57 protein-coding genes and 1 other RNA gene (2 of these 58 running past the window's edge) are annotated in these 57,671 nt (G+C 50.8%); 26 read left to right on the forward strand and 32 right to left on the reverse strand.

Translation table 11 applies throughout. The features are described from left to right. The 4 genes from O9139_RS13635 to ppsA all read left to right on the forward strand — a co-directional run. Positions 1-601 carry the 3' portion of a DUF2935 domain-containing protein gene (locus O9139_RS13635; protein WP_270880031.1) on the forward strand. Its footprint begins 215 nt before the window's first position, so the window shows 601 of its 816 coding nt (coding positions 216-816); the start codon falls outside the window, past its left edge; its stop codon occupies positions 599-601. A 68-nt stretch (positions 602-669) separates the two neighbouring features. After that, positions 670-1,065 carry an SMU1112c/YaeR family gloxylase I-like metalloprotein gene (gene gloA2 / locus O9139_RS13640; RefSeq protein ID WP_270880032.1) on the forward strand — a complete coding sequence of 132 codons (396 nt, stop codon included), beginning with the start codon at positions 670-672 and terminating at the stop codon, positions 1,063-1,065. Continuing rightward, complete coding sequence (locus O9139_RS13645) at positions 1,055-1,207, forward strand: hypothetical protein (protein ID WP_270880033.1); 153 nt, start codon at positions 1,055-1,057, stop codon at positions 1,205-1,207. The genes gloA2 and O9139_RS13645 overlap by 11 nt, the downstream gene beginning before the upstream one ends. Positions 1,208-1,454: 247 nt before the next feature. Then, positions 1,455-4,055 carry a phosphoenolpyruvate synthase gene (ppsA, locus tag O9139_RS13650; protein WP_270880034.1) on the forward strand — a complete coding sequence of 867 codons (2,601 nt, stop codon included), beginning with the start codon at positions 1,455-1,457 and terminating at the stop codon, positions 4,053-4,055. A 68-nt stretch (positions 4,056-4,123) separates the two neighbouring features. On the opposite strand, the gene O9139_RS13655 is transcribed toward ppsA, so the two are convergent. Then, positions 4,124-5,260, reverse strand: a complete 1,137-nt coding sequence (locus O9139_RS13655) for a THUMP domain-containing class I SAM-dependent RNA methyltransferase (protein ID WP_270880035.1) — start codon at positions 5,258-5,260, stop codon at positions 4,124-4,126. Positions 5,261-5,385: 125 nt separating this feature from the next. On the opposite strand from O9139_RS13655, the gene O9139_RS13660 reads away from it, so the two are divergent. Then, positions 5,386-6,021, forward strand: a complete 636-nt coding sequence (locus tag O9139_RS13660; protein WP_270880036.1) for an O-methyltransferase — start codon at positions 5,386-5,388, stop codon at positions 6,019-6,021. 55 nt (positions 6,022-6,076) lie between these two features. On the opposite strand, the gene O9139_RS13665 is transcribed toward O9139_RS13660, so the two are convergent. Both O9139_RS13665 and O9139_RS13670 read right to left on the reverse strand, forming a co-directional pair. Beyond that, entirely contained in the window at positions 6,077-6,295 is a 219-nt protein-coding gene (locus tag O9139_RS13665) for a hypothetical protein (protein ID WP_270880037.1), read from the reverse strand. 109 nt (positions 6,296-6,404) lie between these two features. Then, entirely contained in the window at positions 6,405-7,184 is a 780-nt protein-coding gene (locus O9139_RS13670; protein WP_270880038.1) for a metallophosphoesterase family protein, read from the reverse strand. 154 nt (positions 7,185-7,338) lie between these two features. Between O9139_RS13670 and O9139_RS13675 the strand changes: the two genes are divergently transcribed. The 3 genes from O9139_RS13675 to O9139_RS13685 are packed head-to-tail and all read left to right on the forward strand — an operon-like array spanning position 7,339 to position 10,074. Next, positions 7,339-8,640 (forward strand): CapA family protein, encoded by a 1,302-nt coding sequence (locus tag O9139_RS13675; RefSeq protein WP_270880039.1) that lies wholly within the window; start codon positions 7,339-7,341, stop codon positions 8,638-8,640. 19 nt (positions 8,641-8,659) lie between these two features. Next, entirely contained in the window at positions 8,660-9,292 is a 633-nt protein-coding gene (locus O9139_RS13680) for a fumarylacetoacetate hydrolase family protein (protein WP_270880040.1), read from the forward strand. 35 nt (positions 9,293-9,327) lie between these two features. Next, on the forward strand, positions 9,328-10,074 hold the full coding sequence (locus O9139_RS13685) for an SDR family oxidoreductase (RefSeq protein WP_270880041.1): 747 nt from the start codon (positions 9,328-9,330) through the stop codon (positions 10,072-10,074). Positions 10,075-11,490: 1,416 nt separating this feature from the next. Here the strand turns inward: O9139_RS13685 and O9139_RS13690 are convergent. From O9139_RS13690 to O9139_RS13700, 3 genes are all read right to left on the reverse strand, one after another. Then, positions 11,491-12,342 (reverse strand): AraC family transcriptional regulator, encoded by an 852-nt coding sequence (locus O9139_RS13690; protein ID WP_270880135.1) that lies wholly within the window; start codon positions 12,340-12,342, stop codon positions 11,491-11,493. A gap of 141 nt (positions 12,343-12,483) precedes the next feature. Next, positions 12,484-15,717 (reverse strand): DEAD/DEAH box helicase, encoded by a 3,234-nt coding sequence (locus tag O9139_RS13695; RefSeq protein ID WP_270880042.1) that lies wholly within the window; start codon positions 15,715-15,717, stop codon positions 12,484-12,486. Between the two features lie 37 nt (positions 15,718-15,754). Next, the gene (locus O9139_RS13700) at positions 15,755-16,885 is read right to left on the reverse strand and encodes an HD domain-containing phosphohydrolase (RefSeq protein WP_270880043.1); all 1,131 of its coding nucleotides are present in this window, start codon (positions 16,883-16,885) and stop codon (positions 15,755-15,757) included. A gap of 264 nt (positions 16,886-17,149) precedes the next feature. Between O9139_RS13700 and O9139_RS13705 the strand changes: the two genes are divergently transcribed. Continuing rightward, entirely contained in the window at positions 17,150-17,974 is an 825-nt protein-coding gene (locus O9139_RS13705; RefSeq protein ID WP_270880044.1) for a DUF92 domain-containing protein, read from the forward strand. Positions 17,975-18,072: 98 nt separating this feature from the next. Here the strand turns inward: O9139_RS13705 and O9139_RS13710 are convergent, their stop codons facing one another. The 5 genes from O9139_RS13710 to O9139_RS13730 form a co-directional block, all read right to left on the reverse strand. Beyond that, positions 18,073-18,402: a LapA family protein gene (locus tag O9139_RS13710; protein WP_270880045.1), complete on the reverse strand. Its 330-nt coding sequence runs from the start codon at positions 18,400-18,402 to the stop codon at positions 18,073-18,075. An 87-nt stretch (positions 18,403-18,489) separates the two neighbouring features. Beyond that, positions 18,490-20,280 carry an oligoendopeptidase F gene (pepF, locus tag O9139_RS13715; RefSeq protein ID WP_270880046.1) on the reverse strand — a complete coding sequence of 597 codons (1,791 nt, stop codon included), beginning with the start codon at positions 20,278-20,280 and terminating at the stop codon, positions 18,490-18,492. Between the two features lie 255 nt (positions 20,281-20,535). Continuing rightward, positions 20,536-20,718 carry a hypothetical protein gene (locus tag O9139_RS13720; RefSeq protein WP_270880047.1) on the reverse strand — a complete coding sequence of 61 codons (183 nt, stop codon included), beginning with the start codon at positions 20,716-20,718 and terminating at the stop codon, positions 20,536-20,538. Positions 20,719-20,893: 175 nt separating this feature from the next. Beyond that, entirely contained in the window at positions 20,894-21,730 is an 837-nt protein-coding gene (locus O9139_RS13725) for a TerC family protein (protein WP_270880048.1), read from the reverse strand. 268 nt (positions 21,731-21,998) lie between these two features. Next, complete coding sequence (locus O9139_RS13730; protein WP_270880049.1) at positions 21,999-22,232, reverse strand: hypothetical protein; 234 nt, start codon at positions 22,230-22,232, stop codon at positions 21,999-22,001. Positions 22,233-22,414: 182 nt separating this feature from the next. On the opposite strand from O9139_RS13730, the gene O9139_RS13735 reads away from it, so the two are divergent. Together O9139_RS13735 and O9139_RS13740 are read left to right on the forward strand one after the other, a co-directional pair. Then, a complete protein-coding gene (locus O9139_RS13735) occupies positions 22,415-23,185 on the forward strand; it encodes a methyltransferase domain-containing protein (protein ID WP_270880050.1) in 771 nt (256 codons plus the stop codon). 106 nt (positions 23,186-23,291) lie between these two features. Further along, positions 23,292-23,489 (forward strand): cold shock domain-containing protein, encoded by a 198-nt coding sequence (locus O9139_RS13740; protein WP_188174947.1) that lies wholly within the window; start codon positions 23,292-23,294, stop codon positions 23,487-23,489. Positions 23,490-23,752: 263 nt separating this feature from the next. Here O9139_RS13740 and O9139_RS13745 read toward each other — a convergent pair whose 3' ends face one another. From O9139_RS13745 to O9139_RS13765, 5 genes are all read right to left on the reverse strand, one after another. Next, a complete protein-coding gene (locus O9139_RS13745; protein WP_270880051.1) occupies positions 23,753-24,400 on the reverse strand; it encodes a nitroreductase family protein in 648 nt (215 codons plus the stop codon). A 108-nt stretch (positions 24,401-24,508) separates the two neighbouring features. Beyond that, on the reverse strand, positions 24,509-25,612 hold the full coding sequence (locus tag O9139_RS13750; protein ID WP_270880052.1) for an efflux RND transporter periplasmic adaptor subunit: 1,104 nt from the start codon (positions 25,610-25,612) through the stop codon (positions 24,509-24,511). 13 nt (positions 25,613-25,625) lie between these two features. Beyond that, positions 25,626-26,990 carry an ABC transporter permease gene (locus O9139_RS13755; protein WP_333742633.1) on the reverse strand — a complete coding sequence of 455 codons (1,365 nt, stop codon included), beginning with the start codon at positions 26,988-26,990 and terminating at the stop codon, positions 25,626-25,628. Further along, positions 26,977-27,669, reverse strand: a complete 693-nt coding sequence (locus O9139_RS13760; protein ID WP_270880053.1) for an ABC transporter ATP-binding protein — start codon at positions 27,667-27,669, stop codon at positions 26,977-26,979. The genes O9139_RS13755 and O9139_RS13760 overlap by 14 nt, the downstream gene beginning before the upstream one ends. 15 nt (positions 27,670-27,684) lie before the next feature. Continuing rightward, positions 27,685-28,827: an MFS transporter gene (locus O9139_RS13765; RefSeq protein WP_270880054.1), complete on the reverse strand. Its 1,143-nt coding sequence runs from the start codon at positions 28,825-28,827 to the stop codon at positions 27,685-27,687. An 895-nt stretch (positions 28,828-29,722) separates the two neighbouring features. Here O9139_RS13765 and O9139_RS13770 point away from each other — a divergent pair. The 5 genes from O9139_RS13770 to serS all read left to right on the forward strand — a co-directional run bounded on the left by O9139_RS13770 (position 29,723) and on the right by serS (position 34,471). Continuing rightward, positions 29,723-30,034 (forward strand): hypothetical protein, encoded by a 312-nt coding sequence (locus O9139_RS13770; protein ID WP_270880055.1) that lies wholly within the window; start codon positions 29,723-29,725, stop codon positions 30,032-30,034. A gap of 60 nt (positions 30,035-30,094) precedes the next feature. Continuing rightward, the gene (locus O9139_RS13775) at positions 30,095-30,727 is read left to right on the forward strand and encodes a hypothetical protein (protein ID WP_270880056.1); all 633 of its coding nucleotides are present in this window, start codon (positions 30,095-30,097) and stop codon (positions 30,725-30,727) included. 31 nt (positions 30,728-30,758) lie between these two features. Then, positions 30,759-31,784, forward strand: coding sequence for a tetraprenyl-beta-curcumene synthase family protein (locus O9139_RS13780; protein ID WP_270880136.1), 1,026 nt, complete (start codon positions 30,759-30,761; stop codon positions 31,782-31,784). A 44-nt stretch (positions 31,785-31,828) separates the two neighbouring features. After that, a complete protein-coding gene (gene pfkA / locus O9139_RS13785; protein ID WP_270880057.1) occupies positions 31,829-32,797 on the forward strand; it encodes a 6-phosphofructokinase in 969 nt (322 codons plus the stop codon). Between the two features lie 306 nt (positions 32,798-33,103). Then, a complete protein-coding gene (serS, locus tag O9139_RS13790) occupies positions 33,104-34,471 on the forward strand; it encodes a serine--tRNA ligase (RefSeq protein WP_270880058.1) in 1,368 nt (455 codons plus the stop codon). A gap of 206 nt (positions 34,472-34,677) precedes the next feature. On the opposite strand, the gene O9139_RS13795 is transcribed toward serS, so the two are convergent. From O9139_RS13795 to O9139_RS13825, 7 genes are all read right to left on the reverse strand, one after another. Continuing rightward, on the reverse strand, positions 34,678-35,631 hold the full coding sequence (locus tag O9139_RS13795) for a D-2-hydroxyacid dehydrogenase (protein ID WP_270880059.1): 954 nt from the start codon (positions 35,629-35,631) through the stop codon (positions 34,678-34,680). Between the two features lie 185 nt (positions 35,632-35,816). Then, a complete protein-coding gene (locus tag O9139_RS13800) occupies positions 35,817-37,010 on the reverse strand; it encodes a putative glycoside hydrolase (RefSeq protein ID WP_270880060.1) in 1,194 nt (397 codons plus the stop codon). Positions 37,011-37,217: 207 nt separating this feature from the next. Further along, on the reverse strand, positions 37,218-37,445 hold the full coding sequence (tatA, locus tag O9139_RS13805) for a twin-arginine translocase TatA/TatE family subunit (protein WP_270880061.1): 228 nt from the start codon (positions 37,443-37,445) through the stop codon (positions 37,218-37,220). Positions 37,446-37,572: 127 nt separating this feature from the next. Then, entirely contained in the window at positions 37,573-37,767 is a 195-nt protein-coding gene (locus O9139_RS13810) for a hypothetical protein (protein ID WP_270880062.1), read from the reverse strand. Positions 37,768-37,899: 132 nt separating this feature from the next. Continuing rightward, entirely contained in the window at positions 37,900-38,721 is an 822-nt protein-coding gene (locus O9139_RS13815) for a YitT family protein (RefSeq protein ID WP_270880063.1), read from the reverse strand. Positions 38,722-38,894: 173 nt separating this feature from the next. Continuing rightward, on the reverse strand, positions 38,895-39,575 hold the full coding sequence (locus O9139_RS13820) for a DUF4247 domain-containing protein (RefSeq protein WP_270880064.1): 681 nt from the start codon (positions 39,573-39,575) through the stop codon (positions 38,895-38,897). Positions 39,576-39,654: 79 nt separating this feature from the next. Beyond that, on the reverse strand, positions 39,655-40,185 hold the full coding sequence (locus O9139_RS13825; protein WP_270880065.1) for a DUF4178 domain-containing protein: 531 nt from the start codon (positions 40,183-40,185) through the stop codon (positions 39,655-39,657). A gap of 274 nt (positions 40,186-40,459) precedes the next feature. Between O9139_RS13825 and O9139_RS13830 the strand changes: the two genes are divergently transcribed. Beyond that, positions 40,460-42,067 (forward strand): DEAD/DEAH box helicase, encoded by a 1,608-nt coding sequence (locus O9139_RS13830; RefSeq protein ID WP_270880066.1) that lies wholly within the window; start codon positions 40,460-40,462, stop codon positions 42,065-42,067. A 71-nt stretch (positions 42,068-42,138) separates the two neighbouring features. On the opposite strand, the gene O9139_RS13835 is transcribed toward O9139_RS13830, so the two are convergent. Continuing rightward, a complete protein-coding gene (locus O9139_RS13835; RefSeq protein ID WP_270880137.1) occupies positions 42,139-42,222 on the reverse strand; it encodes a YjcZ family sporulation protein in 84 nt (27 codons plus the stop codon). A 180-nt stretch (positions 42,223-42,402) separates the two neighbouring features. Between O9139_RS13835 and O9139_RS13840 the strand changes: the two genes are divergently transcribed. Continuing rightward, the gene (locus O9139_RS13840; protein WP_270880067.1) at positions 42,403-43,224 is read left to right on the forward strand and encodes a YesL family protein; all 822 of its coding nucleotides are present in this window, start codon (positions 42,403-42,405) and stop codon (positions 43,222-43,224) included. A 64-nt stretch (positions 43,225-43,288) separates the two neighbouring features. Continuing rightward, positions 43,289-43,470: non-coding RNA, 6S RNA (gene ssrS / locus O9139_RS13845), on the forward strand. 242 nt (positions 43,471-43,712) lie between these two features. Here ssrS and xylB read toward each other — a convergent pair. Then, the gene (xylB, locus tag O9139_RS13850) at positions 43,713-45,245 is read right to left on the reverse strand and encodes a xylulokinase (protein ID WP_270880068.1); all 1,533 of its coding nucleotides are present in this window, start codon (positions 45,243-45,245) and stop codon (positions 43,713-43,715) included. A gap of 118 nt (positions 45,246-45,363) precedes the next feature. Then, complete coding sequence (locus O9139_RS13855; RefSeq protein ID WP_270880069.1) at positions 45,364-45,858, reverse strand: GNAT family N-acetyltransferase; 495 nt, start codon at positions 45,856-45,858, stop codon at positions 45,364-45,366. A gap of 159 nt (positions 45,859-46,017) precedes the next feature. Here O9139_RS13855 and O9139_RS13860 point away from each other — a divergent pair, with 159 nt between their 5' ends. Together O9139_RS13860 and O9139_RS13865 are read left to right on the forward strand one after the other, a co-directional pair. Continuing rightward, positions 46,018-47,364 carry an Nramp family divalent metal transporter gene (locus O9139_RS13860; protein ID WP_270880070.1) on the forward strand — a complete coding sequence of 449 codons (1,347 nt, stop codon included), beginning with the start codon at positions 46,018-46,020 and terminating at the stop codon, positions 47,362-47,364. Positions 47,365-47,555: 191 nt separating this feature from the next. Next, on the forward strand, positions 47,556-47,945 hold the full coding sequence (locus O9139_RS13865; protein ID WP_270880071.1) for a DUF1499 domain-containing protein: 390 nt from the start codon (positions 47,556-47,558) through the stop codon (positions 47,943-47,945). A gap of 54 nt (positions 47,946-47,999) precedes the next feature. On the opposite strand, the gene tpx is transcribed toward O9139_RS13865, so the two are convergent. Then, a complete protein-coding gene (gene tpx, locus O9139_RS13870) occupies positions 48,000-48,518 on the reverse strand; it encodes a thiol peroxidase (protein WP_270880072.1) in 519 nt (172 codons plus the stop codon). 160 nt (positions 48,519-48,678) lie between these two features. Between tpx and O9139_RS13875 the strand changes: the two genes are divergently transcribed. Continuing rightward, entirely contained in the window at positions 48,679-49,572 is an 894-nt protein-coding gene (locus O9139_RS13875) for a LysR family transcriptional regulator (protein WP_270880073.1), read from the forward strand. 55 nt (positions 49,573-49,627) lie between these two features. Here the strand turns inward: O9139_RS13875 and O9139_RS13880 are convergent, their stop codons facing one another. Both O9139_RS13880 and O9139_RS13885 read right to left on the reverse strand, forming a co-directional pair. Continuing rightward, positions 49,628-50,317 carry a zinc metallopeptidase gene (locus O9139_RS13880; RefSeq protein WP_270880074.1) on the reverse strand — a complete coding sequence of 230 codons (690 nt, stop codon included), beginning with the start codon at positions 50,315-50,317 and terminating at the stop codon, positions 49,628-49,630. Between the two features lie 21 nt (positions 50,318-50,338). Next, a complete protein-coding gene (locus tag O9139_RS13885) occupies positions 50,339-50,779 on the reverse strand; it encodes a MerR family transcriptional regulator (RefSeq protein ID WP_270880075.1) in 441 nt (146 codons plus the stop codon). A gap of 300 nt (positions 50,780-51,079) precedes the next feature. Here O9139_RS13885 and O9139_RS13890 point away from each other — a divergent pair, with 300 nt between their 5' ends. From O9139_RS13890 to O9139_RS13900, 3 genes are read left to right on the forward strand one after another with little or no spacing between them, the layout of a single operon-like run. Next, positions 51,080-52,471: an ammonium transporter gene (locus O9139_RS13890; RefSeq protein ID WP_270880076.1), complete on the forward strand. Its 1,392-nt coding sequence runs from the start codon at positions 51,080-51,082 to the stop codon at positions 52,469-52,471. A gap of 41 nt (positions 52,472-52,512) precedes the next feature. Further along, positions 52,513-53,601 carry a DUF294 nucleotidyltransferase-like domain-containing protein gene (locus tag O9139_RS13895; RefSeq protein ID WP_270880077.1) on the forward strand — a complete coding sequence of 363 codons (1,089 nt, stop codon included), beginning with the start codon at positions 52,513-52,515 and terminating at the stop codon, positions 53,599-53,601. Between the two features lie 39 nt (positions 53,602-53,640). Beyond that, on the forward strand, positions 53,641-54,375 hold the full coding sequence (locus O9139_RS13900; RefSeq protein ID WP_270880078.1) for an exonuclease domain-containing protein: 735 nt from the start codon (positions 53,641-53,643) through the stop codon (positions 54,373-54,375). On the opposite strand, the gene O9139_RS13905 is transcribed toward O9139_RS13900, so the two are convergent. Further along, positions 54,369-54,791: a Mov34/MPN/PAD-1 family protein gene (locus O9139_RS13905; RefSeq protein ID WP_270880079.1), complete on the reverse strand. Its 423-nt coding sequence runs from the start codon at positions 54,789-54,791 to the stop codon at positions 54,369-54,371. The genes O9139_RS13900 and O9139_RS13905 overlap by 7 nt on opposite strands. Positions 54,792-54,875: 84 nt before the next feature. Further along, complete coding sequence (locus O9139_RS13910; protein WP_270880080.1) at positions 54,876-56,186, reverse strand: MFS transporter; 1,311 nt, start codon at positions 56,184-56,186, stop codon at positions 54,876-54,878. Positions 56,187-56,318: 132 nt separating this feature from the next. Here O9139_RS13910 and O9139_RS13915 point away from each other — a divergent pair, with 132 nt between their 5' ends. Then, the gene (locus tag O9139_RS13915; protein ID WP_270880081.1) at positions 56,319-56,855 is read left to right on the forward strand and encodes a TlpA disulfide reductase family protein; all 537 of its coding nucleotides are present in this window, start codon (positions 56,319-56,321) and stop codon (positions 56,853-56,855) included. 49 nt (positions 56,856-56,904) lie between these two features. Here the strand turns inward: O9139_RS13915 and cimA are convergent, their stop codons facing one another. Continuing rightward, positions 56,905-57,671 carry the end of a citramalate synthase gene (gene cimA, locus O9139_RS13920; protein WP_270880082.1) on the reverse strand. The gene runs 853 nt beyond the window's last position, so only the last 767 of its 1,620 coding nucleotides appear in the window; its start codon lies off the right edge, out of view — the gene reads right to left on this strand; it ends in the stop codon at positions 56,905-56,907.

The following is a 57,671-nucleotide window of genomic DNA, read 5'->3' on the forward strand; positions in this document are numbered from 1 at the left end:
TCAATCGTATCTCAAAGCGCAGGAGCTGCGAGCCTTTAAACTGCACCTGCTGGAGCGCCACGTGACAGGCACAATCGGTTTGAATTTGCCGCCGGCGTTCCTGAATCATATGGTGAACGAGGCGGAGGAGGCGCTGCGCGTGATGGGCTTTTTGCTGAATCATGAAGTGCCGCCGTCCCCGAGTCCGCTGCAGTTGCATTTGCTATGGCTGCAGGACGCTTATGGCCACGCCGCTGCGATTGAGGACAATCTGGATCTGACGGAGCATAGGCGCAAAGAGATGAGCCGGCATTTTATTGTTCAGTTCAAAGATTTTTATATAAAAGCTGTGGAGTTTGCGCAATTTCTCCGCACCAATGTGCAGCAATTTCCGGCGCTGAGCCGTTTGAATAAAGAAGCGGATCTGGAGATGACGTTGTTCATCGAGTTTTTGCGGGAGCTGGAAGAGCAGTGTTTGACTTATGAGACGTTGGGCACGCTGACACCGTTAATGGCTGATCATATGCTTAGAGAAGAGCTCTATTATTTAAAAAAGCTCTCGCAAGTAGCAGGTACGAGAAAGCCGTCAAGCCAAGCAAAGGCACCGAGAATCGAGAATTAAGAGAAGGAAATAGTTGCATGCCAGTCTGCTAAATACTATGATGGGGAAAAAGACTAGGAGGAGTCCGCTTGAATTTTCAGCGCATTCATCATGCAGCTATCATTTGTTCGGATTATGAGCGCTCCAAGCATTTTTATGTGGAATTGCTTGGTTTAACTGTGATTCATGAATCGTACCGGGCAGAGCGGCAATCCTATAAACTTGATATGCGAGTAGGAGACACGCTTCAGCAGATTGAACTGTTTTCTTTCCCTGAACCGCCGGAGCGGGTAAATCGCCCGGAAGCGCGAGGCCTTAGGCATTTGGCTTTCACGGTAGTGGATATGGACGCGGCTGTCCAAGAGCTAACGGACAAAGGCATTGTCGTTGAGCCAGTTCGTATTGACCCAATTACCGGGCAGAAATACACGTTCTTCGCTGATCCCGACGGGCTGCCTTTGGAGCTGGTGGAAGATGGAGCATGATCCGAAGATGGAGCAGGATTCTGTTTCGCATGAGGAAAGAACAGATCAGCAGCCTAAGCTGGCGGTTGTCAAAGGCTGCCTGTGGGGCGTGGTTTGTTCACTCCTCCTGTGGGCGCTGCTGATCTGGCTATGGATCAAATAGCAATCCCTCGGAGGGATCAATCGCCTTGATAGAGAGGCCCTGCGAATCCGTGGACAATCAAAAAAGAACCTGGGTCATTTCACCAGGTTCTTTCATATTGCACATCAGCAGACATGATGCTATAATCTAAACACAACTGTCGAGAGGTGTGTGGACATATTTGTTTCATCTTACAATTTAAATATACCATGCCGATCATCTCTTGTCAAACGTTTTTTCTCAATCTAATGGTTAGGGGAGAGATTGTATGAAATCATTGGTTCTCGGCTTCCAGGAAATCGAAAAAACGCAGCATTCACTCATTGGCGGAAAAGGGGCACATTTAGCGGAATTATCAAAAATTCAAGGCATACCGGTTCCAGAAGGCTTCTGTGTGACAACGGCGGGATATCAACAAGCTATTGAACAAAACGAAGCGTATCCTGCTTTGTTGGAGCAGCTAACCGCGCTTAAAACAGAAGATCGGGAGCAAATCAGTGCAATCAGCAGGAAGATTCGGCAAATCATCATGGAAGCGAACATTCCTGCTGATGTTATGAAAGCAATTACTGACTATCACTCCCGATTGGGCGAGGAACATGCTTATGCAGTTCGTTCCAGTGCGACTGCCGAAGATTTGCCGCATGCCTCTTTTGCAGGGCAACAAGACACTTACTTAAATATTATCGGCAAAGAAGCGATCTTGGAACATATTAGCAAATGTTGGGCTTCCCTATTTACGGAGCGCGCGGTCATCTACCGGATGCAAAATGGATTCGACCACCGTCAAGTTTATTTATCCGTTGTCGTTCAAAAGATGGTATTCCCACAGGCTTCGGGGATTTTATTTACCGCAGATCCTATGACCGCAAGCCGCAAGCTGCTGTCTATTGATGCCAGTTTTGGGCTTGGAGAAGCGCTGGTCTCCGGAATCGTTTCTGCCGATTGTTATAAAGTGCAGGAAGGGAAAATCGTTGACAAGCGGATCGCGGCCAAAAAGTTGGCTATCTATGGTCGCCAAGAAGGCGGAACCGAGACGCTGCCTATCGATCCTGAGCAGCAAATGGCGCAAACGTTGACTGACCCGCAAATTTTGCAATTGGCATGCATGGGAAGACAGATTGAAGCTTATTTTGGTTGCCCTCAGGATATCGAATGGTGTTTGGCAGATGACACTTTTTATATCGTCCAGAGTCGTCCGATCACGACTTTATTCCCGATCCCAGAAATGAATGATCAAGAAAATCACGTCTACGTATCTGTCGGTCATCAACAAATGATGACGGACCCGATGAAACCATTGGGTTTGTCTTTTTTCTTGGCAACAACGCTCGCACCGATGCATACAGCTGGCGGCAGGTTGTTTGTGGATTGCACACGTTCGCTGGCTTCTCCTGCGCGTAGAGAGGGTTTCATCAAGATGTTGGGACAATCCGAACCGCTCATTGGCGCTGCGCTCAGTACCGTTGTAGAGCGGGGAGGTTTCATCAAAGAGCTGCCCGATGACCAAGCCGCGCCAGGTCCAGGTAGAAGCGGTGCAATTGATTTGGCTCAAACGGATCCCGATCCGTCTATCGTTGAGGAGTTAATCCGGAACACTCAAACATCGATCGCAGAGCTGAAACAAACGATCCAAACGAAATCTGGAGCGGATTTAATCGCGTTTATTTTGGAAGACATCAAGCAATTGCAAAAGATTTTATTTCACCCGCAAAGTTCGGCTGTCATTCATGCGGCGCTGAATGCTCCAACCTGGATCAACGAGCATATGAACGAGTGGCTGGGGGAAAAAAGGGCAGCAGACACGCTTTCTTTATCTGCACCTAACAATATAACGTCGGAAATGGGCCTAGCGCTGATGGATGTTGCCGATGTGATTCGTCCCTATCCGGAAATCATCCGTTTTTTGCAGCATGCCCAAGATGATCGCTATTTGGATGAACTGCTTAAGTTTGAAGGCGGACGGGAAACGCGAGCAGCGATTCACGCTTATCTCGACATGTATGGAATGCGCTGTGCCGGAGAAATCGATATCACGGCCACGCGCTGGAGTGAAGAACCAACGGCACTCATCCCCATGATGCTCAATAACATCAAAAATTTTGAGCATGGTGCCAGCAGTCGCAAATTTGAGCAAGGGCGCTGGGAAGCTTTGGAAAAAGAACAAGAGCTTTTACAGCGGTTGGAGGCATTGCCGGATGGTCGACAAAAAGCCGAAGAGACCAAACGGATGATCCGTGTGCTGCGGAATTTCATCGGCTATCGTGAATATCCCAAATACGGCATGATTCAGCGTTACTTCGTGTATAAGCAGGCTTTGCTGAAAGAAGCTGAACGACTCGCACAAGCTGGCGTTCTTCATGAAAAAGAAGATATTTACTATCTCACGCTTGAAGAACTTCGAGAAGTCGTTTGCAACCAGCACATCGATAATCAGCTCATTGGTAAACGAAAAGAAGACTACAACTACTTCAAAAAACTGACGCCGCCGCGTGTCTTCACTTCCGATGGTGAAATCATTACTGGTAAATACAATAGAGAAAATATTCCAAACGAGGCGATTGTAGGTCTACCTGTCTCCACTGGTGTTATCGAAGGACGGGCGCGTGTTATTTTCAACATGGAAGAGGCTGATCTGGAAGATGGGGATATATTGGTTACCCCCTTTACGGATCCTGGTTGGACACCATTGTTTGTATCGATCAAAGGGTTAGTCACCGAAGTTGGCGGGCTGATGACCCATGGAGCCGTAATTGCGCGTGAATACGGCATACCGGCCATTGTTGGAGTAGAGCATGCGACCAAGCTGATCCAAGACGGGCAGCGCATTCGCGTGAATGGAACCGAAGGGTTTATCGAAATTTTGTAAAAAAACAGCGGCAGCTTCAGACCGGTCGTTCAGGTCTTAGCTGTCGCTGTTTGGTAGTGATCGCGGCTTTATTTACGCGGAGGCAGCGGTCCGAGGTACTGGAACAGGTTGCACTCGATCCGGCCGTTGAACAGCTTGCGCTTCTTATCGGCGCGGCGGCCCATGTAATGCTCGAGCTGCTGGCTCGGGCTCAGAACGAACACGCTCCAGGATGGGAGCTGTCCGGTAATCGAGCCGAGCTGGCGCAGCGCCTGCTCGACTTCTTTGGAATCACCAAGCCGCTCCCCATAGGGAGGGTTGGTGATGAGGCAGCCGTAGTCGCCGCGCGGGCGCGCCTTGGCTACAGGTTCCACGCGGAACTGCAGCTCCTTGGCAAGCCCCGCCGACTTCGCGGCGGCCTGCGCGACCTCGATGGCTGCGCTGTCGATGTCGCTGCCGACGATCTCCAGCGGGACATCGTCACGTACGGCGTCGTAGGCCTCGTCGCGGGCCTGCTCCCACAGCTCGAAGGGGACGTTGTCCCACTCTTCGCTAGGGAAGCTGCGTCGCAGACCGGGCGCAATGTTCCAGCCGATCATCGCCGCCTCGATCGGAATCGTTCCCGACCCGCAGAACGGGTCGTATAGCGGGCGCTCGACGCGCCAACGGCTCAGCAGGATCATCGCGGCGGCCATCGTCTCTTTGAGCGGCGCTTCCGTGACGAGCTTGCGGTAGCCGCGCTTGTGCAGGCTCGGGCCGGTCGTATCGATCGTCAGCGTGGCGATATCGTTCAGCAGCGCGACTTCGATAACATAGCGGGCACCGGTTTCGGCGAACCATTCGCTGCCGTAGCGCAGCTTCATTTTTTCAACAATCGCCTTCTTAACGATCCCTTGGCAAGCAGGCACGCTGGATAGCTGCGATTTATGCGAGCGCCCTTCCACAGGAAATTCGGCATCCGCTGGAATCCAATCCGGCCACGCCAGAGCTTTGGTACCTTCAAATAGCTCATCGAAGGTGAGCGCCTGGAATTGCCCCATCAGCACCAGGATGCGGTCGGCTGTGCGCAGCCATATATTTGCCCGGCAAATCGCCAGTTCATCGCCGATAAAGCGTACGCGACCGTTCTCGACGGTCACCTCCGTATAGCCGAGCTCGCGGACTTCGCGGGCGACGACAGCCTCTAGTCCCATCGGACACGTAGCAATTAATTCAAGTCGTGACATGTTTATTTCCCTTTCTGCGCGGGTTGTACATCGTTCCCAAAACTCATACAATTAACAAGTATAGGGCAAATGGGGTACACTTACAAATGAATGCCATGCGTTCGATGGCTCAGGAGGAGATTACAATGGAAACGATATCAGCGGAAAGCTATATGGAAGGCTTATATAAGGAAGATGAAGTGCTGGAGCGGGTCAAAGCGGACATTCGCGACCGCAATATGCCGGAGATCTCGATTGCGCCGGGATACGGCCGCCTGCTGACTATGCTGGTCGGCATGATTGGCGCGACGCGCGTCTTGGAAATTGGCGCTCTAGGCGGTTACAGCGGCATTTGCTTGGCGCGGGGGCTGAAGGAAGGCGGCAAGCTGATCTCGCTTGAGCTGAAGGAAGAGTTTGCCGACGTGGCGAAGCGCAATGTCAGCGAGGCTGGCTTAGGCGGTTACGTGGAATACCGGATCGGTGAGGCGCTGCATCATTTGGAGCAGCTGCGTGCGGAAGGTGCGCGCTTCGATTTCTTTTTCATTGATGCGGACAAAGTGAATTATCCGAACTATTTGGAGTATGCGATTCAGTTGGCGAACCCGGGAGCGGTGATCGCCGGCGACAATACGCTGATGCGCGGCAAGGTTGTGGACGACAACCAGACGAAAGCGTCGGTGCAAGCGATGCGCAAGTTCAACAGCCTGATTGCTACAGATCCGCGTCTGGAGAGCACGATTCTTCCGGCGTATGACGGGCTGGCTCTGGCCCGTGTGAAATAAACATAAAAAGCGGTTGGCGGTCAATCAAGTTGCCGTTCAACCGCTTTTTTTGCGTTTAAGACGCTTTCTGCATCGTTTGGTTTAATTCGTTGTTCGTAGGCTCTCTCAGTGTGGCAGGCTTCACTTGTGTAATCGTTGGTGTGACATCTGGACTCGATATAGGAGGTCTGGTTTGCTGCTTATGTAGCGAGATCGCGCTGATGCTATTCCAATAGATGAACAACAGCTCCGCACAAATGACAACGAAGATAACTTTTCGCCAGTTAAGCTTCATGCAAGGTAACCTTCCTTTTCTCAACAATACACCTATATTACCATATTGTGGAATAATCAGCCAGCTTTTTTTGAACTAGGGTTAGACGCGTCAGTTTGTACACAACGAATTACTTATGGACCCGTGCCGTGCGAAGCTCAAGCTCATATCTGCGGCTTTCGGGCATTTCAACATCATAGGCGAGCTGGATTGATAGGCCAATATCATAGGGGACCCGCACAAATTGAATCGAAAACCCGGCTGGACCGGAGCTCTCCTGCTCGCCTTCGACGATGCCATAACAGGCTTGCGGGATGCCGTCATAGGGGGTACCGACGCTGCCCACATTGAACAAGAGGAGTCCTTCCTTCGCTTGGTCCTGATGCACATCCAGCTTGTCGTGTAGGGGCTTGAGCGAAAGCAGGTAAGGGACATGGATGTCCCCGTAGCCGACGATGTCCGGGAACTTGCCATCCTCAGGCGTGCCGGTCATTTCGGTGTGCTGAAACATAGCTTGGCGCTCTTCTTTGGAAGCTTTGCGTTTCACCCGATGAAACACGCTTTGTGCGGAAGCGTGGAAAAGCCGCAGCAGCTTGCCGCTCATGCGCACATCGACCGAAAAAGGCAGCTGCGCCAAATACGCGAGCCGCTCTTCCCCAAGCTGTCGCTGGTGCCATAGTCCAGCAGGCTGATCTTGGGCATACGTGATGCCCAGATCCCAATTGCCTTGGACGACTGTCTCGCACACGCCACGAATGCAGTCGACGGCTTCAGCTGAGCCAGGACCTTTGCCGACGAGATCGCCGAGACAGATAATTCGGCTGATATCCCGGCGTCTAATATCTTGCAAAACGGCTTCCAGCGCTGGCATATTGCCGTGAATGTCAGAGATGATTGCGATTTTTTCCAAGGTGGCGCATCCTTTCTTTGGGAACCGTTGCGGTTGGTTCCAATGTTTTATTTATACCACATGAAGCGGGTTCTGAGAATGAGAGACCCTTTGCGCATACCGCAATGTTTATCCTTCTGGTATAATCTAGGTTGGGGAAAGGGGAATGCTCGATTTGGAATCCAGATTAGAACGTCATCAGAAGAAACGCCAAGAGAAGCCAGAACGTAACAAAGTATCATTTAAAGTCATTGGCGGGCTAACACTTGTTGCTGCGGTATGTTTTGCGATTGGAGTCGGAGCTTCCTATTGGACGACGAATCATAACGCTGACGATGAAGGTCAATCGGCTGCGGTTACGGAAACGGTGTCACCATCACCGACTTCGAGCCTGCCCAGCGGACAAGCTAACCCTTCAGCAAGTCCTTCGGCAAGCCCAACACCAATTGCTGCAGCGAATGCACTGCCAAGCCCACAGCCTTCATCCAGCGCTGGAAGCGCAAGTTCAGAAACTTCCGTGCCGCAAGGCAATGGACAACAACAGGTCAAGCTGACTTTTGTCGGAGATGTGATGCTTGCCTCCAAAGTGGAAGATATTTTAAAGCAAAAAGGCTATGATTACCCTTATTCTAACGTGACCGATTTATTGAGCAAGGCCGATTATACGATTGCCAACCTGGAAACACCGGTTACAACCAGAGGTACGGAGCAGAAAAAGGACTACGTGTACCGCTCATCTCCTTTGGCGCTGTCGGCGCTTAGAGCTGCAGGCATTGATTTGGTCAATTTAGCGAATAATCACGTGATGGATTATGGAACTGAGGGGCTGCTTGATACGTTTGACGCGCTCGATCAGGAAGGCATTCAGCGCATGGGCGCCGGTAAAAATGTGGAGGAAGCCTATCAGCCTGTCATCGTGGAGAAGCAAGGCATCAAGATTGCGTTCCTCGGGTTCAGCAGGGTCGTCCCGGAGGGCAGCTGGAAAGCGGCTGCAGAGCATCCCGGCGTCGCTGAAACCTATAACTATAAGCCAGCCGTCGAAGCGATTCAAAAAGCCAAGGAGAAGGCAGATCTCGTCGTCGTCACGGCGCATTGGGGGGTTGAACGCAGCGATCAGCCGGACAAGTACCAGAAAGATCTGGCGCATCGTTATATCGATGCTGGCGCTGATCTTATCGTCGGCGGTCACCCGCATGTGCTTCAAGGCTTTGAACAGTATAAAGGCAAATGGATTGCTTACAGTTTGGGCAATTTTATTTTTACTACCAACGATGTGCCGAAGACGTGGGAGACGGTTGCTCTGGAAGCGAGCTGTACCAAGGACAAGCAGTGTGACGTGCATCTCGTGCCCGTTCTAACTAAGATGGCACTGCCGACGCCGATGAGTACCGAGGATGGCACCAAGCTTTTTCAACGTCTGAGCCAAATATCGATCGGTGCGCATGTCGACGCATACGGTCGCGTAACAAAAGAATAAAACAAGGAGTCGATCCAAGATGACAGAAACGATTCGCAATATTTATTGTGTTGGACGCAATTATCGTGCACATGCGGCGGAATTGGGCAATGACGTGCCGGATGAGCCGATGATTTTCACGAAACCGACGCATGCTTTGACCCCGATGGATGGCGAAGTGTTGGCGCTGCCGGGCGACCGCGGAGAGATTCATTATGAGGCTGAGCTGGTGCTGCGCATCGCCAAGCCTTACAGCGCGGGCATGACGGTGGAAGATCTCGTCGATGGGTATGCGCTCGGCATCGATTTCACCTTGCGCGATGTGCAAAGTGTGATTAAGAAAAAAGGCCAGCCATGGCTTCCGGCCAAAGGTTTCTTGGGCTCAGCGCCGATTAGTGCGTTCCAGCCGTTCACGGATACTGCTGCGCTGGCAGAGAAAAACTTCAAGCTGTTGAAGAACGGGGCTGTGGTTCAAGACGGCAATATTGGCAATATGATTTTTGATCTGCAAACGATTGTTGATTACATAGCGAAGCACTACGGATTAGGTGCAGGTGACATCATCTACACAGGAACGCCTGAAGGGGTAGGTCCTGTGAGCAGCGGAGATAGACTGGAACTGCTGTGGGGGGAAGAATCGTTCGGTGCAATTACGGTGAAAACAGAAGCTTAGGACGGCGAAAATAGACCTGAAGGGAGTGCTTCGCCATGCAATTAAGTGGAAATACGATTCTTATTACCGGCGGATCAGCGGGAATTGGGCTTGCGTTTGCGGAACGCTTTTTGAAAGCTGGCAACACAGTCATCGTGTGCGGCCGTCAGGAAGCGAAGCTGCAGGAGGCCAAGCTTACATATCCGGACCTTCATACCCGGGTCTGTGATGTTGCTAGCGAAGATGAGCGTCTGGCTTTGGTGGAGTGGGCGAAGCGCGAATTTCCGGAGTTGAACGTGCTGGTGAACAATGCAGGCATTCAGCAGCGGACAAACCTGGTGCAGACCCAAGAGAGCTGGAGCTACCATCATCAGGAAATCGCCGCCAACCTGGAGGCGCCTCTGCATCTGACGATGCTGTTCCTGCCGCACCTTGCGGAGAAGAGCCATGCTGCCGTCATCAACGTCAGCTCCGGCCTGGCTTTTACGCCAATGGCTGCAGCTCCGATCTACTGCGCAACTAAGGCTGCGCTGCACTCCTTTACCATGAGCCTGCGCTATCAACTGGCGTCGACCGCCATTGAAGTGATCGAAGTGGCGCCACCTGCGGTGAACACGGATTTGGGTGGCAAAGGCCTTCATACCTTCGGCGTGCCGCTGGATGAATTTGCAGACGGTGTGTTCCAAGGGCTGGAAAAAGGCCTGCCGGAGATCGGCTACGGCACCTCCGAAAAGGCGCTGCGCCTGTCCCGAGACGAAATTGATGCGGCCGTTCAAGCGATTAACAGTCGCGTGTCGTTTTAAATTGAAGGGGCTGCCCAATGTCACTTGTTGACGGGGCAGCCTTTTTGTTTTGGGGGCGGGGGCTGGCAAACTCCCGTAAAACTGCCGACCTGTTAATTGGCACCATGTAACCCGGTAACGCCGTAACCCGAACCTCGAACCCGAACGCCGAACGCTGAACGCCGAACTTCGAACTTCGAACTTCGAACGCCGAACCCCGAACGCCGAACCCCGAACTCCGAACCCGGAACCCGGAACCCGGAACGCCGGACCCCGAACGCCGAACCCCGAACGCCGAACCCGGAACCCGGAACCCGGAACCCGGAACGCCGGACCCCGAACGCCGATCCCCGAACGCCGAACTTCGAACGCCGAACTTCGAACGCCGAACCTCGAACCCCGAACCCCGAACCCCGAACCCCGAACCCGAACGCCGAACGCCGAACCCCGAACCCCGAACGCCGAACCCCGAACCCCGAACCCCGAACCCCGAACCCCGAACCCCCTTCAAATTACTAAACTGGTAAATTGCTAAACCATCAAACACGCTAGGCTCCGCCCAACCGATGATACTTACCCACCGCGCCAACCGCCCGTCCAGCCGCATATTAAAAAACGCCACCAACTACGGACAATGACGATTCGTATCCTGCAAAACGAGCAGGATAATTGAACAAACTCACACGTTCACGTAGTTGTCCTGCAATTCCGCAGGATTTTAGGCCGAAACGAACGGATTTAGTCCAAAAGTAAGAATTATCCTGCTAGTTTTGTCGGATAGAGTGCGAAAACCTCCCAGATGCAGAAAATTCCTGCTGATTTTGCAGGCTAGCTAAGGGGCACAACTTTTGACTGCACTAGCACATAAATCGTGCGCTTCTATTTAGCTAGTTTTGTAGATACTACAGGGGCACAGGAAACACGTAACGTTGAGCGTGGAGTGACGATTCATATCCTGCAATTCCAGCAGGATTTTAGTTCGAAACGAACGGATTTAGTCCATAAATGAGAATTATCCTGCTAGTTTGCAGGATAGAGTGCGAAAACCTCCCCAGATGCAGAAAAATCCTGCTGATTTTGCAGGATAGCTAGAGGGCACAACTTTTGACTGCACTAAGCATATAAATCGTGCGCTTCTATTTAGCTAGTTCTGTAGATACAACAGGAGCACGGGAATCACGCAACGTTGAGCATGGAGTGAAGATTCGTATCCTGTAATTTCAACAGGATTTTAGGGCGAAACGATCGGAAATTTAGCCCAAAAGTGAGAATTATCCTGCCAGTTATGCAGGAAAGGGACACAACCATTGATCGCGCTAACCCATGCATCGTGCTCATTTCGGCCTGCCGAAAAGGCAAAAGAGGAACAGCCTGTTCCTCTTTTGCCGCAATAACCGTGGCCGGGCCACGCCGACCGCTGTCACGAAGTAACAGCCGTTATGCACCTTTACGTTTTACCGGCAAGTAAATGTCCATCTGGATAAGCGGTTTGCCTGGGTGACAGCGCTCATCATAGAGCTCAAACTCCGGGGTGCCTGCATGCTCGTAGCCTGAGTGCGGAAACCATTCGTCGAAGATCGACTTCCATGTGCTTTGGATCGAAGGCGAGAACTGATCAGGAGTCACAAGCGGCGTCGTAAATACTGCATATTCAGCGCCAGCAAATTCACGGCACACGAGATCCGCAGGAACGCCTTCGAAATGGTCAACTTCCATCCCGATCAAATAGGACATGCTCCCGGATTCCATGTCGAAGCTGTGGCAGATCCCCAGCTCCACCGGGCTTTCGCGGTGTATGCGGTTCGGAATTCGGGTGCCCCAGCCATTCTGCAAGTACTCTTGCCAAAAAGCCGGGATTTTTTGCAAGTTTTCTCCGTTATTGATCGATGTCTGCAGCTCGTAGCCGACGACCTTATAGGCGGGCTTCGTCGTAATCCGATAGTCCATCTGAATGCCTCCCAAATATGGATTGTATTTGCGTTGCAACACGTTCAGCTTCGCATAGGTTGGCGGCTTAATTCCATGTTTGCGATAATCCGCCGGGGTCATCCCGAACATCCGCTTGAAGGCACGCGTGAAGGTCTCGTGATTATGGAAGCCGTTCTCAAGCGCAATGTCGAGCAGACGCAACTCCGTGTGGGCTACCTGATAAGCTGATTTGGCGAGACGTCGTTTGCGCACATATTCCATTACAGACTCGCCAGCCATCGACTGAAAGACGCGGTGAAAATGGAAGTCCGAAAAGTTTGCAACCTGCGCAAGTCGCGAGAGTGACAACTCTTCAGCCATATGCGATTCGACGAAATCAATCGTAACTTGTATCTGCTTCAGGTAATCCTCTTTCACAGGGATTAGCAGCCTCCTTGACTGAACTATTTGTATTGTAACGTCAATCCGAAAAAGCCTCTTGACATTTCTTGCTCACTTCCCCTAGCCAATGCTCAAAATCTCGCGAATATCCTGCTCCGTCAACGTAGCTAAGGCTTCTTGACCGGATTGAATGACATCGTCGATCAGATTTCTTTTCTTTTTCTGCAGCTCATACATCGTATCTTCAATCGTGCCTTGCGCCACGAGACGGATGACTTGGACGACATTTTTTTGGCCGATCCGATGGGCCCGGTCTGCTGCCTGCTGTTCCACGGCAGGGTTCCACCACAGATCATACAGGATGACTGTATCGGCGCCAGTCAAATTCAGCCCGGTGCCGCCGGCTTTTAAAGACAGCAAAAACATATCGCGCTCGCCACGATTAAACCGGTCGCATAGCTCAACGCGCTCCGCTGCAGGAGTTTGACCATCGAGATAAAATAAGGGCACGCCGCGCTCCCCAAGCTCCCGCCTGATCAGCCCCAGCATCTCTGTAAACTGCGAAAAAATCAAAGCCCGCTTGCCGGCGCTGCGGCATTCTTCAATGATTTCCAGCAGCTGATCGAGTTTGCCGGATCCGCCTTGGTACCCCTCCACAAAGAGGGCGGGGTGACAGCAGAGCTGGCGAAGCCGAGTGAGACCGGCCAAGATTTTGATCCGATTTTGCTGAAAATCGTTATCAATCAGATGCTTCATGGCCTCTTTCTGCAGCTTGGCCAAATAGGCCGCATACAGCCTTTTTTGCTCAGGCAGCAGCTCTGAAGGATGGAGCGACTCGATTTTTTCCGGCAGCTCCTTCAGCACGTCGGTTTTCAACCGCCGCAGGACGAACGGCCGCACTCGTTTGGCGATAGCTTCGCGGCTCAGCTCGCCGAACGCTTGCCGTTCTGGCAGGAGACCGGGGAAGACCGCATCGAAGATCGACCAGAGCTCTTCGAGCCTGTTCTCGATCGGTGTGCCTGTCAGTGCAAACCGGTACGTGGCCTGGATGCTTTTGACCGCCTGCGCCGTCTGGGTGACATGGTTTTTAAATACCTGCGCTTCATCGAGAATAAGGGTGTGAAAAGTGGGCTGCACATACAGATCGAGATCCCGGCGCAGAAGTGGGTACGAGGTGATGAGGACGTCCATCTGCGACGAGCCTTTCAGCACCCGCACGCGCTCCTGACGACTGCCGTCGGCAATGACGACGCGAAGCTGGGGCGCGAACTTCAAAAGCTCATGCTGCCAGTTATAGAGCAATGAGGATGGCGCGACGATGAGCGCTGGGCGCTTGTGCTGGCGGATCTCATCCTGCATAGAGACGAGAAAAGCGATGCTTTGCAGCGTCTTGCCCAGCCCCATATCATCGGCCAAAATGCCGCCAAAGCGGTAGAAAGCCAGCATTTTCAGCCACTGATAGCCGTACAGCTGATAGTCGCGCAGGACATCGCTTAGGCTGTCCGGAACAGGGAAGTCCAAATGATCCGGGTTGCGCACATGCTCCAGCATGCGCCTGAGCGATTTGCCAAGCGTGATCGCATGTCCTTGATAGTCGGTGCCAGCAAGGGGCAAAGCGCGGCTTAGCGGCAGCTGGAGGTGATTTCCTTTTAACTCTGACAGACGAATCCCGGTTTCATTGATGAAACGGATGATTTCCTGAAACTCTGCACGTTCCAAGGGCATTAATGCGCCATTTGACAGCTTGTGGTACTTGCGTTTTTCATGGAGCGCTTGGAGCAGGCTGCGAATTTCCGATTCGGGAATGCCTTCGATATCAAAGGTGACAGCGAGCCAATCCGTTTTCTCGTCGATATTGACGATCACCTTAGGTGGTGCAAGCACGGTAAAGAGCCGGCTTTTCACAGCGGAGGTGGCATACACATGCAACAGTTTCTCCAGTTGAGGGAGAATGTGGTACATAAAATGGTACTCAGCCTCTTCATCATCGAGAAAAAAACCGCTTTCGGTCTTAATCACGAAGCTGCTGTCCATCAGCTCAAGAATTTGCTCTTCGAGATCGGTATTCCGCATCAGGATGCGATCTGCTTGGCTCGCTGCAACCGTGGGCTCCAAAGGATTCAAGACGATGTCGCCATACTGAAACTCCAGGCCGGCTAGCAGCCGGTCGCGAACCCGGTCCAAATAGAGCCGCGCTTGGAGAGGGGGCTGCATCAAGCGAGCCGCGATAGCATCGGCAATACGGACGCTGCCCAGTTGGGCCAGGCCAGGCACTACTTTTTCCAAATAAAGCTGGATATGCTCGGCAGATATAAAAATTCGCGAGTGATCCGCAGTTTGGAGCAATTGCTTCATAGCGGCGAGGCGCGCGCAGGAGTCTGTAGAAACCCGCAGCAGCTTTCCTTGGGCCAAGACAAGCCCGTAGGCTTCCAGGACCGTGACCGTCTCCAAGCCGTGCACAAGGAGCGAGTATCCGCTTTGATCTTCAAGCTCGTCCAGTTCAAAATAAAGCGGCGGGCGTTCATCTTCAACATAAAAGCTGGTATCCGAGCCCGCAAGTTCATTGGTATCCAGCTTCACGGAAGTGGCTTGCTCCAGCAAGGGAAGCAAATCTCCCCACGAAGACGGCGGGATAAGCAGCAATCTGTCGCTGCCGGGCTTCCGCATCGGCGCAGCGAGCATTGTTTCATTGCGGTGAATCCGAATCAGCTGCTGCAGAATAGCGTCATGCTCGCGCAGAAAGCGGTGCTGCTCCGGATCGTATCGCAGTGACTTGCTCAAGGCAAAAGTTTCTCCACGCTCGATGCCATGGAGGAAGCTGCGAATGGGCTGCACGGTATAGGTGCGTTTCAAACCAGCGCGCAGTTCGATCGCGAGCAGCATTCTGTGATCCGCGCCGAGCTGCGGTTTGAGAATGAACTCCATCGTCAACGGTGCCCGTGCATCAAATAGATGCCATGTACGACTTGAGCGGGCCGGTTTGGCGGCAAAAAGGCTCAGAATGTCTCCGGCCAGCCCTGGATCAAACGAAGCATCGTTTGTCTGAATGGGCATCGTTTGCTCCCCGTTCTGAACCTGCTCGATATATACGAGTACTGCGGCAATATGCTCACAATACAAATCGTCGGGATAAAATGCAGGGCATGTACAAGTTGCCACTATCGCCCGTTGTGCATTGCGCGCAACAGTGACATGCTGGGGGACGAGATGGTGGACGTTAGCCTCGTAGCGGTGCTCCTTGGCGTCATAGACCATGAAGGTTACACTGCCATCCTGATACAAGGCTTCACCGCTTTCATAAGCAAACCGCCCGCATAACTGTTTGATGACAGCTTCTTTCAAAATTAAACTCAAGGCTGCCCTTCCTTTCATCGGTACCCTTAAGGTCGTGTCATGGTGACTGTTTGATCTTATCCAACTGCGTGTCCGAATAAGCCTCACGAACTTGTAAAATGGCCGGTAGCTGTTCGAACAACACATCTACCAGCTTCGGATCGAAGTGTTCGCCGCACTCCTCCCTGAATAAATCAAGGATGCGGTCGAGCTCCCATGCTTTTTTGTACACCCGTTCGCTGCCCAAGGCGTCAAAGACGTCGGCGATCGCCGTAATACGGCCGAAAATATGAATATTTTCACCCTTCAAACCTTGCGGGTAGCCCCGTCCGTTCCACTTCTCATGGTGCTCAAGGGCGACAACGGCTGCCGTTTTTAGAATACGCCGGTTGGAATTTTTAAGCAAATTGTACCCGATCTGGGTATGGGTCTGCATCACCTGAAACTCCTCGTCGGTCAGTTTGCCCGGCTTATTAAGCACGTCGTCGGGAATCGCCACTTTGCCGATGTCATGCATCGGGGACGCCATCTTCAACAGCTCGGCTTCTTCTCGGCTCAAGCCTGCGCCAATGGCCAAAATGTAAGAGTACTCGGCCACGCGCTTCACGTGGTTGCCAGTCTCTTTGGAACGGCTCTCGCCGATTTCGCCCATGGTGATCAGGATCTCTTTTTGCGTTTCTTCAATCTCCTGCGCCAGCATGGCGGATTCCAGCGATTTGCCCGCATAAGAGGCGGCTAGCGTCAAATATTCCATATCCTTAGCGGAAAATTGGCCGCTTGGCGTCATTTTATTAATCGCTTGGTAGGCCCCGATGATTTCTCCTTCCAGATTTTTGAACGGAATGACTATCAGTGCCTGGGTCCGGTAGCCTGTCTGCTGATCCGTGCGCAAAGCCCCATTAACCAGATAATCTCTATATTTCTCATTCGTATAAGCATCGTCGATAAGAACAGCCTGATCATGCGTGACCGCATAGCCGACTAAACCGGCTGTGCGGGGTATGCGGATTTCATTGATGCCATGGGCAACTTTCGTCCACAGCTCGTTGTTGTTGGCATCCAGCATCCAAACCGAACAGCGATCGGAGGCAATCATGTCGCGTCCCATGTCCGCCATCAGCATGAGTACGCGGTCCAGCGAGCGCTCATTGGCAATTTTGGCCGTATAATCGAAAATCAGGCTCAGCATTTCCTGTGGCTCCAGATCTCTTTTGCACCGGGTTTGCCCTATATCAAAACCTTCATGTCCCATTACAGTCTCCTTGGTGTATCGCGTAAAAATGATTTCCCTACTATTTCGCTCGGGCTGCGTAGTTTCCTGCTCGTATGCAGGGGGTGCCATATTTTGTCAGGGTTGGCCAGGGCATAAGATGGTGACCACAAGGGCGGTGTGATACAATCAGGGGGAACAAGGAGAGCGGATAGGAGCACCGTGATTGGGGAGGGCTATGAGATGGCATGGCTGTGGGGAATTTCAGGGAGTTTGATCATCGCAGGAGCGGCATACGGCAAAGGTTCGCTATCCCGTTCCGGCTTTTTGGGCGCTATTGTGCTTGGAACGGCCATGTACGCGTTAGGCAGCTTGGCCTGGTTCGGAACGTTAATTGCTTTTTTTGTTTCGTCGACGCTGCTTTCAAAATATAAGCACAAGCGGAAAGCCGAGGCCGAGAGCGGTTATGCCAAAAGCGGGCGAAGGGATGCCGGGCAAGTTGCCGCCAACGGCGGATTGGGCTTGATGCTGTGCGCCCTTCACGCTTGGTGGCCGCATCCGGCCTGGTGGGCCCTCTACGTCGGCGTGATGGCTACGGTCAATGCCGATACTTGGGCGACGGAGGTCGGCGGCCTCAGCCGCTCGGTTCCCCGCTCGATCCTGAGCGGGAAGCGCGTGCCGGCTGGCACGTCAGGCGGCGTGACCGCCCTCGGGCTGCTCGCCTCTTTGCTCGGCGGCTTGTTCATCGGCCTGGTGGGCTGGCTCTGCAGCCAGTTGGACAGCTCAGCGGCAGGCGGGGCGGATACTTCAGTTGCGCTGCTGCCGCTGCTGACAGCAGGGGCCGTATCCGGCTTGCTCGGCTCGCTGCTCGACTCGCTGCTCGGTGCCACCTTGCAGGTGATGTATCGCTGCGAGCAATGCGGCAGAATCGTTGAGAAGTCTGCGCATTGCGGCAAGAGCGCTGTACAGGTGCGCGGCATGCGCGGCATGACCAACGATTACGTGAACGCGCTCAGCTCGCTGGCGGGCGGGCTCGTGAGCCTCGCCATGCTGGCGCTGCTGTTGTAGCGGTGCTGTCAGCGGCCTTGCTCGGCGCAGGCCGTGCAGCGGCGGCCGCCAAAAACAAAGGAGCTAAGCGTAATTATTCCGCTTAGCTCCTTTTGTCATTAAGCCGTCGACTCGGTCCCGGCTTCCGCCACAGCAGCCTCGCCTCCCAGAGGAGCAGGCGTAGTAGGTGCAGGCGCAGCCGCCTGGGTCTCTTGCAGCTGCTTCTCCAGCTGCTTGATCCGCCGCTGCAGTTTAAACTGGCGGATAAAACCGAACAAGCCGATGATCAGCCCGCCGAGCAGCGTAGACGTCAAGATCACTAAAATCAAAGGCGTGCTCGTCTGGGCAAATAAGAAATTAACCTGCACAGGATCTACATTGATGACGGCAAAGATGGCTGTAACCAAGGCGAAAAATAAGGCGAATATTAACGTCCATTGTGTTCTCATGCTGTAACACCTCACCTCAATTTAAGGAAAGGTTGAAAGCGTAAGCTTTCAACCTTTATTAGTTAAATCTTCGACTTTGGTCGCTTATTATTTCGTCAGTTCTTCCATTTGATCAAGCAGTGAGCTGAATACGCTCATCGCTTGCTTGATTGGCTCCGGAGTCGACATATCGACGCCTGCGCGTTTCAAGATGTTCAGCGAGTAGTCGCTGCCGCCGCTTTTCAGGAAGCCAAGGTAGCGTTCGACCGCCGGCTGGCCTTCATCCAGAATTTGCTTCGCAAAGCTGGTAGCTGCGGAGAAGCCTGTCGCGTATTTGTACACATAAAAGCTGTTGTAGAAGTGAGGAATGCGGGCCCACTCCATCTCGATATCCTGGTCAACAACCATGTCATTGCCATGATACAGCTTGTTAAGCCCATAGTAGATTTCGCTGAATTCCTGCGGTGTCAGCGATTCTCCGGCTTCCGCTTTCTCATGCGTAATCATCTCGAATTCCGCAAACATCGTTTGACGGAACACAGTCGTACGGAACTGGTCAGCGTAGTAAGTCAACAGGTACATTTTTTCCTTCGGATCGGTTACGCGTTTGAGCAAGTAGTCCATGAGCAGCGCTTCATTGAGCGTGGATGCCACTTCGGCGAGGAAAATCGTATACTGCGCATAGCGGTAAGCTTGATTTTCATCGGACAAATACGAGTGAATCGCGTGTCCCATCTCATGTGTCAGCGTGAACATGCTGTTCAGGTTGTCCTTGTGGTTCAACAGCACATAAGGATGCGTGCCGTAAGCGCCCCAGCTGTAAGCGCCGTTGCGTTTGTTCTTATTCTCGTACACGTCAATCCAATGGTTATCGAAGCCTTCTTGAAGAATTTTCAAATAATTGTCGCCAAGCGGCGCGAGACTCTTCTTAATCTCTTCTTTGGCCTGCTGATAGGTGATGTCCATATTGAATTCTTCCACCAGCGGCGCGAACAGGTCATACATGTGCAGCTCGTCAACTTTGAGCAGCTTCTTGCGCAGCTTCAAGTAGCGCTGCAACTGAGGAAGGGTATCGTGCACCGTGCTGATCAAGTTCGTATAGACTTCCTTCTTAATGTTGTCGCCGAAGAGGGTGGACTCCAGGACGGAAGGATAATTCCGGGCTTTGGCATAAAAAATATTTTTGTTGATGTTCGCGCTAAGTGTAGCGGCGATCGTATTCTTTTGGCTGCGATAAGTCGAATATACCGCTTCAAAAGCGTTTTTCCGCACTTCGCGATTACGGCTTTCCAGGAACTGGATGTAGCTGCCGTGCGTCAGCTCGACTTCTTCGCCCTTATCGTTTTTGACTTTCGGGAATTTGAGGTCGGCATTGTTCAGCATGCCATAGATCGTGCTCGGCGCTCCAGCCATATTGCCCGCTTGCGCCAGCAGCGCTTCCTGCTCTTTGGACAGCGTATGCGGCTTCTGGCGGATCATTTCTTCGAGCGTGTCTTTATAAAAAGACAGGGAAGGATCATTCACCAGCTGCTGCAATTTTTCTTCGGAAAGGCTTAAAATTTCCGGCGAAACGAAGGAGAGTGCTTCACCCACTTCGACGCTGATTTTTTTGGATTTTTCAGATAAAGCCTGGTATGTAGGTTCTGCTGTATCTTCATGATGCTTCATGTTCGCATATACATAAAGCCGCTCGGTTTTCAGGGAGATTTCGTCCTCGAGCTCGAAAATTTGCTTGATCGCTGCAGCGTCAGTAAGCTTCCCTTGGAACTTGCTGACCTTACTAAGCGACTCTTTCACTTCCTTAAACTCCTGATCCCAAGCTTTCTGATCCGGGAATAAATCTTCCAGCTTCCAGCGGTTCTCGGCGGGTACTTGTTTACGGTCCAATAGTTGAGTCATCGAAGCCCTCCTGTCCTTGTGTTGAGATTGAGGTAACCCTACTTCATTCGCATGCAAATCGGCTGCTGGAATTGAGCTTAGTAAAAGTCCCATCGCCGCAGTTACATAGATCCAGCGCATTCCGGTCACGCTCCTGGCTTGTTCCCATCTTGGATTAAAAAGCTCAAAGCTGCGCTTCCATATGATGGTTTTCAAGTAGTATGACCGTTTGCCCATTCATTTATGATTATATGAAAAAGCTGGAAGGAAGTAAATTCACATTCCCGCCCCGAAAAAGCTGACCAGCACGAGGACAAAGGAGACCGCAACCATGACAATAGCCGAAATCGCCAAGTAACGTTTAATTTGGGGAGGCAGTGTATCTTTTTTTAGGATTAAAATAATGGCAAAACAAAAAGAAACGAGTATAAATGTTAAAATAGTGCCTGAATTACTCATCGGAATCATCATCCTATCTCTAATAAATATACAGCGGGGGCAACGGCAAATTCCCCATGTTAACAAAATTTCGCTATGCGGCGATGATTTCCTTGTGCCTTAACATGCGAAGCGCCATGACAGCTGGCGGCTGTTCATGGCGTTAGCAGCGGATCATACGAAGCGTGAGTCGGGTTTACCCGGCATTTTGCATGGTACCGTCAGGATCTTCTCCGTTTTCGACTTTAACGAGCATTAACTTGCCGCGCGCATCCATTTTGACCGTATAGCGGTCTTCCGGTTCCATTTGCGCCTCTTCGCTCAGCTCTTTTGGTAGTGTAAGCTGGCCATGTTCACCGACTTCGACTTGGTAGCCGATCATTTTGGTCCATTTGCCGGCAGCGAGGATGACGACAATCAAGAGACCGATCAGCAGCCATTTGGCAATGGGGTTCGTCGTGAAGAACGGCGCCAGGAACTTCTCGCCAGTAATCATTTTACCCGCTGTCAGTGTAAGTACACCGGCGCCGATATAAATAATCCATGGATAAGTTTCAATCCATTTAATGAACAACGTGCTGCCCCATACGACGATCGGTACGCTGACCAGCAAGCCAATGACGACGAGCAGAAAATCTCCATGCGCCGCGCCGGCGACCGCAATGACATTGTCGAGGCCCATGACCGCGTCAGCGATGATGATGGTGCGAATAGCGGCCCACATGCTGTTCTTAGCTTCAATATTTTCATGATTTTTCTTCTCGGTCAGCAGCTTAAACGAAATCCAGAGCAAGAGCAATCCGCCCGCTAGCAAGAGGCCGGGAATTTTCAATAAATAAACGACCGCCATTGTGGCAAGAGCCCGAATAATGACAGCGCCGACCGTGCCCCAGAGGATGACTTGCTTTTGCGTTTCTTTCTTCAAGTTCCTAGCAGCCATCCCGATCACGATCGCATTATCACCTGCAAGCACCAAATCGATCAGGATGATAGTGAGCAGTGAGACAAAAAATCCGGCAGACAACCATTCCATACTTAACAACTCCCTTTAGCTTTTTTTGAAAAAAATAGAGCCCAGCACCGTAGTCCGGTGAAGGCTCTAATTCATCAAAAAAGACCTTCACCAATTAAACAATTGGCAAAGGTCTTGCTAACAACGTGAACGTTGCCAATAAAGCCGGGACCTGATGAGGATCCGAATTGACGACTTTACTGTGACAGCTACTCCCCTTTGGAGTGAAAACAATGAAATTATGAGTTTATTATAGAAATAAGACAAGCCCAAAGTCAAGCGATTTGTATTAAACTTCTTCAAACGCGTCCATAATTGCTTGCCATTCCTCTTCAGTGCCTTGAAAACGCTCTTTGGAAAAACGCTCCTTCGCCCATTGCATCATCGCCGGCCGTCCAATGAAAGTATGACACTCTTCTCCCCATTGATCGGAGATCTCGGTAAGTACGATTTTGGTCCCCTGTACTTCGACATTCATCATATTCCATTTATCTTTTTTATAAATTGTATGCTTTTTAATCATGTCCAAGGCTGCTCCCTATTGATAAAGTTGATGTCATCATACCGCAAGGGCACTACGAATGCAAGAAATGTGCATTGCCGCAAGCGGAAAATGGTGGTAAAATTCTCCTAATCCTTTCCAAAATTCGAGAGGATTAGCCGAGTTGAGTTGAGAAGAGAAAGCAGAGAAGAGGAGAGCTGAGTATGGAAAAAAAGACAGTCTATGAGCAAGCAGGGGTCGCCATGACCTCAAGATCTTTCGCCGAGTACGAGCGGATGTTTATGCTGAACGCAGACGAGCTGCAAGGAAAGCGCGTCCTGGACGTCGCAGGCGGCGCATCATCGTTTACAGCCGATGCGAGAAGGCAGGGGATCCTGGCTGAAGCCGCTGATCCTTTGTATGCTATGGCACCGGCAACGATCGCCGAGCACGGCAGGCAGGAAGTCGAGGTCGTAGCAGCCAAGCTGGATAAACTGCGCGATGTGTATGACTGGAGCTATTATGGCTCCGTAGAAGCGCATCGAGCTGGCCGTGAGGAGAGCTTGCGCCGCTTTGTAGAGGATTTCGCAGAGCAGAATGTATCCGGCCAAAGCAGCAATAGCGTCAATAGCCTCGATAGCCGATACCATATCGCACAGCTCCCGGAGCTTCCTTTTGCGGACCAGACGTTCGATCTTGTCTTGTGCAGCCATTTTTTGTTCTTATATGAGGAGCAGTTCGATTATGCGTTTCACCAGGCTGCCGTTCGTGAGCTGCTGCGCGTCTGTAAAGCGGGGGGCGAAGTGCGAATTTATCCGCTGCTGAGCTTTCGGACAGAAGAGTACGCGAAGTTGAAATTACTGCTGGATGACTTACATAAATTAGGGTTTGTACCCAATAAAAGAAAGGCGAATTTGCCGTTCCTTCCTAATTCTGAGTATTTTGTGAACATTTCCAAACCCTCTTGTACAGACTTCCAAAACCTCGAAAAATAACTAATGTACGGGCTCTGAAGCGGTTTTATAAGTTGATTTATAGGGCTGGTGGTGGTATAATTTTGATATTCGCCACAGATGGCGATATTTTTAGGAGGTTGTTCACTTGAAAGGTACAGTTAAATGGTTTAACGCAGAAAAAGGCTACGGATTCATTCAAGTTGATGGTGGAGACGACGTATTCGTTCACTTCTCCGCAATCCAAGGCGAAGGCTTCAAAACATTGGAAGAAGGCCAAGAAGTTGAGTTCGATATCACTCAAGGTAACCGCGGCCCTCAAGCAGCTAACGTCACAAAATTATAAGAAACTGGGAATTCCCACTTATAAATAGAGTGTCATAGCACAAAAACAAAAGACAGTACGGAGTGATCTCGGTGCTGTCTTTTTTGCTGTATTTTGAGCCTAACACGCTCCCTCGTAGCTAGGCTTCTAAGGAGTGTCCGGATGGCTTAGGGGCCTTTCTAGGCACGATCCCTGCGGTTCAGGCGTTCTTCTAGGCACTAATGAAAAGGCCACACCTTCTAGCATGAAGCAGAAAGGAGTGGCCTTTGGTCTTTGAACTTCAATTAGTCGATGATTTGCAAAATCTCATCGATTTCTTTGCGCGCAAGCTTGCCAGGGCGTTCTTGCGGGTGGCCGAGCGCGATAACCATGTTAATCTGGCTTTCTGCCGGGATGGAAAGATAATCGCGGATTTGATCCTGCGCAAGCAGAACAGGGCCGGTCATCGGGCATGTGCCCAGACCCCGCGCGTGTGCGGCGAGCATGAGATTCTGCGAAGCCAGGCACGAGCTCTTGATGCCTTCTTCGGCCCATACGTGGTCCTCGACAAGTTGGATCGGGTCAAAGATGCGCTCACGGAATTTGGACTCATAAGGTGTAGCCAAGCAAATGATGAGCACTGGTGCATCGGAGAATGCAGTGGCATAAGGACCGAAGGACTTGACCAACAGGCGGCCTTCCCGGGAGAGCCCTTTTTGCTCTGCTTCTGCAGAGATGCGGTGAAGTTGGTCCCAAGTCAGCTGCTCAATATGCTTGATTTTCTCTTTATTTCGAATCGCGATAAACTGCCAAGTCTGGGAGTTCGTATCGCTTGGGGCATAGCGTGCACAATCGATGATCTCACGGATATCGTGGTCAGAAACGGTTTCCTCCGTAAATTTGCGGACGCTTCTACGCTCTAATACAATGGTTTTAAAATCCTCATAATTCATCCTGCCAAGTTACCTGCCTTTACTTCTCAGTTTATTCATAAGCTGCAAGTTCTTACACCGATACTTGATACTTGGTACTAAGACTTTATCTTATTATATGCCAGCTTGCTACTGCAGCACAACCGTATCGCCAACATTCAGTCCTTTGCGGACTTCTGTTTTTTCGGAGGTTTCCATCCCAATCTCGATATCGCGGCGTTCGGCGCCTTGGGCGGTTTGCAGCATGACATAGTACGCATCCTTCTCGCGCATCACCGCCAGGGTTGGAACAACTACTGCGCCCTGTTTCTTTTCTGTCTCAATCGTCCCTGTCAGGCTAAGCCCTGCAATGAGCTTCTCATTTGGCTCCAAGGAGATGGTAACTTCGAATTGAGCGGCACCGGTACCTTGGTCTGTGCCTGATTTGGCGAATTTGGACACTTTTTCGACTTTGCCTTGCAGTTTCATTTGCTTCAGCGCATCGACCTTCACTTCGACCGGCATGTCGGGCTTGATCTTAAAAACATCAAACTCGCCGATGGTGCACACGAGCTGCAGTTTGGTGGTATCTACGATTTTGCCGATGCGTACGCTCTCCTCGACGGATTGAGGGATCTTGGATGAGTCTTCAAACAGGAAAATCCCGTCTTCCGGCGCCAAAAATGCCGCTTGCCCCGCCTTCTCCTGCTTCTTGGCAAGCTGCAACTGCAAGCTTTCATTGTTGACCGCGTTCAGCTGGTCCTGAATTTTGCGGCCCTCGCTATCTGCGAACCGCTGGCGCGCTTCCGCCTCGCTGACGGAACCTGTGCCGGCTGCAGCAGGGTCCAGCGTTGTTCCCGCAGCTTTGAAGTTGGCTAAATCAGTCTCCAATTGCTGCTTTTTCAGCGAATTTAGCAAGCTCGCGATCTCGCTTTGCAAGGGGGTGTCGTCAAGCTGGAACATGAGCTCACCCTTTTTGACCTGTGATCCGTCTGCAACGTTCCACGTCTTAATTTCCCCTGTAAAGGGAGCGTAGATACGCGTTTCTTTTTGGTACGAGGATTTACCCTTTACTTCAATGGTGTTGACCACATCTTCCTGGGTCACTTTAAACTGCAAGAGGCTGCCGGCCGCAGTGCCTGCGGCCTCCCCGGACCGGGGTTGTCGAGGATGGCTCGTAATGTACAGCAGTGTGCTAATCCCGCAAATGACGACGGCCGTCGCAGTGAGCCCCCATATTTTCTTTTTCCCCATTTCCAATATTCTCCTATTCTCGTTTGATGGCAGTCAGGGCATCCGTCTTCGAAGCTTTGACGGCGGGGTAAAGTCCGGAAAGGACGCCTGTCATAATCGCAAAAAACATGCCCACGGGAAGAATCCAGAGGGAGAGAAATAAAATCTCGGCAGGTTCCCCGCTTGATTCGCTGCCGCTGAATTTAATGATGATCACATTGATTCCCCATATGACCCAATACGAGAGAAGAATGCCGACGAGGCCGCCAAGCATGCCGAGCAAAGACGCTTCCACGATAAACATGTTACGGATTTGCTTCAAATTCGCCCCGAGTACTTTCATAATCCCGATCTGCCTGCGGCGTTGATGGGTGGACATGGTCATGGCGACGACGATCGAAATGGACGCAACAAAAAGCACGAACAAGCCAACCCCGGTCAACAGCAAGCGGACGATAACAAATTCGCCCTTCATGCGGTCTTCCTGATACAAATTGGATTGTGTTTGGAGGTGCAGCTTTCGGATGTTCTCCTCCACTTCTTTCACATGCGCGCTGCTGTCTACTTTCACTTTAACGGAATCGTACTGCACAGCGGAGCTGTCGGAAATGCGGTTATTCAGCTCCAATATTTTTCGCCCGGTCTCCGCTGAAACGAAAGCGGTTTTGTTGCCTTGTACCATCGAATCCGGCAGCCCTTCCGGCCGTTGCAGCACACCTGTGACGCGCAGAGTAGTTTCGGCTTGCTGTACAGCTGCTGACGCAGGATTGGCAGTCTGGGAGCTCGGAGAGCTCACAGCCTTCAGAATCAGCTGCTTCTGATAGAGCGGATAAGGAAGCGCGTCCATTTTATTGAAGGTCTCGGCCGTTTCTTTGGACGGGTTTTGCTGCATCATTTTCACCCGCACTTGCTCGGTTTGCTCATCCATCAGCCCCATTGTGGCGCCATAGCTTAAAATAATGCTGTTCTCCTGCACGCTGAAACTGCCCTGCTGCAGTTTGGAATCGAAGTCCGGGATCGTCGGGAGCTCGGTTGCAATGAGATGAACCGTGCTTTTTTTGCCATCGTCCACAGTGAATGTGAACTGCTGTAAATCCTGAAAGCTAGCGACTGATTTCACATAAGGGAACGAGCGGATCAAGTCCAGCTTGGCGGATGTCATTTTGCCTTGGCCGCTTGGATCGTCAGAAATGTCTCTTATCGTAATTTCATCGGTTTTTAAATAATAGCTCATCTGCTTCTGGCTGTAGTGCTGGATCGACTCGCCGAAGCCCAAGGCGACCATGATGGAGGCAGAGCCGATGGCAATGCCCACGGTGCAGAGCGCCGTAACGACTTTACGGCGCTGCAGCTGATCCCAACCGAGCGGATATAGTCTTTCAGCTTCATCCGGCAGCACCGTCCTGCCGGCTGTCTTCGATCAAATAGCCATCGCGCAAATGCAAAATCCGCTGCGTCCGGCAGGCGACCTCATGTTCATGCGTGACGATGACGAACGTAATGCCGGAGTTTTGGTTCAGATCGATAAGCAGGTCGATAATTTCCTTCTCGGTTTTCGTATCGAGATTCCCGGTGGGCTCGTCTGCAAATACAATCGCCGGCTTCGTAATCAGCGAGCGTGCAATACTGACACGCTGCTGTTGGCCGCCGGACAGCTGGGACGGAAAAAGCTCCGCTTTGTCGCCAATTCCTACTTGTGCGAGCAGGGCTAGCGCTCGTTCTTTCCGCTCGCGTGAGCCGGTGCTTTGGAACACTAAGGGCAGTTCGACGTTCTCACGAACGGTTAAGTGTGGTATTAATTCATAAGATTGGAAAATAAAACCGATATGACTCCGGCGAAATTCCGCCAGACGGTTTTCGTTCATTTGCTCGATTGCCTGTCCGGCAATGAGAATATGGCCTTGTGTAGGTTTCATTAAACCTGCCATTAAATTGAGCAGCGTCGATTTCCCCGAGCCTGAGCTTCCGAGCAGAGCCACCATTTCACCTTGCTCGACCCGGAAGTTGAGATCATGAAGAACGGGCGTTGCTTCCGCGCCATTGCGAAAGCTGTGGGATAACCGCTGAACGGCCAGCACACGATCAACCCCTTTTTAAGAATTCATTTTACTTTCGTCCCAATGGTCATCTCCTTGCAGCAGATGGGTACCGAGGAAGCCGATCGCCGACAGCATTGCCAAGACAGCGCCGATGAAATAAACCGTGCTGCCGCCAAAGGCATCGAATACCCAGCCGCCAACAAGCCCGCTGATTAATCCGGCAGCGCTGGACCACGCCGCAGCGAATATCGCTTGCCCTGAGGAGCGGTACTCGTCCGGGATAATTTGCGCCATGTAACGGATCGCCGTGAATAGAAAGATGCCGAACGAGAGGCTGTGAAGCGTTTGGATAAGAATGACCCAAGACGGATTGTGCACAAATCCCATAATAAAGAACCGAACGGAATAAGCGATCCCGGCAAACGCAAGCAGCGGGAGCTCCTTGAAGCGGTGCCCGTATTTGCTGAGCAGGAAAAACATGGGAATTTCACTGAGTGCCGACGTCATCCAGGCATAGCCGATCAGGGAGTCGGAAGCCCCCATTTGGCGCATATAAAGGGCAAGGAAGCCGTCATTGAAGCGGGTTGAAACCGCCATTAGGATGATGAGAATGAGAAACCAAACGAACTTTTTCGATTTGAAAATGTTCACCATCCCGCCAAACTCCATTTTCTTACCGCTTTGACGGGCGTCCTTCAGCAGAAAAGCGAGCACGAGCGAAATCACGATGGTGAGCAGGCAGAGCACTGGCGTCAGTCCCGTGCCGTAATGCCTGAGCAGCAAGCCGAAGCCGCCGGCAGCAGCAGCAAAGCCGATCGAGCCCCAGATGCGGAATGAAGCGTAGCTTTTGCCGCTGGAGCTGACATGCAGCATTAACTGACTGTCATTTAAGGAGTTCACCGGCTGCTGGAAGAAGAAGAAGACGGCCAGGAAAACAAATAACAGCGCAAACCAGTTGGACGTAAACACCAGGACGGAGGTCACGAGCTGCCCGACTATGAGAATGATCATAATTTTTTTCACCGTCTGGTACCGGTCGCTCAGAAATCCCCAAAGCAGGTTCGTGGCGATTCCGATGAAGGGGCCGATGGAATAGAGCAATCCGATTTCGATTTTCGAGTAGCCTTTGTAATCGAAATACAGCGGAAAAAATGTCGTGACGATGCCCATCGTCATGAAGAATGAAAATGTGAACATTTTCAGTAAAGTATCTTGGGACTTCTTAGAAATAGACGTATGCATATCAAGGTATCACTCGTTTTCTTTGCAAATTTTTTGGCGACGGTTTGGGCTGCTGATGGTCGGCGATGCATTGCAGCACATGCAGTACGACGAGAAGCTTCGCCACTGTGTCGATGGAGTGCGCCAGAGCGCCAATCCTGTCTTTCTAGCTCAGAGTTAGAAGGAAGACGGACACTGGTGGTATAATGATTTAGATTGCAAGTGCGGATAGCGAAGCAACCATCACTTGACTCGGCCCTTTAAGCGTTAGGATGCCACTCGAATAAATGAAAAAAAGCTCATCACAGCTGAGCAAGCTGCCGGCAATGGCAAACAAGGCAATCGCCAAATGGTATGAGCTGTTTGGCCAGGAGCAGCATTCATGGATGGGCCCATGATGACAGCGAAGACAGACAAAACAGCAGCGGCCGTTAAAAGTTAAATTACTACTTTTGCGTATCGATGGGATGTTCCGACACTTTTTCGGGAATGACTTTACGCAGGAGGGATTTGCCTTCCCAGCCGAGAAAAATAATAGCGCCGACTCATCCGCTCGTGACATGATTTGTCATGATAAAGTATAAAGATAACAAGTATATGACGTGTAGACGGACAGTCATCCCGATCGTTAACCGCTTCGCACGCATATTAAAGATAGTAATGGCTTGAACAAAAACGTATAGGTGGCGATGATCTTCTGATGTTCCATATAAAAATATTACTTAAGTATAACAGAATCTGTAATCTAGTTGACATACATTTTTAACTGGAATCCCGTGTTCCGAAGTGTTACATTTAAAGGTGAAGTATTGAACTACGTTTAACAATCCCTGCTGGGGATAGATTGTTTGTTTCGGAGGAAGGCCTGCACATGCGCTATTTTGAATTTGATGAACGATTAGGAATCCATATTCCGAAGCTGGAAGACGAATGGGAGAACTACAATTCGGAAGTGAGATCGGATATACTGCTTCGCTGGGAGCAAATACGCGGAATCATTCCCGACCGTATCCATAAATTGGAGGCGGTTATTATCGTAAAACAAAATCAACTTGATCAAGAAGATGACTTTCTTACATCCTGCCGGTTGAATTCAGAGATTGCGGATCTGGCTAGCACGATTAACGATCTTCATTTGTGGTTTAGAGTCAATCAGGATTTGGAAGCTAAGATTCACCATTAATAATGCCTGCAAATACATCGTCATAACATTTCTCTTAACTAATGAATAGGAGTGACTGGCATGCATAGCAACAAGGAAGAAGCCAATTGGCTGGAAGTAATTGCGAAGCCGCTGCTGGAGCATCTGCCTGCGCTGTACCCGGTTGAAGAATGGGACACCTCGATGGATGCACGTATTGAAGGACTGTTATTGGAGAACCTTACCAAGGGGAGAGCCGAACAAGAGCCTTATGGAATGGCCATAAAGGCCGGTCTTTTTTTATTGAACGAAAGTCTGGATAAATCACACGATATTGCCCAGGAAATTACCAATACGTCGGGAAGCTACTGGCATGCGATCATGCATCGCATGGAAGGCGATTACAGCAATGCGAAATATTGGTTTCATGACGTAGGCCATCATCCCATTTTTTCTAACCTCATTCATTGCGTAAGAAATTATTTATCGCTAAAAGATTTGGCGGACATGGAGCATGATGCGCTTCGCAGCAAGCTGGAGGTGCTGATTACGTCTCCGGTCTGGAACCCGAATGTTTTTGTTGATGCCGTTGAACTGCAAGTGTCCCATGTTCAACATGCAACCGTTGAGACTTGGCTGCAGCATATCCAACGTTATGAAATGCAACTGTTATTGCAATACTGCTATGAACAAAGTTGTGGAGGAAGTTTGCTTGAAGCAATTGGACAGAAGTAGCACGAAGGTTCCTCGCGGCCCGCTTAAACTAATGCATAGAGTTTACCGGTACATTCTGCCTGAAGTCGGCTCGCAGCTTGCCAAATGGCAGGAAGCCGCACAGCAGATTCCGGATAACGAGCTGCGCACGCAAGCGTTAGCCAGCATCGCGACGAAGCAGTTCCACTGTCAGGGAGGAGCTGTCTACGCGGCCGCTAATTTATCCATGAGGCATGTGCTTATTCCGCTGATTGTCGCCTTTCAGACGATTAGCGATTACTTAGATAATTTATGCGATCGCAGCACATCGCTGGATCCCGTAGATTTTCGCCAGCTTCATCAATCGATGCTCGATGCCGTCGATCCGGCTGGACCGCTACATGACTATTACGCATTCCGCGAAGAGAAAGATGACGGGAACTACTTGAATGATCTCGTCCAAACGTGTCAATCCTGCATTTACCTGCTGCCTTCGTATGCGCTGGTTGCGGAGCAGGTTCGCGCGCTGGTCTCTTTGTATTGCGACTTGCAGGTGTACAAGCATATCCGTAAAGATTTGCGCGAGTCCGAGCTGCTGGAGTGGTGGAATGCGCAGGGCGGCAAGTACGGACAGCTGAGCTGGAATGAATTTGCTGCGGCAACGGGTTCAACGTTAGGCATGTTTATGTTGTTTTTGGCTGCTTGCGATCCACACCTTAAGCCTGTACAGGTCGAGAAGATTCGGCAGGCTTATTTTCCATATGTTTGCGGCTTGCACATCTTGCTGGATTATTTGATCGATCAAGAAGAGGATTTGCTTGGCGGTGATCTCAATTTTTGCAGCTATTACGACTCTATGGAAGAGACCGTAGAACGAATAGCCCTTATTGCACAGGAAGCTCGCGATAAAATTTTGTGCTTGGAACATCCTCGATTTCATCGTATGATAATTGAAGGTTTGCTGGCGCTTTATCTATCTGATCCGAAAGTGAATCATCAGCAGCAAGTGAAACAGATTTCCAGGCGTCTAATGAAAAATAGTCCGCTAACCCGGTTGTTTTTCTGGATAAATAGCATGTACATACGAACTACTTCATGATGTTCTACATGTAGAGAAAGAGAGAATTTGGAGGAGGAAGAGAAATGTCAGCAGTAAAATCGATTGCCGTTCTCACAAGCGGCGGCGACTCTCAAGGAATGAACGCGGCGGTACGCGCCGTTGTGCGTAGTGCCCTTTACCATGGTTTAGAGGTTCATGCTGTTCAGCGCGGCTACCACGGTTTGATCAATGACGATATTCGCCAAATGGATTTGCGCAGTGTTGGCGATATTATTCAACGTGGCGGCACTGTGCTGCAAACGGCTCGCTGCAAAGAGTTTTTGACACTTGAAGGCCAGCAAATCGGGGCTGAAAACTTGCGCAAACGCGGGATCGACGGCCTGGTTGTAATCGGCGGTGACGGCTCCTACCAAGGTGCGAACAAGCTTAGCAAACTGGGTATCAAGACGATGGGCCTGCCAGGCACCATTGATAACGACATCCCGTTCACAGATTTCACAATCGGCTTTGATACGGCGGTTAGCATTGTCGTTGACGCGATCAACAAGCTGCGCGACACAATGACTTCGCACGAGCGTTCATCGGTCGTTGAAGTCATGGGCCGCCATTGCGGCGAGATCGCGCTTTATGCCGGTCTAGCGAGCGGTGCGGAGACGATTATCGTCCCAGAGATGCCTTACAACATCGACGAAGTGGCGAATCGGATGAAAGACAACTTCTCCCATGGCAAGCGCCACAGTATTATTCTCGTGGCTGAGGGTGCAGGTACGGGCGAAGGCATCGCGAAGCAAATTACCGAGCGCAATGGCATCGAGCCGCGCGTAACAGTGCTCGGTCATATTCAACGCGGTGGTACACCGACGCATAATGACCGGATTTTGGCTAGCCGCCTGGGCGACTTTGCCGTTCGCAAGCTGATGGAAGGCGACTCTTCCAAGGCGTGCGGCGTGATCAAAGGCGAGCTGGTAGCAACGGATATTGATCTGGTTGTGAACACGAAGCGTTCTTTCAATAGAGAGCTGTATGAGTTGGCACAGCGTTTGTCCCAGTAAGACCCTGGCCTAGCTGAAGATAGGCGGATGGCGGTTGACCCTGATCGATTGTTACGCTATAATAGCTAGAAATATCGACATCATGTCAATGAAGAGCATCCAACTCGGAGACGCTCATGACCGGATAGGCATACGATCGGCGCCTGTCTCTAAATAAGCCGGCACCGCCCGTTATCGCGGAATCCAAGCGGATGAATCACGCAAGTGTATTCATCAAGTTGGGTGGCACCGCGAGCAGAACGCTCCTCGTCCCAATCGGAGAGGAGCGTTCTTTGTCTTTTTTACAAAAAAGGAGCGGTGACGGTTATGTTGGACATGAAATGGATTCGTACGCATCAAGAGCAAGTGGAAGCAGCAGCACGCCATAAAGGGATGCTGGATTTTAATGTAGCGGAGCTGCTGGAGACGGAGGAGCAGCGGAGAGAGCTGGGGCAGCGTGTGGATGTACGGCGGGCGGAGCGGAACCGCGCCTCGGCGGAAATTGCCCGGCTGATGCGGCAGAAGCAAAGCGAAGGAGCCGGGGGGCGTGAGGAGCTGGCTGAGGCAGATCTGCGTGAGGGGCAAGTTGAGGCGGAGCGGGGAGAGTGGCAGGCTGAGGTTGAGAAGCGGAAGGAGCAGGTGCGCGTATGCAACACTGCATTGGTCGCTCTGGAGGCGGAGCTTGCGAAAGTAGATGCGCGTTTTCAAGCGTTGCAGCTGCTTGTGCCGAATATCGCTTCGCCGGATACGCCGATTGGGGCATCGGATGCCGATAATGTGCAGATTAAAGTCGTGGGCGAGCCCACAGCGTTTGTGTTCGAACCGCGTGATCATGTTCAGCTGGGCGAGGCGCTCGACATCATCGACATCCCGCGAGGTGTGAAGGTGGCCGGCACGCGCAACTATTACCTGAAGGGGATGGGGCTCTATTTGCACAGGGCAGTGCAGCAGCTGGCGATTGATGTGCTTGCGGATCGCGGATTTACGGTCATGGATGTGCCGTTAATGGTTCGGGAAGAGGCGCTGGTGAATGCGGCCTTTTTCCCTGGCGGGAAAGACCAAACGTATGAGCTGGACGGCGAGAACAAGTGGCTTGTCGGCACATCGGAAGGGCCGCTGGTGTCGTACTTTGCGAACGAAATCGTCGATTTGTCGCAAGGGCCGATCCGGCTGGCAGGGGTTTCGAACTGCTTCCGCAAAGAAGCGGGGTCGGCCGGAAGAGATGTTCGCGGGCTGTACCGCGTACACCAGTTCGCGAAAGTAGAGCAAGTCGTGATTTGCCTGAACGACCCGCAAGTCGCCGAGCAGATGCTGGACGAAATTACGCGCAATGCTGAGCATATTTTGCAGCTGCTGGAGCTTCCATATCGGATCGTCGCCGTTTGTACAGGGGATATGGGCAGCAAAAACTACAAACAATACGATATCGAAACATGGATGCCGAGCCGAGGAAATTACGGTGAAACGCACTCGTCGTCGAGCTTGCTCGATTATCAAGCGCGCCGCTGCGGGATACGCTATTCGCACCCGGATGGGGGGCTGCAGTATGGCTACACACTCAATAATACTGCGGTGGCGACCCCGCGTATCTTAATCCCGCTGCTGGAAAATCATCAGCAGGAGGACGGATCGATCTACATTCCGCCTGCGCTGCGGCCTTATATGCGGGGAATGGCATCGATCCCTGCGCGTTAAAGGGCTGCCGGATGCGGACGGCAATTTGCATGTTTGGCGACGGATCACGTGCTATCTTGCCGAAAATGCAGAATAGCAGCCGCCCGAGCGCCTCCAAGCGGCCAGCCACCAAGGCAACCGAGGCCGCCGCATAACAAAAAGGCTGCCCCAAGCCATCGCAGATGGCGTTGTGGGGCAGCCTTTTTCCGTCGGAGCTCCCGCAGCTCCTAGTAGCCCTCGCGCAGGTCGACGACGTTCATCATCTCACCGCCATCGAGCATAGCACGGATGTTGTGATACACAATCGCTGAGGCACGCTCGGTGTAATGAGCCGAGGAGCCGGCGATATGCGGGGTGACGATGACGTTATCCATGCCCCAGAGCGGGGATGAAGCCGGCAACGGCTCCTTCTCGAACACGTCAAGCGCCGCCCCGGCCAGCTTGCCTTCTTGTAAAGCGGCGATGAGCGCCTGCTCATCGATGACATCACCGCGCGCCAGGTTGATCAGGAAGGCGCTGGATTTCAGCAGAGCCAGATGCTCACGGGTGATAAAGCGCTGCGTCTTGGCCGTGCTAGGCAGCAGCAGCACGACAAAATCGCTTTGTGACAGCAGCTGGGTAAGTCCTTCTTCACCGCTCACGGTCACATCAAAAGCGGGCTGTGGCTTGCCGGACCGGTTGAGGCCGATCACTTGCATATCGAACGCTTTCGCTTTGCGGGCGACAGCTTCGCCGATGGCACCGGCGCCGACGATGCCGACTGTTTTCCCATGCAGCTCGCCAAAAGCAAGCGTATGATCCCACACCGACTTCATCTGGTTATCATGCAGTTGGTTCGTTTTGCGTACCCACTGCAGCATTAAGCTGATCGTAAATTCACTCATTTGAATCGTATGCACACCGCGTGCGTTCGTCAGCACAATATGGCGTTCTGCCAGCTGCTGAAGCGGCAGCTTATCTACGCCGGCGGACAGCGTCTGTACCCATTTCACGTTAGGCGCCAGTTGCAGCGCTTCCGGATTGATCCGGCCAGCGGTTACAATAACATCCGCCTCGGGGAGCACGGAATGGGCTTCTTCGGAACTTTTGAACCAGTGGAATTGCACGCGATTATGCAAATCGGCTGGCAGATGCTCCTGTAAATATGTCAGATCCATGCCAGTTAACGCGACGATCTTCATGACTAGCTTCAGCTCCTTTTATATGCTCTGGTGGCTATGTAGTTCAATATCAGGTCTATTCTGCTAACATGATAAACAATCCGCTAGGTGATGTAAACAAAAGAAGCAAAAACCCCCTAAACCTATATGATTTAGGGGGCCTTTTGGGGACCTTTAAGGGGTCTAGACGGGCCTAGATGGCTAACTTAATAATTCACACCGGCCGTATAATTGTTATTGGCATTCCACAGAAGGAACTCATCCACGCCGTTTTCTTTCAAAGCGCGAATCTGTTCTTCAACTTCATGTTTGCCGTATTTGATATAGCCCGGAACCCACGATGCGGTGAAGTCTTGGATCCATGGCCTCACGACAGGTTTCCAGCCTTTTTTATCGATTTCTGCTAGTTTCTTCTCCGTATCGATGGAAGCGCCATTAATCGTGGCATACGGATTTGCGTCAGGTACTTTGGAACCGAACCAGCCTGTGCTGTAATGACTCGGATAGATCATAGGGCTGATGACGTCGACGTTCTGCGAGATCTTCTCGAAATCCTGACCGATGCCTTCGGCAGCAGGGACGGAAGCGGCATAGCCGAAAATATCAACGGACACGCGCACGCCGAGCGGTTGGAGCTGTTCTTTGGCATATTTCACAAAAGAAGCGACAGCTTCAATACGGCTACGCTCGTCCTTCGTATATTTCAGGATATCGGCTCTTTTCTCAAAGCCTTCAGGGAAGCGGACGTAATCAAACTGGATTTCTTTAAAACCGGCTTTCACAGCCTCTTTGGCTACGGCGATATTGTAATCCCATACTTCTTTGTTGTACGGATTGACGAAGCTGTCCGGCGGGTTCTTGCTGTTCCCCCATAGCGTACCGTCAGGGTTGACGAAGGAAAGTTCGGGTTTCTTTTTGGCAAGCACCGTATCTTTAAACACAACAATCCGGGCAATCGGATAGATTTGATGCTCATTCAAAGTGTTCATCAAGCCAGGCATGTCGCCGATAATCTTTTGTGTGGTGCCCATGGCATCCAGTTCAGGATTCCCGGTTTCCCAAGTTATGTAGCCCCAGTCGTCCTTCACGTCGATAACCATAGCGTTGAGCTCCGTATCATCCATCAGTTTGACGAGCGTGTTCAGGCGGCTGCCGCCGGCACTGTGCGCTGTGGAGTAAATGCCCTTGACTTTTGGGGCATCTTTCTGGGGATCGAGTTTGTTGACGGGAGCTAAGGGGTCAAAAGCTACGGACGAATCCGTCCCTTGCGGCGGTGCGGTTTGAACAATGGCATTCTTCGCATTCATCGATGCTTGAACCAATTGATCAAAGTTGGCGTCCGGATTTGCAGCGTTGACACTGCCCCAGATCATGGCAAGTGATGCCAATAAAATTTCCATGTTGAATAAGTCCTCTCCCATCTATGAATCTAGCTTTTATTATAAAGCAAGAGAAGGGCTCCGAACATAGGAAATTTGTAGAGGATTGTAGAAGAAAGGCGGTTTTTTCCTGGGCGTAGAGGCGGTTTGATCGGGAAGTCTTGCAGCGGGGTTTCAGCAAAAATATGAAAAAACACCCGATGGCAAGAGATGCCGGGTGTTTTGGTTTTATTTCTGATTTTGACTTGTTTCGGTTTGCGCGACTTCAGGATTCACTTCTTTACGAACAGGCAGCTCTTCAGCTGAAGTATTGCCGCTGTTGCCGGTAGTTGCATCTTTGAACTCGCGAAACATTTTACCAAATCCACGACCAAGCTCAGGCAGTTTGTTAGGCCCGAACAGCAGAAGGGCGACGAGTGCAATCAAAATGATGTGCCAAGGAGAAAATGCTCCCATATCAGACACCTCCAACATTTCATTCAATTTCAACTTATTCTATCATACCATGTTCCCAGGATAAACTATACACCCTAATTATTACAAACCCATTAACTTTCAAGAAATTTGCAAAAAAAGACGCCCTTTAATGATAAAAGGCGTCTTTATGGTGTTCAGAAATGCTGAACTGTATAATTTCCATCACATCTTCTGCCGCGAGCGCCTCCAAACCGTATCGGAGAACGATCTCGGAATCGAGCTCATAGCTGGTTAGAAAAGGGTATAACTCAGGTGTTAATTTCATCACAATCCTGGATAACTTGACTGTCTCCACAAGCATCACCCTTCCCAATCATAAGATTAGAATAAGACCTAACGCCTGAATCATAAGGATGAACCAGAACTATATGAAATTACAATTCTTATTATAGCACAGTTTCACGGAGAAAGAAGGGACAGTTTTCACGTCTTTTCATTTATGTTTGCGGAATTCGCCGAGAACGCCGACTGTTTCCACAATATTGACAAAAGCTCTCGGGTCAACTTCTTTAATAATTCTTCGCAGTTCGACAAGCTCATACTTCGTTGTAACAGTCATCAGCATGTCATGCTGCTGCTTCGTAAAGGCGCCTTCGGTCTTGACCAAAGTGACGCCGCGGGGGATCTGCATCAACCGCTGCAGCAGCTCCTCCTTCTGTTTGGTGACGATGAACGCTGTCACTTTCACGTGGCTGATATGTATCATATCGACAACTTTTCCGCTGATGAAGATAGCCAGCATGGAGAAGAGGGCGAGATCCCAGTTCTGCTTATAGTAGCCGAGGATGAAAATGACAAAGCCGTTCAAGCCGGAGAGCACGGTGCCAAGCGGAAAATCATAGCGTCTGGTCAGAATGGAACCGACGATGTCGAAGCCGGCCGTAGAGCCGCCGATACGCAGAGTAATGCCGCTGCCGATCCCGATCAGCACGCCGCCGAAGACCGCGCCCAGCATGGGTTCCTTGGCCACGACACTGGTAGGAATAATCTGCATCATCCATACCGTTAATAACACAGAGAGAACGCTGATGATGATGAATCTTCGTCCTAATTTGATCAAGCCCCAAAACAAAAGCGGTAAATTAAAGATAAAATAAAGAAAACTGATATCCCAATTCGTAAAATAGCCGATAATCATGGCAATTCCGGAGACACCGCCGCTAAGCAGCTGGTGCGGAATCAGGAACATGTTGAAGCCAACCGCGACGAGCAGTGCGCCAACTAGCGTAACAAGGACGTCTAGCGCGTGTTTCAAACCCAATCACCTCTAAAATAGTATGCAGCATAATGCCAGTATAATTCATTCTTACAAAAGTTCAACCATTATTTAACCGCCGTTCAATAGTGCACCGCGCCGAAATGATAAACAGCAAAAAAGCCAAACCCTGCGAAGGGCCTGGCTATGGCTATCATGTAATCATTTGATGATCAGCGTCGCTTGAATGAGCCTGAGCGCGTGCTCGTGCTCGGCTTGCTGCCGGACGGTTTGGTCACCTTGCTTGGCGTGGAGCCGTCATTGCGGCGGGTCGTGGAACTGCTGCCCGTATTCGGAGTGCCCGTTCCGCTGTTGAAGTTCCCCGTCCGGTTGGACGTTGTCGGCGCCTTGTCCTTCGCAGGCGGAGCGGTAGCCGTTCCACTGCCGGAGCTGTAAGCCGGTGTTCGCGTGTAGCCTCTGTAATCGTAATTCGTCCGATTGTTAAACCAGCTGCCGCCGAAGATGGATTGAAGCAGGGAGGCGGTCAGAAACCCTTGCAGGAACGAAGAATCATAATGGCTTCGTGCATATTGAATGCTGTCAATCTGAACAAGTGTATTGCTGTTTTCCTTGGGATCCTTCTGAATATTGATGACCTTATCGTCATAGAGCAAGAACATTTGGTCTTCCGAGTCTTTGCTCTTTTCTTTCGGCGGTTCTTGCGCGGCCAGCTCAGTTGCAACCGTAGGGACATTCTTGCCTTCGACGGAATAAACCTTGGACAGATTGCTCCCATTCCCGTCAACACTTACCAAGGGATATTGGTTTTTGATATAACTGGCAGCGTCAGCGCCACAGGCGGTCAGCAGGGAAAGGATCAATAGGAAAGCGAGCCATGGTGTCCATCTTTTCACCGGGGTATGCCTCCTTCCGTGCTTCATTACATTCTATGCGTGATCTGGCTATATGCAGTACACAGGCAGCTGGGGGACTTTACGATTTCAAAAATTTGATCTGGCTGCCCAGAGTGCGTTCGCCTTCAAGCGCCACAAACTTGCCGTCTTGCCACTGCAGGAAGAAAAAACGGTTGTCGGGGCCGAAATAACGCCAGAACGTGATTTCGTCTCCGCTGCGGAAATCGGTATTTCCTTCGACGCGGGTTGTATCGTTGCGGTAGTTTTCCAATTCGAATGTGGTTTCGCCATCCAGCTCTAACCGCGATGGAACGTCATTCGGATCGTCCAGAGACCCTTCAATAAAGCTGCAGATGAAGCAGTCATAGGTTCGCCCTTTTTCGACAATTAAACACTGAATGTTTTTTCCGCTTTGCAAATAATAAGCATATCGGTGAGGGGCGAAGCCGCGGTCAAAATAAATTACTTTACCGGAGATCACATACTCCTCTAAGTCTACGTTGACAATATCTCCAACTTGCGCTTCTTCAAGCGGATTGCCTGCAGGAGCAGTGTTTGTTTCCTGTTTTTGACTGCGCAGAATATTGCTGACTCGTTTGAAAATGGACATAAAAAACTCTCCTCTATTCCATATGTCGTTCTTCTTTCTTATACGTTAGAGTATGCATTAGGTTTCGTTCTCATTTGGGATATAAGCCCTCTGGAAATATGAGTATGAACTGTGCTATAATATTCGAGATATTCTTAAGGGCGGCCGGTTGGATCATGAATGATGTGTTTATGCATTCCACTAAGAAACTATAGATAACGGATAGGAAGTCGTACTTAAGGGTAAAAAAGATACAAGGCATTAGCCTGCCCTGTACAAAAGGAGATTGAATAGATTGAAAACATTTCAAGAATTTGGTTTAGAGCCAAAGGTTCTACGCGCAATTACGGAGATGGGCTTTGAAGAGTCCACGCCGATTCAGGAGAAAACAATTCCGCTGGCAATGGAAGGCCGCGATTTGATTGGGCAAGCACAAACAGGTACGGGTAAAACAGCCGCTTTCGGTATTCCGTTGGTTAACAAAATCAACATTGCGGAAGAGCGCATCTCCGCTCTCATCATGTGCCCGACACGTGAGTTGGCGATTCAGGTAGCTGAAGAGATTGAGAAACTGGGCCGCTTCAAGGGTATCCGTTCCCTGCCGATCTATGGCGGACAGGATATCGTAAAACAAATCCGCGCTCTTAAGAAGAAACCACAAATTATCATTGGTACGCCCGGACGTCTCCTTGACCATATCAACCGTAAGACGATTAAATTGGACGATGTAAGAACGGTAATTTTGGACGAAGCTGACGAGATGCTGGATATGGGCTTCATGGAAGATATCCAATCCATTCTTAGCCTAGTTCCGGAAGAGCGTCATACGATGCTGTTCTCCGCTACAATGCCGGCTAATATCCAGAAGCTGGCACAACAGTTCCTGAGCAATCCAGAGCATGTGTCCGTGATCCCGAAACAAATCAGCGCACCGTTGATTGATCAAGCATACATCGAATTGCATGAAAAGCAGAAATTCGAAGCGCTTAGCCGTTTGCTGGACATGGAAGCACCTGAACTGGCAATCATCTTCGGCCGTACGAAGCGCAGAGTCGATGAGCTGGCTGAAGCTTTGCAAAAGAGAGGCTATGCGGCTGAAGGCTTGCACGGCGACCTTTCGCAAAATCAACGTGACAACGTAATGAGAAAATTCCGTGACGGCAGCATCGACGTGCTCGTAGCTACGGACGTAGCTGCACGCGGTCTGGACGTTTCCGGCGTAACACACGTTATTAACTTCGACCTTCCGCAAGATCCGGAAAGCTACGTGCACCGTATCGGTCGTACAGGCCGCGCAGGTAAAGAAGGTACAGCTTGGACGTTCGTGACGCCAAGAGAGATCGATCACCTGCACTTCATCGAGAAAGTAACGCGTCACCGCATCAACAAGAAGCCACTGCCAAGCTTGGCTGAGGCGATTGAAGGCAAGCAAAAAATGACGGCAGAGCGCATTCTGGACGTTATGCAAAATGAAACGCATGCCGAGTTCAAAGGTCTAGCAATCCAAATGCTGGAGCAGTACGATTCCGTGAATCTGCTTGCTGCGGCAATGAAGCTGCTGACTGGCGAGAAGAAAGAAGTCGAAATCGAACTTACACCGGAAGAGCCAATCCGTGCAAGAAAGAAAAAATTCGACGTTCGCAGCTCTGGCCGACGTGTTGGCGGCGGCGGTGGCTACGGCAACTCCGGAGAGCGCAGATATGACCGCGACCGTCAAGGCGGCGGCGGATATGGCAACAACTCCGGTTCCCGTTACCCGCGTAAAGACGGCGGCAGAGAGTACGGCTCCAGAGACGGCGAAGGACGCAGCTCTTCGAACCGCAACCGCGAGTACGGCAATGGCGGCAACCGTGACCGTTCGAGAGCGCCTCGCAAGAATGAAGAGACCCTTGTAAATAAATAAGCATGAAATAGAGGCGAAGATCCGGAGGATCTTCGCCTTCTGTTCAAATTATGATGATGTTTGGATTATTATCAGATCATGAAAGAGCTAGTAATGATGACAAGCAGAATAAAAAGGACAAGAATCGCACCTGCGGATGTTCCAATTGCGGACATGATATCAACCTCCTGCGCTCGGAATCGGAAATGATTCCTTTTGTTGATACTATCTTATGGGAATATGCCCTATGTGGACTAGACGTCTACCTATATGTTCAAAAATAGGCTATAATGAAGCCATATGCTCATTGTCATGCAAAGCCAGTTTTGCTAAGGCAAGCGAAGGAGGACACTGTTTTGGAGTTTAGAGGAGTAATGGGAGGACTTTACAAAATATCAGAATGGATCATGCGGTTATCCGTAATCAATCTTCTCTGGATATTGTGCTCCATACCGGTTTTCTTTTTTGGATTTATGGGATTAGTAAGTCCCACGCCTGACGCATTTAAGTCCATGCTGCCGATCATTGCAGTTTTGACACCGTTTACTTTATTCCCGGCGACGGGGGCTATGTTTACCGTAGCGAGAAAATGGGTGACAGGCGAAGAGGACGTACCGCTGCTAAAAACGTTTTTCCGCGGTTATAAAGAGAACTATTTGCAAAGTATGGTTGGCGGATTGATTTTCGTTATCATTTTTGTCATCATTACGGTGAATTACTTCTTTTACGTGAAACAGGGAAGCACACTGAAAGTATTGGCAATCTTGTTCATTGCTTTCACGGTCATTGTCACGATTGCGCTATTTAACTTTTTCTCCATTATGGTGCATCTGCATATGAAGGTGCTGCAGATTGTTAAAAACTCAATCCTGATTACAATCGGCAATCCGATCAATTCCATCGTCATGCTGCTCTGTAACGGAGCGATCTTGTATATTTGCTTGACGAAGTTCAATTTCTTCCTGGTTGTTTTCTTCATGGGCAGCATCGTGGCCACGTTCTCCTTCTGGCAGTTCAACCGCAGCTTTACGAAGATCCAGATGAAGCAGCAAGAGCTGGAAGAGAAAGAACAGCAGCGGCTCGCTGAAGCGGAGGCGGAGGAAACCGCGAATAATGAACAGGCTGAAGAAGTAGTGGACAAGCATAATTTAGAAGAAAATGAGAAGAATAGAGACTAGACCTCTGATACAACGACTTCCAGTTGAAAACATACGAGGACGGCTCTATAATAAATAATACAAAAGAATCCTGCGATGTTCGTTTCGGTTTTAAGTTGTTTTGAACCAATGACTGTTTCTAGGGAGACCTATATCGAAGCACAGCTGACATGCCCTCGAAAAGGGACCTCAAAAGTGCTTCTGCGGACGCCCACCTGCGAGAGCGGGTTTGAAACACCAAAACCGGACGGCATAGGCGGGTTTCTTTGCGTTTATTCACGTATGTCCAAGTGAACTTACTTACACCTAGACCAACGCTGAACTTTCACACAGGCTCTTCTAGCAGCCCGCACGGGAGAGACGGGCGGAAATGCCGTATACCGGTCGGCGGTGAAGCAGAAGGAGTCTAGAGCGGGATATAAGCGAAGAGGAGCCAAGCACAATGAAAGTGCTTGGCTCCTTTTTATGTTGTCGCCACCGCTGCGGGAAGCAGGCTTGTGCAAGCGGATTTAGGCTTGCCCAGCCAGATCGCTAAGCTGGTGGAACGTAGCTTGCAGAGTGCCGTACAGGCTGCGGTAGATTTGATAGTAAGCTTCGTATTTCTGGTGGTTGTCTGCGTTCGGCTCCACACGGTCGACGACTTGGATCCACTTCTCGCAGAGCGCGGTGATATCCTCACCCAGCACGCCGGAAGCGGCCATGATCGCAGCGCCGTATGCAGGGCCATCCGTCGAGTTCACCGTGACGACCGGGATGCCGAAGATGTCGGCGATCATTTGCCGCCAGAAGAGGCTTCTGGCGCCTCCGCCGTTGACGCGCAGCTCGGTGACTTCGATGCCAGATTCCTGGATCAGCTGCATCGAATCCCGCAGGCCGAAGGTGATGCCTTCGAGCAGGGCACGCGTCAAGTGTGGCTTGCCATGACGCAGGTTGAGGCCAATGAAGCCGCCGCGCGCCTTCGGATCGGGATGCGGTGTCCGCTCGCCGGACAGGTAAGGCAGGAAGATCAAGCCTTCACTTCCTAGCGGAGCGGTCTCCGCGATGGACGTCAAGATTTCGTAGACGTCCTTGCCTTCCGCCTGCGCACGCGCCAGCTCTTCGTGCGCGAAGTGGTTGCGCCACCACTGGAACGAGCCGCCGGCGGCCAGCATCACACCCATACGGTGCCATTTGCCTGGCACGCCGTGGCAGAACGAATGAAGCCGGTACGCTTCATCGACTTGATAAGCGTCGTCGTGAACGAAGACGACGCCAGACGTGCCGAGCGCCACGGACGCGATGCCTTGGCGCACAACGCCGACGCCGACCGCGCCGCAAGCTTGGTCGCCGCCGCCGGCGACGACCGGCGTGCCTGCTGCGAGCCCGGTGAGGCTGGCGGCCTCCGGCAGCAGATGGCCGGCGACGTCGTTGGACTCGTACAGCGGCGGCAGCCACGCCATCGGGATGTCCAGCCGCTCGGCGACGGTCTGCGACCAGCGACGGTTCGCGACGTCAAGCAGCAGTGTGCCGCTGGCGTCGGCCATGTCCATGCCGAGCGCCCCCGTCAGGCGCAGCCTGACGTAGTCCTTCGGCAGCAGCAGGTGCCGAACGCGCTCGTAGTTCTCCGGCTCATGCTGCCGGAGCCAAACCACTTTAGGCGCTGTGAAGCCTGTGAGCGCCTTATTGCCTGTGAGTCGGCCGAGCTCTTCTTTGCCTACGGCCGACTCAATGTAAGCGCACTGCTCCGCGGTGCGCTGATCGCACCACAAGAGCGCAGGACGGATGACCTGCTGCGCTTCGTCCAGGAACACCGACCCGTGCATCTGGCCGGAGAAGCCAATACCGGCGACTTCTTCGCCGCTGACGCCGGTTTTGTCCAGCAAGGCACGAATGCCTTGTACCGTGCCGTTCCACCAATCTTCGGGATGCTGTTCCGCCCATCCCGGGTGCGGTTGCTGCAGCGGATACTCCACGCTGTGGCTGCCGATGACGCGGCCTGTATCGTCGACGAGAATGCATTTAACCGCAGAAGTTCCTAAATCCAATCCCATGAAATAAGTCATGTTGGTTCACCCTTTATACGTTTAATGGACTTATCTTTGTTTGTTTATTGAATATACAAAGATTACACCTCAACTATATTCGCAGTCAAGAACCGAATTCCTCCTTTTTGCATATCATTTATTTAAGATTCAAGCCCATTTCATGCCACTGGATGCCGCCGTGTGCCGAAGAGGAGGGCGATACATAATGAAACCCGTGTTTCTCATAAAAACCGATCAAGAACGATTCGCACATGAGGACGATTTGCTGCAATTGATCAGCTTTGGCTTGTTGAATCACACGCGTAAGCAAAGCGGAGGCGAGGCCTTGGCGCTGGAATTCGGGGTGAACCGCAATGGTTAAGATGCAAAAGTTAGCGCCGTTAGCCGCGAAATCTGCGGTTTGTTTAATGCTGTCATCAGCTAGGTGAACGTGATCCAATCTGACGCCATTGGTGACGCCGACAATTCGTCCGTCGTCCGTTTCAGCCACTAAGAAATAAAGGCCGAAAGTTTGCAATCTGAACTTGAATGCTTCAGCGGAAGCTGCGGCTTCCGGGGGATAAACCTGATTTTCAATGGCGTAGGCTTGAGCACATTCTTGCTCCGTCAAAGCTTGGCGAATCGTTATCATCTGTACAAAACTCCTTGCGTTTAAGTTTTTCCCTAGGGAAACATATTTCCGTATGCACATAACTGTTTACCACTAGCATAATATAATGTAGTGTAGTATACTTACAATAAAGTTTCCCCAGCACAACATTATTGGATAGGCGAAAGAAGGGATAACAATATGGAAGTGGCATACAAAGAACAGAAACAAAAAGAAAGCGGCTGGAGAAAAAGCGCCACAATGCCCAGCTTGCCGGAAGTTCATGAGAGTCTGCATGTACCGAAAAAAGCTGGATTCTTTCGCAAACTTCTCGCATTTATCGGACCTGGCTATCTCGTCGCAGTCGGCTATATGGACCCAGGCAACTGGGCTACGGATTTGGCCGGCGGCTCCCAATTCGGATATACGCTCTTATCTGTTATTTTAATTTCGAATCTGATGGCTATTCTCCTGCAAGCCTTGTCAGGCCGTTTAGGCATTGTAACCGGCAGAGACTTGGCTCAGGCATGCCGGGACCATTACAGCAAACCGGTCTCATTCATGCTCTGGATCCTCTGCGAGCTGGCGATTGCTGCCTGTGATTTGGCGGAAATTATCGGGGCTGCGATTGCGCTGAATTTGCTGTTCGGTCTGCCTCTTATCTACGGGGTCATGCTAACCGCCTTGGATGTGCTTCTGGTCTTGATGCTGCAAAAGAAAGGCTTCCGTTATATCGAAGCGATGGTCATCAGCTTGATTGCGCTCATTACAGTTTGCTTTGTTTTTGAACTTATTTTTTCCCAACCTAACTTCAAAGAAGTAGCGGCAGGCTTCATTCCGACAACGCAAATTGTTACCAATCCCGCGATGTTGTACATTGCGCTCGGTATTCTTGGCGCGACTGTCATGCCGCATAATCTATATCTGCATTCTTCCATCGTGCAGACTCGTCAATACGAGCGGACTGTGGAAGGCAAACGTTCGGCGATCAAATTCGCCACCATTGACTCCACCGTTGCATTAATGCTGGCCTTGTTCGTTAATGCGGCGATCCTCATCCTGTCAGCCGCGGCATTCCATTCCGCCGGCCAAGAAGTGGCGGAGATTCAAGACGCCTACAAACTGCTTGGTCCGATGGTTGGCACAGGAGTTGCGAGTATTTTGTTCGGTGTAGCTTTGCTCGCCTCCGGTCAAAACTCGACGCTCACAGGCACGCTGGCCGGTCAGATTGTAATGGAGGGTTTCCTGAACATCCGGCTGTCTCCATGGCTGCGCCGCCTAATTACCCGGCTAATCGCGATTGTGCCTGCGGTCATTGTGATCGGGATTTACGGTGAAAGAGGAGCGACAGATTTGCTCGTGCTCAGCCAAGTGATTTTGTCCTTGCAGCTGTCCTTTGCGGTCATTCCGCTTGTGAAGTTCACTTCCGACCGCAAAAAAATGGGCGAGCTCGTCGCGCCTCGCTGGATGGTCGTGCTCAGCTGGATCGTAGCGGTCATTATTGCCTGCCTGAATGCATACTTGCTATACGGCACCATTTTCGGCTAATTGTATAGAAGATTACAAACAGGGGATGTTCGCGCATTCCCTGTTTTTTGCGGTTTCTGCACGGTTTCAGAGACCTGCTGGAGAAGCTCGTTTCATTTTCCCTCTTTTGCTCCGGGGTAATCAGTGGTAAGATAGGAAATAGTGTAGAATGGCAAGCGGTCTATGCGCTTCATTAAAGGGGGAACAGGCTTTTGCTAAAGAGAACTTTAATTGGATTGGTTCGGAGTCACGAGACGACCGGAGATAAAGCGAGAGATCCATTGCTTAAGACGAGGTACTATAAGCTGCCTAAAGATCAGGTGTGGGAAGAAGTTATCGCCGTTCTCAAAAAAACGCCGGGGTACAAGCTTCTTCATGAAGTTCAGAGTGTCGGTGAAATTCTCGCTGAACGCCGTACGATGACGGGGCGTACGCAAGACGTTACCTTGACGCTGTTTGGCATTAATCCGGTCAAAACTGCCGTCGACATCTATTCAGCTTCGCGTGGATCGATGGGAGATTTGGGATCGAATTACCGCACGATATTGGACATTTATAAACAATTGGACCGCAAGCTTGCGGCATATAAAATCGAAGGTTAAAAAAAACAGCAGGGAAGCTTGGCCTCCTTGCTGTTTTTATGTATATGCGCTGGATTACACGAGCGCTTTCACAGCTTCTACAGCTGCTTCGTAGTTCGGGTGGTTTGTCATCTCGCCCAGATACTCCACATATTGAATCGTATCGTTAGCATCGATAACAAAGATCGAACGCATATCGAGTTGGATTTCTTTAATCAGCACGCCGTAAGCTTCGCCGAAAGATTTAGTTTTGTAGTCGGACAGTGTAACGACTTTGTCGATACCAGCCGCACCGCACCAGCGGGATTGCGCGAAAGGAAGGTCCACACTGATTGTCAGGACAACAACGTTGTCGCCAAGCTTAGCAGCTTCTTCGTTGAAACGGCGAGTTTGCGCGTCGCAAACACCTGTGTCCAAGGAAGGAACAACGCTGATGAGCTTCACTTTGCCTGCATAATCAGCCAGGGAAACTTGGTTCATCAAGTCTTTGTTGACTGTGAAGTTAGGCGCTTTGTCTCCTACTTTAAGTTCTGGTCCTACCAGAGTGATTGGGTTGCCTTTAAGAGTAGCTACACCTGTACGTTCTTGAGCCATGGGTAGGGAATCCTCCTTTATTTTCATTGAAATTCTCAACTTTTCTATTATAAGCCTTTCGGGCTTGGGTTGTCCAATTGATACGGGATGGCTATAATAAAAGCGATAACATAATAGGTTCGCGTTCGTCGGACATAGATAAGCTGGGGGATTTAGACGCGTGGAGTTACGACAACTGCAGTACTTTGTGAAAGTCGCCAGAAAACAACATGTGACACAAGCCTCTGAGGAGCTTCATGTCGCGCAATCGGCGGTTAGCCGGCAAATTCATTTGCTGGAGGAAGAGCTTGGCGTAAGCTTGTTCGTGCAGAAGGGCCGCAATCTGCATTTGACATCAGTCGGGCACCTGTTCTTGAGCAGGGTGGAAGGCATTCTGACGGACTTGGAACGTGCTGTAGGGGAGATCCATGAGTTTCTGGATCCGGAAGCCGGCGAAATCCGCATCGGGTTTCCGCATAGTGTCGTCATTCATTTGCTGCCGGCTGTTGTGGCGGCTTTTAAGAAGGATCATCCGAACGTGAAGTTTAGGCTGCGCCAAGGCACCTATACAAGTTTGATCCGCGATGTGACGAAGGGAGAGATTGACCTGGCGTTCATTTCCCCATTTCCCGAGTCGCACGAACATGTATCGGGTGAAATTTTGCTCACTGAAGAGCTGTATGCAATATTGCCGCCTAATCATATTTTGGCTGAATATACATCGATAAGACTGGAGCAGCTGAAGCAGGAGCCTTTTGTCATGTTCAGCGAAGAATACACGCTTCGTTCGATCGTGATGGAAGCTTGCTTGAAGGCGGGCTTCGTACCGAAGATTGAGTTCGAAGGCGAAGAGACAGATACGGTTCGCGGCCTTGTTGCCGCAGGGATGGGCGTGAGCCTGCTGCCCGCCATGTCCTTGCTGGAAGGCGGCCAGATGCAGCCGGCAAAAGTTCGCGTCACGGATCCGCAGGTAACCCGGACGGTCGGGCTGATCAGCCGCAGCGGCGAGAAGCTGCCGCTTGTAGCCGAAGTGTTTCGCCGCTTCCTGCTCGAATATTTCCAATCGCTAAAATAAATAAAAGCTTTCCCTCAGCGTGCAGTAAGCACGATCTGAAGGAAAGCTTTTGTGTTTAATCATCGTTGTTCCGGCCGTTGAAAATCATAATGTACTTGAGAAGCTCGAGCACGGAGATTAAAGCTGCCGCGACGTAAGTAAGAGCTGCCGCATTCAGCACTTTCGCCACACCACGCTCTTCTTCATTGGTGATGAAGCCGTAAGAGACCATGAGCTCGCGGGCCCGAGAGCTGGCGTTGAACTCGACAGGCAGGGTAATAAGTTGGAACGCTACGGCTGCGGCAAAGAATAAGATACCGAGTCCGAGCAGCCAAGGGATTTGCTGGAAGAAGAAGCCGGCCAGAATCAGAATTGGCGCGACGCCGGACGCGAAGTTAACGACTGGAAACATCTGATGTCGCATAACGAGCATCGGATAATGAACCTTATGCTGAATCGCATGGCCAACCTCGTGGCAAGCAACGGAAACAGCGGAAATTGAGCTTTGATAAAAGACGGGCTCGGACAAGCGAACGGCTCTGGCCAGTGGGTCATAGTGGTCGGTCAGCGCGCCGGGAACAGGCTCAATAGGAATATCGTAGAGACCATTGGCATCCAGCATCCGTCTTGCGGCTTCTGCGCCTGTCATACCGGAGTAGATCGGAACCTCCGACCATTTGTTAAACGTTCCTCTTACACGAAACGAAGCCCACAAGGATAGTCCGAAAGCGATGATAATAAGAAAATCCATTGGGTGAAAAAACATCCTGCATTCCTCCGTATTTCATTATGAGAACGGATTTTTACCGAGAAGGACAATTAGCGCTTCGATACAGGCGGTTGTTGGATGTGTTAATAATTTATAAAGTTTCTTCAATTGATTCGGCTTAAGCTGTTGCATAATCGGACCAAGCTCTTTAGCTTCTTTGGCCACTTGTTCCAGATGAAGCTGAATTGATGTCAGCTTTTCTTTCACCGTATCATCATGAGTGACTTTATTCAGTTGCTGCAGATTCGCTTTGATCTCTTCTAAGGTATATTTCTCGTTCTTCATTGTTTCAATACGTTTCAACCTGTTAAAGGTTTCATCGCTGTACAAGCGATAGTTCTTATCTGATCTCTTCTCAGGCTCGATCAAGCCTAACTTCGTGTAATAATCAATGGTTCGAGGACTGACATCGGCCAGTTTCGCTAATTCTCCGATTTTATACAGCTTTCCATTCCCCATGCTTACTCACCTCTACCCATGCTTTAAAAAAGTTCTTCTACTTAATATGATACTTGATCGCAAACCGTACAGTCAAACGTAACACTTGTCCAAAACATGAAACATTTAAATAAGAAAAACGAGCGAAAACCTTACATCTATGTTGCGAAACACGAATTATGCCTGTTCGATGTAAGGTTATTTTTCGTTTTTATCGAAAATTTAACAGAAATCCTATTGTCAAACCTAGGTGCCATGTATATAATGACATTAAGAGTTTCATTAAATGTTATAAAAACTAACATTAAGGGAAGTGGTCGTATGGTTAAGAAGTTTATGTTAGCTTTTGGAATCATGGCATTATTGTTTCCTACTCTTGCCTTTGCTGCTGACGATGCAACAGTACCTCAGCTCCAAAGCGCCATTGACGCTGTATGGGTCATGTTGGCGGCAATCCTCGTTATTTTCATGCAAGCAGGCTTTGCGCTTCTGGAAGCAGGTTCCACTCGGATGAAGAATGCCGGTCACGTTGCCGGTAAAACGATTCTCACCTTCGGCTTATGCGCGATCGCTTTCTGGGCGGTGGGCTTCGGCTTCGCCTTCGGCGACGGCAACGCGTTCTTCGGGGAAACGGGCTTCTTCGTTTCCGGCTTGGAAGACCAAGCAAAAGCAGCGTTCGGCTCCTTGTCTTTCTCCGATGTGCCAATCGGCATCAAGTTCTTGTTCCAATTAGCTTTTGCAGGCGTATCCTTGGCGATTGCTTGGGGCGGCTTCGCAGAACGGGCTAAACTTCCTGTTTACTTCATCTTCGGCATCTTGTTCACGGTTGTCATTTATCCTATCGTAGCTCACTGGGTATGGGGCGGCGGTTGGTTGAGCAAATTGGGCATGCAGGATTTTGCGGGCTCCACGGTTGTTCACTTGCAAGGCGCAACGGCAGCGCTTGTCGCAACGATCTTGTTGAAACCGCGGATCGGCAAATATAATAAAGATAAAACGCCTAACCTGATTCCAGGTCACAACCAAGTATTGTCTGTACTCGGCGTTATCATCCTTTGGATCGGTTGGTTCGGTTTCAACCCAGGTAGTACGTTAAGTGCTATGGGCGACGGGTTCTTCGGTTATATTGCTTTGACGACGAACATGGCTGCGGCAGCAGGCGGTGTAGCTGCACTGATCATTTCCTGGATGTACTTTGGCAAAGCGGATATTCCTAGCATGTTGAACGGTGTTCTTGCAGCATTGGTTGCTATTACGGCGGCTTGCGCCTTCGTAGACACTTGGGCGGCTATCGTTATCGGGGCAGTGGCAGGTATCGTTACCTTCTTCACGGCACAATGGTTTGAAAAAGCAGGTATCGACGATCCGATCTATGCTTTCTCTGTACACGGTATTGCCGGTATTTGGGGAACGCTCTCCACAGGCTTGTTCGCGACACCGGAACTGTCGGCAAAAGTTGGCGTCGGCGGCGCAGGGTTGTTCTACGGCGGCGGTCTTCACCAATTAGGCGTTCAAGCGCTTGGCGTGTTCGGCGCGTTGGCCTTCGTTCTTGTTCTTTCCTTTATTATCTTGGGCATCATGAAAGCGACCGTTGGTCTGCGTGTAACAGAAGAAGAAGAAATCATCGGTCTGGACTTGTCCGAACACGGTTCTTATGGATATCCGGAGCAAATGAAAAAAGCTGCGCAATCATCCAATAACGTGACCGTCTGATTGTAGGCGAACGCGTTCTAAATGAGCGAAGGGGATGCAACATGAAACATCTCGCCATCAAAGAAATCTTGGCCCGCATTCATCAAGCCGGACAATTCGATGAACTGCGTGTAACCAGGGATCAGGTGCATGAGATGTTTCGGGAGCATCTCCTTTTCGCCTATTCTGCTGAGTTTGCGCGCGATATCAATACAATTCACGACAGTTTGATTCAAAGAACGATCGCGCTGGCAGAGCAACAGCTCGAAGCCCGCGGCATGGGCAGGCCGCCGGCGCCGTATGCGTTTATGCTGTTCGGCAGCGGTGGGCGAAGTGAACAGACGCTATGGAGCGATCAGGACAACGGGCTGATCTATGAGGAGCCGGGCGACTGTTCGGGTGAGGCGTCGGCGCTGTATTTTGCCGAGTTAGTGGGATGCATTCTGCAAGGACTTGAAGTGCTGGGTTACCCGCCTTGCCAAGGGAATGTCGTATCCAGCAATCCGCAATGGCGCAAAACTCTATCATCATATATGGAAATGATGCATGTTTGGTTCGCTGAGCCGAATTGGGAAAATGTCCGTTATCTGCTCATTTTGGCTGATATGCGCTGCATTTACGGGGCGCCGCATTTAGTAGAGCGCTTAAAGGAAGAGATGATCACATACATCCAGCAGCACGGCGAAATTCTGCCATTTTTGCTGTCTAATACGCTGCATCACAAAATTACTCTTGGCGTGTTCGGACAGCTGATCAAGGAGCGGTATGGCGAGGACGCCGGTGGGTTTGATATTAAGTATGGTGCTTATATACCCATCGTGAATGGCATTCGTCTGCTGTCGCTGCAAGCCGGCATTGCTGCTTCTTCCACGTTGCAGCGGCTGGTACTGCTCAAGGAAGGTGGGTTCGTCGCTGAACCGCTGATAGACAGATGGCGGCAAGCTTTTGAAATCACCTTAAGATTAAGAGATAGCACGCCTTTTCAAGTTGAAGAGGGCATGTATACGACGAGAAGTAAGCTAAGTGCCGAGCAGTTGACCAAAGAGCGCCGAGCATCGTTAAAGTTCGCTTTGCGTGTCGGGATGGACTTGCAAAAGTATGTGAAAAAGTCGCTTGAATCCAAGGAAGGGAACCAGAGAGAAAAAAGGTAGTGTTCGAAGGGGAATTCATCGAGGGAGGAGGCGCTTGGCATGAAAGACATGCGTCCGGCGGGTCGGATGTGGCATTTGTACAAAATGGGCGGGCTTACGCCGGCTATTACCTCGATGTTTGATGCGCAGAGTGCGCAGCAGATGGCGTTTATTCGCTCGATGCTGAAGGAGCAGCGTAAACATTCGTTATTTGACATTCCGCTTCATTCGATGGAGCTGGTCGTATTCGATTTGGAGACGACGGGATTCTCGCCTTATAATGGAGACGAAATTATTTCCTTCGGTGCGGTATCGGTAATCGGCGGCGAAATAAAGCGGGATCAAACGTTTTACAGCGTGGTGAATCCCAAGCGCAACATACCTGACGATATCGTCGAGTTGACGGGGATCACAAATGAAATGGCGGCCGATGCGCCGGAATTGATTCATGTGCTCCGCGGCTTCCTGGAATTCGTGCAGCAGAAAGTGCTGGTGGCGCATGCCACGGGTCATGATAAAAATTTTCTCAATGCCGCGCTCTGGCGCACATCCAAAGTGAGCCTCTCACACCGCGTGCTGGACACGATGATGATTGCCAAATGGCTGATGCCAAGGCGCAGAAATTTGAGCCTGGATGCGCTGTTGGAGGAATACGAGATTCCAGTGACGCAGCGGCACCATGCGCTGGAGGACTCGTTGATGACAGCCCAGCTGTGGTCCAAATTCATGGAAGAAATCAAATCGCGGGAAGTCGATACTTTAGGCGATTTGTATGCTTTATTAAGCCATCACTGACAGATCACAAACGGCAGTTTGCGATATGCGGTCAGAGGGGCTTTTTTTATTTCATAGATGTGCAAAGAAGGTGCCTCAGGAAAGAGGAGAGACAGTATCCAGTGTGAGGGGGTGGTGTGCCACTCCGTATTCAAATCTTGGAAGGATGGAATCGGAGGCGCGTCAGGGTGAGAGTGGAAAATGCCGATCACATGCAGACTGGGATCCGTTAGGACGGGAATCAAATCCGTGGGATTCATCGTGAAATGCCGCGCAGGATTGGACGAGCTATTGCGAATGGAAATGAAACGGTCAGCCTGAATTTCAGTCTTACCGTTGAACGAACCCGTGATGAAGCCGCAAGCCTCATGAGGCATGTGCTTTCTGCTATACACAGTCAACTCATGGAATAATGCGCTCGGTAGATAAATGGTCATGAGATTCAGCTCCCTGCGTCTGAAGTCGGATGATGTCATTATATAAGTTCTGGTTATAAAAAAACAGATTCCGAGTGGAATCTGTCAGTTGACTTTGCCTTGCGGCTTAATTAAGAAAAAGACAAGCGCTAATGTGATCAACGATAAGGAAGAGACGGTGATGAAAATCGCTTTATGGGAAATGTTCATAAGCCAGCCGAATAGCGGAGGGCCGAAGGCGACCCCGATGAACCGGAGGCTGTTGTAGAGCGATGTGATCATGCCGCGCTGCTCGCGCTCCACGGAGCCGGTAATCATCGTATTGAGGCATGGCAGCAGCAAGCCTGTGCCGATTCCACTTAACGTTAACAGTCCGATAAAGATATATAAGTTGTTACTGAGAAATATCGTTAACCCGAGGGCGACGGTCATCAGAATCAGGCCGATGTTCATCAGCCAGCGCATTAAGGTGCCGTTCTTCTTAATGAGCGCACCGGTTGTATACGCCGTGATGACTTGCCCTAAAAGGGGGATGGCTAATACAAGCCCTTTTTTGACGCCATCGATGTTGTACGGTTCTTTTTCGAGAATTTGCGATAAATAAAACAGTACGCCAAACAGAATGAACAGTGCCAGCGATCCCGCGAAAAACGAGGTGATCAGCCAGCGGCCTTTTTCTTTAAGAATGGTGCCGATTTGGGAAATATAAGCTTTCAGCGCTTGCGGCTCTTTCTGTTTCTTCGGTTCTTTAATGATGAAAATGACGGCGAGCAGCGCAAGCAAGCAAAATACCGGGAAGGCGAAAAATGGGGCGAACCAAACGAGCAAGGCTAATAACGAGCCTAAGATTGGGCTTAGCACTTTGCCGGAGCCATTGGAGGCTTCGATTAAGCCTAGCGCCTTGCTTTCTGTGCCGCCTTTGTACAGGTCGCCGACGAGCGCCATCGCGATCGGGGCTGTCCCTGCGGCTCCTAAGCCCTGAATCGCCCGCGAAATAATGAGAATGGTGTAGGAGTTCCATATGGCTCCAAAACCGGCTAGCACGCCGGCAGCTCCATAGATGATCAGCGATGGAATGATGACGGCTTTACGCGAGAAGCGGTCGGACAAATAACCTGAAATCGGAATGATCAAGCCAGCCGTAATTGAAAACAAGGTGATAACCAAGCTGCTTTGGAAGCGAGAAATCCCCATTCGCTCCTGCATATCAGGTAAAATTGGCACAAGCATCGAATTGCCCAGCACCAGCACCATGGGAATTGTGGCGATCGCGATGAAAGTCCATAGATGTCCTTTGGTGCCTTCCTCCTGCTTGCTGTCCGCTTTGTTTTTTGATTGCTGACGCTGAGGCTGCTCGTCGGGCACTTCGCTTTCAAAGACAATTTGCAGTCGTCTTCTACTTTTCGTTTTCTCCATCCTTCGGCTCCTTTTCACAGCATGAGTACTGTTAATGTCCCCTGCTACAGCCGCTGCATACTTCGGATGGCTCGACAGATGTTGGAATTTTGCCGGAATTGGAGATAATATAGAAAAGTGGAGGTGCGAAGATTGAAAAGAAATGTGATCATCCTGGCTGTCATTGTCCTGCTTGCGGGATTTGCTGTCTATCAAAATAGCGATCGTGTCCATAAAGCGGCAGCCTTGCCTACGGAACAAGCGCCTCAAGCGAATTTCCTGGCGCCTGCTTTTACGTTAACGGGGCTTGATGGTAAAGAATATACAATTGGTGGTCCCAGAGACAAGCCGCTGCTCGTCAATTTCTGGGCATCGTGGTGCGGTCCTTGCGCGCAGGAAGCGCCTGATCTGGTCAACACGTACAAGAAGTACGAAGGGCAATTTGACCTTTATGCCGTTAACGTCACGCCAGGCGATAAAATGGACAATATTAAGAAGTTCGTCGATGACTATAAATATCCGTTTCCGGTGCTGCTCGATAAAAAAGGAGAGAACGCCGAGACCTATAAGGTCATTGCCATCCCAACAAGTTTTTTGATTGATAAAAACGGCGTCATTCGCGAAGTGATCCATGTGCTTTCGCCGCGCGAGCTTGATAAGAAGGTCGCCAATCTCATCCAAGCAAAATGAAAAAAAAGCTGCCGGACAGCAGAGGCTGTTACCGTGCAGCTTTGTTGTTTTAATGATTGACTAAGCCGAGCCGTTCTTGTTGTTCTCTGGCTGCCGGCTCTACGCGGGTTCTGCCAAGCAGCGCATAGCGTAAGCTATCGACCAGTGCGTACCAGCTTGCTTCGATGATATTGCTGGAGACGCCGAGCGTGTTCCAAGAGTGGTTGAAGTCCGTCGTCTCCATCAATACCCGAACTTTACCGGCTGTGGCGTCTTTCTCGTCAAGCACGCGCACTTTGTAGTCAGTTAGATGGGCTTGCTGGATGTCCGGGTAGTACTGGAGCAGCGCTTTGCGCAGCGCGTTATCGAGAGCGTTGACAGGCCCGTTGCCTTCTGCCGCGGTGTAGATCGTTTCCCCGTGAACTTTAACTTTAACAATCGCTTCCGAGACGACTGCGCGGTTCGCGGTTTTTTCCACGATCATTTTAAACGATTCCAGCGTGAAAATCTCTTCCAAGCCTTCGAACGTCTCGCGCAGCAGCAGCTCGAGCGACGCATCCGCGCCTTCGAACTGGTAGCCTTGGTGCTCCAGATCTTTGATCTTCTCGATAATTTCCTTCGTCTTTTGCGGCTCGTTGGCGAAATCGAGATTCAGCTCTTGCGCTTTGACCAGCACATTGCTTTGTCCCGCCAATTCAGAGACAAGCACGCGCTGCTTGTTGCCTACTAATTCAGGCGCGATGTGCTCGTACGTGCTGGCATCCTTCAGGATGGCGGAGACGTGAATGCCGCCTTTGTGCGCGAAGGCCGCGTTGCCGACGTAAGGCTGGTTCACCG

Source organism: Paenibacillus aestuarii, from assembly GCF_027789125.1.
Lineage (GTDB): Bacteria > Bacillota > Bacilli > Paenibacillales > NBRC-103111 > Paenibacillus_E > Paenibacillus_E aestuarii.

What these genes read in the sequence shown, in the direction of transcription:
- O9139_RS13645 (WP_270880033.1), top strand. Translation starts at nt 1,055, where the DNA reads ATGGAGCATGATCCGAAGATGGAGCAGGATTCTGTTTCGCATGAGGAA.
- ppsA (WP_270880034.1), top strand. Translation starts at nt 1,455, where the DNA reads ATGAAATCATTGGTTCTCGGCTTCCAGGAAATCGAAAAAACGCAGCAT.
- O9139_RS13655 (WP_270880035.1), bottom strand. Translation starts at nt 5,260, where the DNA reads ATGTCACGACTTGAATTAATTGCTACGTGTCCGATGGGACTAGAGGCT.
- O9139_RS13660 (WP_270880036.1), top strand. Translation starts at nt 5,386, where the DNA reads ATGGAAACGATATCAGCGGAAAGCTATATGGAAGGCTTATATAAGGAA.
- O9139_RS13665 (WP_270880037.1), bottom strand. Translation starts at nt 6,295, where the DNA reads ATGAAGCTTAACTGGCGAAAAGTTATCTTCGTTGTCATTTGTGCGGAG.
- O9139_RS13680 (WP_270880040.1), top strand. Translation starts at nt 8,660, where the DNA reads ATGACAGAAACGATTCGCAATATTTATTGTGTTGGACGCAATTATCGT.
- O9139_RS13685 (WP_270880041.1), top strand. Translation starts at nt 9,328, where the DNA reads ATGCAATTAAGTGGAAATACGATTCTTATTACCGGCGGATCAGCGGGA.
- O9139_RS13690 (WP_270880135.1), bottom strand. Translation starts at nt 12,342, where the DNA reads ATGGCTGAAGAGTTGTCACTCTCGCGACTTGCGCAGGTTGCAAACTTT.
- O9139_RS13700 (WP_270880043.1), bottom strand. Translation starts at nt 16,885, where the DNA reads ATGCTGAGCCTGATTTTCGATTATACGGCCAAAATTGCCAATGAGCGC.
- O9139_RS13705 (WP_270880044.1), top strand. Translation starts at nt 17,150, where the DNA reads ATGGCATGGCTGTGGGGAATTTCAGGGAGTTTGATCATCGCAGGAGCG.
- O9139_RS13710 (WP_270880045.1), bottom strand. Translation starts at nt 18,402, where the DNA reads ATGAGAACACAATGGACGTTAATATTCGCCTTATTTTTCGCCTTGGTT.
- pepF (WP_270880046.1), bottom strand. Translation starts at nt 20,280, where the DNA reads ATGACTCAACTATTGGACCGTAAACAAGTACCCGCCGAGAACCGCTGG.
- O9139_RS13720 (WP_270880047.1), bottom strand. Translation starts at nt 20,718, where the DNA reads ATGAGTAATTCAGGCACTATTTTAACATTTATACTCGTTTCTTTTTGT.
- O9139_RS13725 (WP_270880048.1), bottom strand. Translation starts at nt 21,730, where the DNA reads ATGGAATGGTTGTCTGCCGGATTTTTTGTCTCACTGCTCACTATCATC.
- O9139_RS13730 (WP_270880049.1), bottom strand. Translation starts at nt 22,232, where the DNA reads ATGATTAAAAAGCATACAATTTATAAAAAAGATAAATGGAATATGATG.
- O9139_RS13735 (WP_270880050.1), top strand. Translation starts at nt 22,415, where the DNA reads ATGGAAAAAAAGACAGTCTATGAGCAAGCAGGGGTCGCCATGACCTCA.
- O9139_RS13745 (WP_270880051.1), bottom strand. Translation starts at nt 24,400, where the DNA reads ATGAATTATGAGGATTTTAAAACCATTGTATTAGAGCGTAGAAGCGTC.
- O9139_RS13750 (WP_270880052.1), bottom strand. Translation starts at nt 25,612, where the DNA reads ATGGGGAAAAAGAAAATATGGGGGCTCACTGCGACGGCCGTCGTCATT.
- O9139_RS13765 (WP_270880054.1), bottom strand. Translation starts at nt 28,827, where the DNA reads ATGTTCACATTTTCATTCTTCATGACGATGGGCATCGTCACGACATTT.
- O9139_RS13770 (WP_270880055.1), top strand. Translation starts at nt 29,723, where the DNA reads ATGCGCTATTTTGAATTTGATGAACGATTAGGAATCCATATTCCGAAG.
- O9139_RS13775 (WP_270880056.1), top strand. Translation starts at nt 30,095, where the DNA reads ATGCATAGCAACAAGGAAGAAGCCAATTGGCTGGAAGTAATTGCGAAG.
- O9139_RS13780 (WP_270880136.1), top strand. Translation starts at nt 30,759, where the DNA reads ATGCATAGAGTTTACCGGTACATTCTGCCTGAAGTCGGCTCGCAGCTT.
- pfkA (WP_270880057.1), top strand. Translation starts at nt 31,829, where the DNA reads ATGTCAGCAGTAAAATCGATTGCCGTTCTCACAAGCGGCGGCGACTCT.
- serS (WP_270880058.1), top strand. Translation starts at nt 33,104, where the DNA reads ATGTTGGACATGAAATGGATTCGTACGCATCAAGAGCAAGTGGAAGCA.
- O9139_RS13795 (WP_270880059.1), bottom strand. Translation starts at nt 35,631, where the DNA reads ATGAAGATCGTCGCGTTAACTGGCATGGATCTGACATATTTACAGGAG.
- O9139_RS13800 (WP_270880060.1), bottom strand. Translation starts at nt 37,010, where the DNA reads ATGGAAATTTTATTGGCATCACTTGCCATGATCTGGGGCAGTGTCAAC.
- tatA (WP_270880061.1), bottom strand. Translation starts at nt 37,445, where the DNA reads ATGGGAGCATTTTCTCCTTGGCACATCATTTTGATTGCACTCGTCGCC.
- O9139_RS13810 (WP_270880062.1), bottom strand. Translation starts at nt 37,767, where the DNA reads ATGCTTGTGGAGACAGTCAAGTTATCCAGGATTGTGATGAAATTAACA.
- O9139_RS13825 (WP_270880065.1), bottom strand. Translation starts at nt 40,185, where the DNA reads ATGTCCATTTTCAAACGAGTCAGCAATATTCTGCGCAGTCAAAAACAG.
- O9139_RS13835 (WP_270880137.1), bottom strand. Translation starts at nt 42,222, where the DNA reads ATGTCCGCAATTGGAACATCCGCAGGTGCGATTCTTGTCCTTTTTATT.
- xylB (WP_270880068.1), bottom strand. Translation starts at nt 45,245, where the DNA reads ATGACTTATTTCATGGGATTGGATTTAGGAACTTCTGCGGTTAAATGC.
- O9139_RS13855 (WP_270880069.1), bottom strand. Translation starts at nt 45,858, where the DNA reads ATGATAACGATTCGCCAAGCTTTGACGGAGCAAGAATGTGCTCAAGCC.
- O9139_RS13860 (WP_270880070.1), top strand. Translation starts at nt 46,018, where the DNA reads ATGGAAGTGGCATACAAAGAACAGAAACAAAAAGAAAGCGGCTGGAGA.
- tpx (WP_270880072.1), bottom strand. Translation starts at nt 48,518, where the DNA reads ATGGCTCAAGAACGTACAGGTGTAGCTACTCTTAAAGGCAACCCAATC.
- O9139_RS13880 (WP_270880074.1), bottom strand. Translation starts at nt 50,317, where the DNA reads ATGTTTTTTCACCCAATGGATTTTCTTATTATCATCGCTTTCGGACTA.
- O9139_RS13885 (WP_270880075.1), bottom strand. Translation starts at nt 50,779, where the DNA reads ATGGGGAATGGAAAGCTGTATAAAATCGGAGAATTAGCGAAACTGGCC.
- O9139_RS13890 (WP_270880076.1), top strand. Translation starts at nt 51,080, where the DNA reads ATGGTTAAGAAGTTTATGTTAGCTTTTGGAATCATGGCATTATTGTTT.
- O9139_RS13895 (WP_270880077.1), top strand. Translation starts at nt 52,513, where the DNA reads ATGAAACATCTCGCCATCAAAGAAATCTTGGCCCGCATTCATCAAGCC.
- O9139_RS13900 (WP_270880078.1), top strand. Translation starts at nt 53,641, where the DNA reads ATGAAAGACATGCGTCCGGCGGGTCGGATGTGGCATTTGTACAAAATG.
- O9139_RS13905 (WP_270880079.1), bottom strand. Translation starts at nt 54,791, where the DNA reads ATGACCATTTATCTACCGAGCGCATTATTCCATGAGTTGACTGTGTAT.
- O9139_RS13910 (WP_270880080.1), bottom strand. Translation starts at nt 56,186, where the DNA reads ATGGAGAAAACGAAAAGTAGAAGACGACTGCAAATTGTCTTTGAAAGC.